Raw genomic sequence first — 52,174 nt, 5'->3', positions numbered from 1 at the left:
CTGACCGTGCTGGGGCGGCCCGAGGCGCCGCGTGCGCCGCGGGTGGAGGAGGTGCGCTCGGAGACGGTGGTGCTGAGCTGGGACCAGCCGAACAACAACGGCGCGGACATCACCGGCTACACGCTGCGGACCAACACCGGTCAGGAGCACGCCTGCGCGACCACGACGTGCACGTTCGACGGCCTGAAGAACAACGTGAAGTACACCTTCACGGTGGTGGCGACCAACGAGGTGGGCGACTCCGAGCCGTCGCCCCGGTCCCGTGAGGCGCGCCCGGACGAGAAGCCGGACAAGCCCGAGCCGCCGACGCTCGACTTCGACGACAGCGCGCTGATCGTGAGCTGGACCAACCGGAGCTACACGGACCGCTCGCCCATCGAGTGCGTCAACCTGGAGATCAGCCCTGCCCCGACCGACGGCGTGACCCAGAAGACGTGCCAGACCGGTGGCCGGATCACCTGGACCGGGCTGGAGAACGGCACCGCGTACACGGTGAGCGTGCAGGCCAAGAACAAGGCGCCCGACCCGTCCGACTGGAGCGACCCGTCCGCACCGGAGGTGCCCGCCGCCCCGCCCGCCGCGCCCGCGGCGCCGACGGCCACGCGCGTGAACACCGCGGCGGGCGGGCAGATCACCGTCGACTGGACCGCGCCCGCGAACAACGGTGACGCGATCGACAAGTACTGGCTCGGCGTCTACACGAACGGCGAGCTGGTCAAGGCGATCGACACCACCGCGACGGAGCAGACGGTCCAGGACCTGTCGACCGGCTCCTCGTACACGTTCCGGGTCCGGGCCACGAACAAGGCGGGCCACGGCCCGGCCAGCCCGTTCTCCCAGCCGGTGGTGCCGCACGGCACGCCGGTCACGCCGGGCACGCCGCGCGCCGCCCTCGGCTCGACCACCAGCGGCCAGGCGGACGTGAGCTGGAACCGGATCACCGAGTTCCGCGGCACGGGCCCCCGCTACGAGGTGCGGGCCAACGGCGGCGGGACGCCCCAGAACGCCGGGAACAACGCGTCGTACACGTACAAGCCCCTGACCAACGGCACGTCGTACACGTTCCAGGTGCGCGCGTGCAACGCCTACGTCTGCTCCGACTGGTCGGGGCCCTCCAACGCGGTGGTGCCGTACGGTCCACCGCCCCCGCCGACGATCAACGCCACGGGCGGCGGCGGTCAGGTCACGTTCACCTGGAACGCCCAGGGCACCAACGGGCTCGACACGACGGTGTCGGTCACGGGGTCCGTACGCAGCACGGCCCGCTCGGGCACGGCGTCCGCCGACGCCAAGCCGGGCCAGGTCCGGGAGGCCTGCGTCACCGTGACGGACGAGAAGGGCACGTCGGTCAAGCGGTGCGACTCGGCCGCGGCCCTCACGCCCACGTTCTCGGTGCGGTCGTCCGGCGTGTCGGCCGGCTGCGCGAACGAGCGGTGCGAGTACTGGACCATCAGCTGGGACAACCTCGGCGCGGGCTCGCACCAGGTGGCGTGCTGGGCGGGTGACACGTCGAACAACGGCGGCCCGTCCTACTGGCACGACATCCACGAGCCGCACCCGACCACGTGGCAGGGCAGCACCAAGTACACGATCAGCGGCAACGAGGGGTCGCAGCGGATGAGCTGCTTCATGGGCCGCAGCTACAACGGCACGGCGGTGGGCGTGAAGACGTCCGACGACCTGTACACGGGCAGCACCTGGAACATCAGGTGAGCCGCCGCACCCGCACGGCCTGGATGTTCGCGAGCTCGTGGACGCCCCACCGGCCGAGCTCGCGGCCGGCGCTCGAGGACGGCCCCTAGCTCGAGGTCGGCTCCTTGTGGCGAGATCGGTCCAGGCCTGTGCCGACCTCGCCACAACGGGCCGACCTCGGCGGCCGCACCGCGAGCCCCAGCTACGCAGAGCCCCCGCGGTCCGGGGCGGGGGCCAGCCGGGTCGCCGCCTCCAGCAGCGCCCGCGTGCCGCGGACCAGGGCGCGCAGGTCCTCGACGTCGAGCAGGGCGAGCAGCTCCGGCGGCAGCTCGTCGTCGTGCGCGACCAGGCGCCGGATCGCCTCGCTGCCTCGCTCCGTGCTCGTCACGCGCCGCACCCTGCCGTCGGCCGGGTCGGGCGTGCGGCGGGTCATCCCGGCCGCGGTGAGGCGGTCGAGGATGCCGGACACCGTGGCCGCCGAGACCCCGAGCGCCTCGGCGAGCCGCTGCGGCGTCGACTCGCCGTCCACCTGCACCAGCGCGAGCGCGCGCAGCTGCTGCACGGTCAGGTCGGTCTCCAGCAGGGGCACCAGCCGGGTGGCGAAGAACTCCTCGCCGAGCCGGTGGTGCAGGGTGGCGAGCTCGGCGGCGAGCTCGTCGCGGGTCCGGTCGGTCACGGGGCGACTCTAGCCGCCGCTCCGAACCCCGCACCGGAGTTGCGGGGCGGGAACCGGGGCCGGATCCTTTGCGTTAGGCAAAATACTGCGCCGACGGCGTCGCAGCACCCCGGCGTATCCCCCAGGTCTGGAGGCAGTGTGTTCCGTCTTGCCCGAATGTCGCTCGCGAACCGAGCCCTCGTCGCCCTCGCGACGGTCGCGGTCTTCGTGGTCGGCGTGCTCAGCATGGGGCAGCTGCGCCAGGAGCTCATCCCGTCCATCTCGGTCCCGGTGGTGGCGGTCACCGCGGCCGACCCCGGCACCTCGCCCGAGATCGTGTCCGAACGGGTCACCGGCCCGGTCGAGGGCGCGGTCCAGGCCGTCGAGGGCGTCACCGGCGTGACGTCGACCGTGGCCACCGGCTTCTCCGTCACCACCGTCGAGCTGGAGTACGGCACCGACGTCGACGCCGTCGAGCAGGAGATCGGCTCGGCGCTCGCCGGCCTGGGCCTGCCCGAGGGTGTCGAGCCCGAGGTCGTGGCGGGCTCCCTCGACGACCTGCCGGTCGTCCAGCTCGCGGTGTCCGGCACCGGCGACGAGCAGGAGCTCACCGACGCGATCGACGACGTGCTGGTGCCCGAGCTGTCCGGCATCGCGGAGGTGCGCGACGTCACCGTCACGGGCGCCACCGAGCGCCAGGTCGTGATCGAGCCGGACGACGCGAAGCTCGCCGCCGCGGGCCTCAGCGCGGCGCAGCTCGCCACGCTGCTCCAGGACAACGGCACGGTCACCCCGGTCGGCGCCGTGACCGAGGACGGCACCACGAGCAGCGTCCAGGTCGGCACCACGGTCGCCTCGGTCGAGGAGCTGGAGAACCTGCCGGTCCTGCCCGCCGCGGCGGCGGGCCCGCAAGCCCCGCAGCCGGGTCAGCAGCCGGCGCCGGAGGCGCCCTCCGCCGTCGTCCACCTCGGGGACGTCGCCGAGGTGAGCGTGCAGGACGTGCCGGCCACCTCCTACTCGCGCCTGGACGGGGAGCCGTCGCTCGCGATCGCCCTGACCAAGACGCCGGACGGGAACACGGTCGACGTGTCGCACGCCGTGCACGACGTGCTGACCGACGTGGCCGACGAGCTCAACGCGAACGGCGTGACCACCGTGGTGACGTTCGACCAGGCGCCGTTCATCGAGGAGTCCATCAAGGGCCTGACCACGGAGGGCGGGCTCGGCCTGCTGTTCGCGGTGCTCGTGATCCTGGTGTTCCTGGCCTCGCTGCGGGCCACGCTGGTCTCGGCGATCTCGATCCCGCTGTCGCTGGCCGTCACGTTCGCCGCGATGAACCTGACCGGCTACACGCTCAACATCCTGACGCTCGCCGCCATGACCATCTCGATCGGGCGCATCGTGGACGACTCGATCGTGGTGATCGAGAACATCAAGCGGCACCTGTCCTACGGCGAGGACCGCGTGGACGCGATCGTGACCGCCGTGCGCGAGGTGGGCGCCGCGATCACCGCCTCCACGGTCTGCACGGTCGCGGTGTTCGCGCCGATCGCGCTCGTGGGGGGCATGGCGGGCGAGCTGTTCCAGCCGTTCGCGGTGACCGTCGCGATCGCCATGGGCGCGTCGCTGGTGGTGGCGCTCGTCGTCGTGCCGGTGCTGGCCTACTGGTTCATCAAGGTTCCCGCCTCGGCCGACGGCGGTGTCGCGCTGCGCGAGGCCGCCGAGGCGAAGGAGCGGCGCGGCGTCTGGCAGCGTGCCTACGTGCCGTCGCTGGGCGCGGCGCTGCGGCACCCGGTGGTCACGCTGGGGGTCGCGGTGGCGCTGCTGGCCGGCACGCTCGCCCTGGTGCCCCGCATGGAGACCAACTTCATCGGTGCCGCGGGCCAGGACACGCTGTCGGTGACGCAGGAGCTCGAGCCGGGCACGTCGCTGGTCGCGCAGGACGAGGCGGCCCGGGAGGTCGAGGACGTGCTGGCCGGCGTCGACGGCGTCGCCACGGTGCAGACCACCGTCGGCTCGGGCGACGGCCTCGCCGCGGCCTTCGGCGCGGGCGGCGGCGCGAGCAGCGCCACCTTCGCCCTCACCCTCCAGGACGACGCCGACGGCGCCGCCGTGCAGGACGACGTGGACGAGGCGCTCGACGGCGCCGCGCTCGACGGGGAGCTCACCGTGTCCGCCGGTGACGCCGGCTTCGCGAGCAGCACCGTCGACCTGGTCGTCACGGCGCCCGAGGCGGACGACCTGACGGCGGCCGCGAGCGCCGTCGAGGACGCGGTGGCGGACGTTGACGGCGTGGGCGACGTGTCGAACAACCTCGCGGCCGAGCAGTCCACGGTGCAGGTCTCGGTGGACCGGGACGCGGCGGCCGAGGCGGGGCTGACCGAGCAGGCGGTGTCGGGCCTGCTGGCGGGCGTCATGAACGAGCGGAGCATCGGCACGCTCGATCTGGACGGTGCCTCGCTCGACGTGGTGGTGGCCGGGGACGTGCCGGCGACGGCGGCCGAGATCGAGAAGGTGCAGGTGCCGACGGCGGCGGGCGTGGTGCCGTTGAGCGACCTGGTGTCGGTGGAGCGGGTGTCGGCGCCGGCGTCGCTGACGCGGGTGGACGGCGAGCGCAGCGCGACCGTGGCCGTGACCCCGGCCGGCGACGACCTGGGTGCGCTGTCCCAGGCGCTGCAGGCCGAGATCGACGACCTGGACCTGCCGGGTGGCGCCGAGGTGGCGCTGGGTGGCCTCGCGGCCGACCAGGCGGACGCGTTCGCGGACCTGGGTCTGGCGCTGCTGGTCGCGATCCTGATCGTGTACCTGGTCATGGTGGCGACGTTCCGCAGCATCGGTCAGCCGCTGATCCTGCTGGTGTCGGTGCCGTTCGCGGCGACGGGCGCGCTCGGGGCGCTGCTGCTCACGGGGACTCCGCTGGACGTGGCGGCGCTGATCGGTGTGCTGATGCTGGTGGGGATCGTGGTGTCGAACGCGATCGTGCTGATCGACCTGATCAACCAGTACCGGGCCGCGGGGCGGGAGCTGGACGAGGCGGTGCGGGAGGGCGCGCGGCAGCGGCTGCGGCCGATCGTGATGACGGCGGCCGCGACGATCCTGGCACTGACGCCGATGGCGTTCGGCTTGACGGGCGGCGGCGCCTTCATCTCGCAGCCGCTGGCGCTCGTGGTGATCGGCGGTCTGGTGTCCTCGACGCTGCTGACGCTGTACGTCGTACCGGTGATCTACACGCTCTTCGAGCGGCGGGCCGGCGGGCGCACGAGCAAGCGTGCGGCCCGCGCGGCGCGCCGGGCGGAGCGGGCGCAGGCGCGGGCCGCGGAGGCGGCGCGGGTGGCGCAGCGGCTGGCGGCGGACACGCGCTGACCGCCGGTCACCACTGCTGCGAGGCCCCCCGCGGGGAGACGGTGCGCGGGACGTCCCACGGGTTGTCGTCCCGCAGCGGCGGCGGCAGCAGCTCCTGCGGGGCGTCCTGGTAGGTGACGCCCCGCAGGAACCGGCCGACGGCCGCGGTGCCCACGGAGGTGCCGTCGGTGGTGGTCGCGGGCCAGGGGCCGCCGTGCTGCATCGCGGGGGTCACGGCCACGCCGGTGGGCCAGCCGCCGAGCAGCACGCGCCCGGCGTGCCCGCCGAGGCGGGCCACGAGGGCGGCCCGGTCGGCATCGGCCTCGTGCGCTCCGAGGTGCAGCGTCACGGTGAGGTTGCCGGGGAACAGCTCGGCGACGACGTCCGCGAGGTCGGTGCCGGCCGGGTACTCCACGATCACCGAGAAGGGTCCGAACACCTCGTCCAGCAGCGTGGGGCCCGCGGCCCGGAGGTCGTCCAGGGACACGGCGGCGACCGTGGGCGTGACCCAGCCCTGCTCGTCGTCGTCCCGGCGCAGGGTGCCCGCGTGCACCACGCGCACGCCGTCCGCGCCGAGGGCCTGCGCGACGCGCCGCTCGTAGCCGTCGGCGATGGCCGGGTTGAGCAGCCGGTGCTCGGGCACGTCCGCCGCGGCGGCGACCACGGCGGCGTCGTACGCGGTGCCCTCCGGGACCAGCAGGAAGCCCGGCTTGGTGCAGAGCTGGCCCGCCGAACCGGAGACGCTGGCGACGTACCCGGCCAGGAGCGTGTCCGCACGCTCACGCAGGGCCGCCTCCGTGACGAGCACCGGGTTCACGCTGCCCAGCTCACCGAAGAACGGGATCGGCGTGGGCCGCGCGGCCGCGCGCGCGGCGAGCAGCTGCCCGACGCGCTGCGACCCCGTGAAGGCCGCGGCGCGCACCGCCGGGTGGTCCAGCAGCGCGACGCCGGCGTCCTGCGCCGCGACGAGCTGCAGCGTGCCCTCGGGGAGCCCCGCCTCGACGAGCGCGGCGCCCACGAGGCCCGCGACCCGCTCGGACAGGCGCGGGTGGCCCGGGTGCGCCTTGACGATCACGGGGCAGCCCACGGCGAGCGCCGCCGCGGTGTCGCCGCCGGCCACGGAGAACGCGAACGGGAAGTTGCTCGCCGCGAAGTTCAGCACCGGGCCGACGGGCCACAACGTGCGGCGCAGGTCGGGGCGCGGGCCGAGCACGAAGTCGGGGTCGGCCTCGTCGAGGCGGACGTCGAGGTAGGAGCCCTCGGTGACGACCTGCGCGAACAGGCGCAGCTGCACCCGGGTGCGGGTGAGCTCGCCGCGCAGCCGGGTCTCGGCGAGGCCGGTCTCGGCCTGGGCCAGGGCGACGAGCTCGTCGGCGTGGTCGCCCAGGGCCGCGGCGGCGCGGCGCAGCGCGTCGGCGCGCACCGCGGGCGCGGCCTGGGCCAGCGGGGTGGACGCCGCGGTGGCCCGCCGGGCCACGTCGTCGACGGTGCGGTCGAGGTCGGCCGCTGTGGCGGTCATGGCACTCCAAGTCATCAGAAGGCGGGATCAGAAGACGAAGCCCGTGGGGAACGGGTCGGTCGGGTCGAGCAGGTAGTTGGCGGTGCCGGTCACCCAGGCACGCCCGGTGATGGTGGGCAGCACGGCGGGCACGCCCGCCACCGTCGTCTCCCCCACCAGGCGCCCGACGAACCGGCTGCCGATGAACGACTCGTTGACGAAGTCGGTGTGCAGCGGCAGCTCGCCGCGCGCCCAGAGCTCGGCCATGCGGGCGGACGTGCCGGTGCCGCACGGCGACCGGTCGAACCAGCCCGGGTAGATGGCCATGGCGTGCCGCGAGAGCGTGGCGTCCGAGCCGGGCGCGATGAGCTCGACGTGGTGGCAGCCCTCGACGCCGTCGAGCTCCGGGTGCCTGGGCATGGCGGTCGCGTTGACGGCGTCCATGATCGCGAGGCCGGCCGCGAGCAGGTCCTGCTGGCGGCTGCGGTCGAAGGGAAGCTTGAGGTCGTCGAGGTCCACGAGGGCGTAGAAGTTGCCGCCGAAGGCCATGGAGTAGGGCACGCTGCCGTAGCCGGGCACCTCGACGGTCTGGTCGAGGGCGGTGACGAAGCTGGGCACGTTCTCGATGGTCACGGAGTCGGCGTGGCCGTCGCTGACGGCCACCCGGGCCACCACCAGCCCGGCGGGCGTGTCGAGCCGGATCTCGGTGACCGGCTCGACCACGTCCACCATGCCGGTCTCCACGAGCACGGTGGCCACGCCGATGGTCCCGTGGCCGCACATGGGCAGGCAGCCCGACACCTCGATGTAGACCACGCCCCAGTCGCAGTCCGCGCGCGTGGGCGGCTGCAGGATCGCGCCGCTCATGGCGGCGTGCCCGCGCGGCTCGTCCATGAGGAAGTGCCGCAGGTGGTCCAGGTGCTCCATGAAGTAGAGCCGCTTGTCGTTCATCGTGGCGCCGGGGATGGTGCCGACGCCGCCGGTCACGACGCGTGTCGGCATGCCCTCGGTGTGCGAGTCGACGGCAGTGATGGTCCTGCTGCTGCGCATGTCGCTCCTGTGCTCGGTCCGGACGAGGTCAGCGCGACGCGATGTAGGCGAGCGCCGCCTCGGTGTCCTTGCGCACCTGCGCCTCGTGCTCCGCGGACAGCGGGCCGCGCGGCGGGCGGGTGGGGCCACCGTAGCTCTGCCCGGCGATGTCGATCGAGAGCTTGATGGCCTGGACGAACTCGGTGCGCGAGTCCCAGCGGAACACCGGCACCAGGTGGCGGTACAGCTCGCGGGCCTCGTCGATCCGGCCCTCGGTGACGAGGGTGTAGATCTCGACGGCCTCGCGCGGGAACGCGTTGGGGTACCCGGCGAACCAGCCGACGGCACCGGCCACGAGCGACTCGAACAGCAGGTCGTCCGCCCCGGCGATGACGTCGAGGTCGGGGGCGGCCTCCTTGATCTCCAGCACGCGCCGCACGTCGCCGGAGAACTCCTTGACGGCCACGACGTTCTCGAGCTCGGCGAGCTCGGCGAGGATGCTCGGCGTGAGGTCCACCTTGGTGTCGATCGGGTTGTTGTAGACCATGATCGGCAGGCCTACCTCGTTGACGGCGGCGTAGTGCGCGATCACCTCGGACCGGTTGGCGCGGTAGATCGTGGGCGGCAGCAGCAGCACGCCGTCCGCCCCGTCCTGCGCGGCGAGCTCGGCCCAGTGCCGGGCCTGGTGCGCGCCCACGCCGTGCACGCCCGCCACGACCAGGCCCCGCCCGTCGACGGCCTGCACGGCGGTCTGGATCACGCGGCGGCGCTCGTCGTCGGTGAGCGAGGAGTACTCGCCCAGGGACCCGTTCGGGCCGACGCCGCGGCAGCCGTTCTCGATGAGGAGCTCGCAGTGCGCGGCGAACTTCTCGTGGTCGACGGCGAGGCCGGCCGGCGCGGAGTCGTCGGGCGTGAAGGCGAGCGTGGTGGCGACGATGACGCCGCCGAGGTCGAACCGCTGGTTCATGTCGGGTCTCCTGTGGTTGCGGGGGTAGGGGGAAGTTCGGGCGCGTCGGGCAGGGCCGCGAGGTCCCCGAGCCGTACGGGCACGACGACGGGCCGCCGGTCCACGCCGGGGCCGCCCGGGTCCATCGCGCCCAGCAGCTCCTCGACCGTGCGCCCGCACATGCGCGCCTGGCACGGGCCGAGGCCGGCCCGGCTGGTGAGCTTGACGGAGCGGGTCTCGCGGGACGCGGTGAGGTCGGCGACCTCGCGCAGCCGGCCGTAGGTGGTCTCCTCGCAGCGGCACACCACCGTGTCGTCGCGCAGCCAGCGCACCCACCCGCCGCGCACGCCGTGGGCGGCCTCGATGCGGGCGGTGAACCCGCGCGCCCGGTCCCGGGCGCGCACCGCCGACGGCGCGGGGTCGGCACCCGCCGCGGCAGCGCCCGCGACGGCGCCCTCGGCCAGGGCGGCGTCGGCCCCGCCGATGCCCGTGACCTCGCCTGCGGCCCACACGCCCGGCACGGACGTGGCCTGGGCGCGGTCGACGACGACGAACCGGCCGGGCGTCAGCGCGCACCCGGCGGCGACCGCGAGCTCCAGGCGCGGCGTGAACCCGTGGCTCACGGCCACGGCGTCCGCCGCGACCACGCGCTCGGTGCCCGGGACGGGCGCCCACCGCGCGTCCAGGCGCGCGATCGTCACGGCCTCGACCTGACCGTCGCCGTGCGCGGCGACCACCGCCTCGCCCGCGCGCCACGGCACGCGGTGGCGCGCCAGCTCGGCGACGTATCCCGCGAGCTCGGCGGCCTTGCCCGGTACGGCCGCGAGCTCCCACGGCCGGTCCAGCCAGCGTGCGAGCGCCCCGGCGCGGCTCGCCTCGTGCACGCCCAGGACGGCGGCGCCGGTGCGCAGCAGCGAGGACGCGACGGGCAGCAGGAAGGGTCCGGCACCGGCGACCACGACCCGGCGTCCCACGGCGACCCGCTCCCCCTTGGCCAGCGCCTGCGCCGCCCCGGCCGAGTACACCCCGGGCAGCTGCCAGCCCGGGAACGGGAGGGTCCGGTCGTGGGCGCCGGTGGCGAGCACGAGCGCGTCCGGGGCGAGGGCGAGCGGCGCGCGTCCGGCGTCGTCGGGCTCCCCGACGAGCACGTGCAGGCGGACGCCGTCGTCGAGCCGGTCGAGCGACCACACCTGCGCCGAGGCCCGCACCGTGACGGCCGGGTGCTCCCGCACCGCGGCGCTCAGCTCCCGGTAGGTGTCCCAGCGGTGGTGCAGCACCTGCTCGCGCGCCGCGGGCCGCGCCTGCGGCAGGTGCCGCCAGTACTGGCCGCCGAGCCCGTCCGCGGCGTCGAGCAGCGTCACCCGGGCCCCGGCGTCCGCGGCCGCGCGGGCGGCGGCCAGCCCGGCCGGTCCGGCGCCCACCACGACGACGTGCCGTCCTCGCACCCCGTTCACCGGTCCGCCTCCTGCGCGCCGGCCCGGTCCGGGCCCTGCCGCACCACGACGTCGCCGTCCTGCGCCCGGCGCAGGCACGCGCGCACGTCGCGCAGGCCGTTGACCTCCACGAGGCAGTCGAAGCAGACGCCGATGCCGCAGAACACGCCGCGCGGCGCGCCGCCGCCGCTCGTGGTGCGCCACTCGCGGCGTCCGGCGCCCAGCAGCACGCCGGCGAGGGTCTGTCCGGCGGTCCCGGTCACGGGCTCGCCGTCGACCACGATCGTGAGCGGCCGGTCGGCTCCCGGCCGCACCGGGTCGGCCTCGGCAGAGATGCGGTGCGATGTCACGGTCGTACCCCCTCGTGAGCCTTCTCGGTCGTGCCGGACGCACAGGTCACCTGAGCGGCCTGAGCGTCTGACACGTCTGGGCGGAGTGCGGACAGCGTGGGGCGGTCGGCCGCGTACGGGCGCGGGTCGACCGCCGGGTCGGCGCCCAGCAGCGCCGCCGCGACGAGGTCCCCGGTCGCGGGGGCCAGGCCGACGCCCGCCCCCTCGTGCCCGGTCGCGAACCACAGCCCCGGCAGCTCCGGGTCGGCGCCGATCACCGGCAGGTGGTCGGGCATGTACGGGCGGAAGCCCAGGTAGGAGCGCATCACGTTGGTCTGCGCCAGGAACGGGAACACCGCGACGGCCCGGCGTGCCATGTGCGCCAGCACCTCGGCACGCGGCCGGTCGTCGAACCCGACCTGCTCCCGGCTCGACCCGATGAGCACCGTGCCGCCGCGCGTCGACTCGACCACGGCGGAGGTCTGCAGCTCGGCGCCCGCCGACTGGGTGGCGGCGAAGTAGTCGCCGTCGTACACCTTGTGGTGCACCCGCTGGGACATGGGGGTGGTCACGAGCACGGTGCCGCGGCGCGGCCGCACCGGGACCCACGCGCCGAGCCGCCGCGCCACCTCGCCGGACCACGGCCCGGCGGCCACGACCACTGCTCCCGCCGCGAGGTCGCCCGCGGAGGTGGTCACGCCCACCAGGCGCCCGTCGGCACCGCGCAGCCCCCCGGTCACCTCCACGCCCGTGCGCACGACGGCGCCCGCACGGCGCGCGGAGGCGAGCAGCGCCTCGGTGGCCACCACGGGCTGCACCTGGGCGTCCTGCGGGTAGTGCACGCCCCCGAGCACGCCCGGCGCGAGGTCGGGTTCGAGCTCCCTGGCCTGCTCACCGGTCACCTCGACGGCCTCGACGCCGGCCGCCCGCTGGCCCGCGGCGAGCTCGCGCAGGCCCGCCAGCCCCGGCTCGGAGGCCACGACCACGAGGCCCCCCTTGGGCTCGTGCTCGACCGACGGGAAGCGGGGCCCGAGCTCGTCGGCGAGCTCGCCGGCCAGGACCGTCCAGCGGCGCAGGGAGACGAGGGCGAGGTCGAGCTCGGGGCCGGGGCCCTTGTCGGAGACGAGCAGGTTGCCCTCGCCGTGGGCGCTCGTGGCGGACGCCGCAGCACCGCGGTCGAGCACCGTCACGCGGGTGCCCGCCCGGGCGAGCGCACGGGCGCAGGCGGCGCCGACGATCCCGGCACCCACGACCACGACGTCCGCGGCCGCGCCGCCGCTCACCCCTGTGCTCATCCCGTCCTCAGTCCTCCGGCTTGCCGGCCCACGTACCGAGCGAGTGCCCGATGTGCCGCTCCATCAGCGCCCTGGCGCCCGGGCCGTCCCCGGCCGCGAGCAGGTCCAGCAGCTCGTGGTGCTCCTGCGCGGAGCTGGCGAGCGTGCCGTTCGCGACCATGGTGGACAGGCCGAGCAGCCGGGCCCGGTCGCGCAGGTCCGCCACGATCTCGCCCGCCACCGGGTTGCCCAGCAGGCCCATCAGGCGCAGGTGGAACGCCTGGTCGGCCTGGAGGTAGGCGACGAGGTCGCCCGTGCGCGCGCCCTCGACGATCTCGTCGGCGAGCGCCCGGAACTCGCCGAGCTGCGCCACCGGGAACGACCGGGCGAGCCGCTCCATCCACACGGGCTCGATGACCATGCGCACGGCGGCGACGTGCCGCAGCGTCTGGTCGCTGACGCGCGTGACGCGGAACCCCTTGTTGCGCACGGCCTCCAGGAAGCCGCGCCGCTCCAGGTCCAGCACGGCCTCGCGCACGGGGGTGGCGGACACGTCGAAGCGGGCGGCCAGCGTGGGCACCGACACGAGCTCGCCCGGCTCCAGCTCGCCGGCGACGATCGCGGCCACGAGGGCGCGGTGCACCTGCTCGCGCAGGCTCGCCACCGGGGCGAGGCGGCGAACCGAGGGGGTCGGTGTTGCTGAGCTCATGGTGCTCTCCTGGGGGTCAGGCTCTGACAGTAGAATATTACACACGACGGAGATCCCGTCGTCAACGCCGCCAGAGGGTACCTGAGCAGGGGCCCGTACGCTGGTCTTTCGCCCACAGGATCAGCGGGATCTCGCCGAAACGCGACGTTTACATTCATCCCGTCGACACTGCGGTACCGTCTCAGTAACATATCACGCATCACATATCGAAGTCCGGCCGGGTCGACGACGACCAGGGCCCCGCACGACCCCCGCACCAACCGACCGAGAGGCCACACCGTGAAGCACCAACGGATCGCGACGGCAGCCGTCGCCGTCGTCACGACACTCGCCCTCGCCGCCTGCGGCGGCGGCCAGGACGCCTCCTCCTCGGCGGACGGCGGCTTCACCGCCGAACCCGCGCAGGGCGGCACCGTCCACGTGCTGCAGAACGCCGACTTCTCCTACCTCGACCCGGCCCGCGGCTGGGACGGCGGCGTCAACAACTTCTACCGGCTGGTCTACCGCCAGCTCACGACGTCGGCCCCCGGCTCGGCCGAGGACCCGAACGAGATCGTCCCCGACCTCGCGCAGGGCCTCGGCGAGGTGTCGGACGACGGGCTGACCTGGACCTACACCCTCAAGGACGGGATCGCGTTCGCGGGCGGCGACCCGATCACGTCGGCCGAGGTCAAGTTCGGCATCTCCCGCGCGTGGGACCCGGAGGTCGGCATCGGCTCCCCGTACCTCAAGCAGGTCATCGACGCCCCCGAGGACTACGAGGGCCCGTACCGCAGCGGCGACCTGCCGACCATCGAGACCCCGGACGAGAAGACGATCGTCTTCCACCTCAAGGAACCGTTCCCCGAGTTCGACGCCGTCGTCGCCCAGGTGAACGCGACGCCGTTCCCCGAGGGCAGCGGTGCGGGCGACGAGTTCATCCACGAGATCGTCGCCTCCGGGCCGTACCGCCTCGCCGAGTACGTGCCGGGCAGCACGATCCAGCTCGAGCGCAACCCGGACTGGGACCCGGCCACCGACGAGGTGCGTGCCGCCAAGCCGGACGCGTGGGAGTTCACCATCGGCCTCGACCCGGCCACCATCGACGAGCGGCTCATCGCCGGCCAGGGCGCCGACGTCAACGCCATCTCCGGCACCGTGCAGCCGGCCACGCTCCCCCGCCTGCAGACCCCGCAGCTCCAGGAGCGCACGCTCCAGCTGCCCGGCATCTGCACCACGTACATGGGCCTGAACACCACGAAGAAGCCGCTCGACGACGTCCGGGTGCGCCAGGCGATCAGCTACGCCGTCGACCGCACCGCCATCGTCAACGCCAGCGGCGGTACGCAGCTCGGCGAGCCGTCCACGACGATCCTGCCCTCGACCGTGGCGGGCCACAAGGACTTCGACCTGTACCCGTCGGCCGACGGCACGGGCGACGTCGAGGCCGCCCAGGAGCTGCTGGACGAGGCCGGGCTGTCCGACGGGTTCACGCTCACGCTCGACATCCGCGCCCAGGAGTCCATGCAGGCGCAGGGCGAGGCGGTCCAGCAGGCGCTGGAGCGCGTGGGCATCACCGTCGAGCTGAACCTGATCGACACGGCCACCTACTACGAGACCATCGGCACCCCGTCGCAGCAGCACGACGCCGCCATCACGGGCTGGTGCCCGGACTGGGCCTCGTCGGCCGCGACGTTCATCCCCCCGCTGTTCGACGGCCGGAACATCTACGAGAAGGGCAACTCGAACCTCGCCCAGATCGACGACCCGGAGATCAACGCCCGCATCGACGAGATCAAGGCGATGACGGACATCGACGCCGCCAACGTGGAGTGGGGCGACCTGGACGAGGAGATCCTGGCGCTCGCGCCGGTCGTGCCGCTCATGGTCGCCAGGACCGTGTCGCTGCCGGGCGAGAACGTGACCGGCCTGCACGCCTCGGCGAACGCCGCGACGGGCGGCATCGACTACGTCGGCGTCGGTCTCAAGGACCCCGAGAAGGGCTGACCCCATGACGTCCCCGACCGATCTCACGACGGCGCAGCCCGTCGAGGCCGGGACCGACGACACCCCGCAGGCGCCGGCGGCCGCAGCCGCCGGCGCCCCGCGGGCGGGTGGCGGCGGGACCTGGCACGCCCTGCGGCGCGACGCCGGCGCCATGCTCTCGCTCGGCTACGTCGTGCTCGTCACCCTGGCCGCGGTCCTCGCGCCCGTGCTCACCGCGGTCAGCGGCTGGACGCCGTACGCGTTCGACCAGTCCGCCATCGACCCGAACCTCGGCGGCATGCCGATCGGCCCGTGGGGCGGTGTGAGCGCGGAGCACTGGCTCGGTGTCGAGCCGGGCAGCGGCCGCGACATCTTCGCCCGGATCGTCTACGGCGCGCGTGTGTCCATGGCCATCGCGCTGTCCGCGACCGCACTGACCACGGTGCTCGGCGTCTCGCTCGGGCTCGTGGCCGGGTACTTCGGCGGGCGGGTCGACCTGGTGATCTCGCGCGTCATGGACTTCCTCATGGCCTTCCCCGCGCTCATCTTCATGATCGCGGTGCTGTCGGCCCTGCCGGCGAGCAACCGCTCCGCGCTGCTGGTCGTGGTGATCTCCGTGTTCGGCTGGCCGTACCTTGCCCGCATCGTGCGCGGCCAGACCATGTCCCTGGCGCAGCGGGAGTTCGTCGAGGCGGCCCGTGCCGCCGGCGCGGGCGGCACGCGCATCGTGTTCCGCGAGATCCTGCCCAACCTGCGCTCGACCATCATCGTGATGGCCACGCTCGCCGTGCCCGGCTACATCGGCACCGAGGCCGGGCTGTCGTTCCTCGGGGTGGGCGTGGTCCCGCCCGCGCCGAGCTGGGGGCAGATGATCGCCGCCTCGGTGAAGTGGTACGCCGTCGACCCCGCCTACTTCGTGTTCCCCGGCGCGTGCCTGTTCCTGCTCGTGCTCTCGTTCACGGTGCTCGGCGACCGCCTGCGCGCCGTCGTCGACGCCCAGGAGGGTCGCTGATGCCCCGCTTCCTGCTCACCCGCGCCGGCTCGGGGCTCGTCGTCCTGCTGCTGGTGTGCCTGTTCACGTTCGTCGTGTTCTTCGCGCTGTCCCCCGACCCCGCCGTGCAGATCTGCGGCAAGAACTGCACCCCCGCGGTGATCGACCAGATCCGCGGCAACCTCGGGCTGGACCAGCCGTTCTGGACCCAGTTCGCGCAGTTCGTCGCCGGCATCTTCGTGGGTCGCACCTACGGCGACGGCGCCGGGGCGGTCCACTGCGCGGCGCCGTGCCTGGGCTACTCGTTCCAGTCCAGCCAGGCCGTGTGGGACATGATCGTGCAGCGTCTGCCCGTCTCGGCGACGATCGCCGTCGGCGCGGCCGTGCTGTGGCTGCTCGCGGGCCTGCTGGGCGGCCTGCTCAGCGCCGTCAAGGAGGGCACGTTCCTCGACCGGTTCACCACCGGCCTGACGCTGACCAGCATGTCGATCCCCAACTACGTGCTCGCGCTCGTGCTGCAGTACGTGCTGGTGGTCCAGCTGCGGTGGCTGCCGTTCCCCCAGGCCGTCCGGTTCGCGGACGACCCCGGGCAGTGGTTCGCGAGCTTCGTCATGCCGTGGATCGTGCTCGCCGTCGGGTACGCGGCCGCCTACACGCGCCTGACCCGCGCCAACGTGCTCGACGTGCTGCGCGAGAACTACGTGCGCACCGCACACGCCAAGGGCCTGCCGCCGTCGCTCGTGTGGCGGCGGCACGCCCTGCGGCCCGCCCTGACCCCCGTGGTCACGATCTTCGGCATGGACTTCGCCGGGCTGCTGGGCGGGGCGCTCATCACCGAGACGGTGTTCGGCATCAACGGCGTCGGCAAGATGGCCGCCGACTCCATCGCCCGCAACGACCAGCCGGTCATCATGGGCGTCACGCTGCTCGCCGGGTTCCTCGTCGTCGTCGGCAACGTCGTGGTCGACGTCGTGTACACCGCCATCGACCCGAGAGTGCGGGTGAACGCATGACCCTCCTCGAGGTACGTGACCTCACGGTCACCTTTCCCACCCCGCGCGGGCCGCTCGACGCCGTCCGCTCGCTCGACCTCGACCTGGAGCCCGGCGGGGCGCTGGGCATCGTGGGCGAGTCGGGCTCCGGCAAGTCGATGACGAGCCTGGCGATCATGGGTCTGCTCCCCCGGGCCGCGCGCCGCACGGGCAGCGTGCGGCTGACGGGCCAGGACCTGGCCACGCTGTCGGAGGCCGAGCTGCGCCGCGTGCGCGGCGACCGCGTCGCCATGGTGTTCCAGGACCCGCTCTCGTCCCTCAACCCCTACTACACGGTGGGGCTGCAGATCGAGGAGGCCTACCGCGCCCACCGGCCCGGCACCACGCGGCGCGTGGCCCGGCGGGTCGCGGTCGAGGCGCTGGAGCGGGTGCACATCCGCGACGCCGCCCGGCGCGTGCACCACTACCCGCACCAGTTCTCCGGCGGCATGCGCCAGCGCGTCATGATCGCCATGGCCCTGTGCACCGAGCCGGAGCTGCTCATCGCCGACGAGCCCACCACGGCCCTCGACGTCACCGTGCAGGCGCAGATCCTCGACCTGCTCCAGGAGATCCGGCGCGAGACCGGCACCGGCCTGGTGCTCATCACGCACGACCTGGCCGTGGTCAGCGAGGTCACCGAGCACCTCGTGGTCATGAAGGACGGCCGGTGCGTCGAGCGGGGCACCGTCGAGCAGGTCTTCACCGACCCCCGGCACCCCTACACCCGGGCCCTGCTGGCGGCCGTGCCCCGCATCGACGACGAGATCGGCGAGCTGCGGGCCGTACGGGCGACCGACCCCACGACCGACCCGACGACGGACGGAGCCCGCGCATGACCGAACCACTCCTGCGGGCCACGCACCTGGTCAAGGAGTTCCCCGTGCTCGGCACGGGCGGCCTGCTGCGCCGCCCCGACACGTTCGCGGCCGTGGACGACGTGAGCTTCGAGATCGCCGCGGGCGACACGCTCGCCCTGGTGGGCGAGTCCGGCTCGGGCAAGTCGACGACGGCGCGCCTGGCCGCCCGCCTGCTCGACGCCACCTCCGGCACCGTCGAGCTCGACGGCGAGGACGTCACCCGGCTGAGCGGGTCGGCACTGCGGAGGTTCCGCGGCGACGTGCAGGTCGTCTTCCAGGACCCGTACTCCTCGCTCAACCCGCGGCACACCGTCGAGCGCATCGTCACCGCGCCGCTGCTCTACCAGCAGCGCCCCGTCCCGGGCGGGGCGCGCGCGTTCACGCAGGCTCTCATGGAGCGCGTGGGGCTGGACCCCGACCACTCGCAGAAGTACCCGGCGCAGTTCTCGGGCGGGCAGGCGCAGCGCATCGGCATCGCCCGGGCGCTCGCCGTCGGGCCCCGCCTGATCGTGTGCGACGAGGCGGTCTCGGCCCTGGACGTGTCGGTCCAGGCCCAGGTGATCAACCTGCTGCGCGACCTGCAGCGCGAGGAGGGCCTGACCTACCTGTTCATCGCGCACGACCTGGCGGTGGTGCGGCAGATCGCCACGCGGGTCGCGGTGATGACCCAGGGCCGCATCGTCGAGGAGGGCGACCGCGACGCCGTCTTCGGCGACCCGCGGCACGAGTACACGCGCACGCTGCTCGCCGCCGTGCCGCGCATCCGGCCCGAGTGGGAGGCCCAGCGGCGGCGCAACGCCGCGGCACGGACAGGAGCGACGTCATGAGTACCGCTCCCGACACCGCCTGGGCCACCTCCCTGCTCCCCGGCATCGGCGTCCGCGAGCGCCGCCTGACCGTGCCGCTGGACCGGTCGGGGAGGCTGCCGGGCGAGGTGTCGCTGCTGGTGCGCGAGCTCGTGGACCCGGCCCGCCGGGACGACGAGGAGCTGCCCCTGCTGGTGTACCTGCAGGGCGGGCCGGGCGGGGCGAACCCGCGGCCGCTGCGGCGGGACGGCTGGCTGGACGTGGCGCTGCGGCACCACCGTGTGGTGCTGGTGGACCAGCGCGGCACGGGCGGCAGCGACCCGCTGGACGGGGAGGTGCTGGCGAGCCTGGACGCGCGCGCGGGTGCCGACCTGCTGGCGTGCTACCGCGCTGACTCGATCGTCGCGGACCTGGAGGACGTGCGCCGTGCGGTGTACGGCGGACGGCCGTGGAGCACGCTGGCGCAGAGCTTCGGCGGGTGGATCACGCTGACGTACCTGTCGTTCGCGCCGGAGGCGCTGCGTGCGTGCTACGTGGCGGGCGGCATCCCGGGCACGCCGCCGGACGCCGCGGAGGTGTACCGGCGCACGTTCGGCCGGGTGGCCGGGAAGACGGCGGAGCTCTACCGGCGCTACCCGGGCGACGTGGAGGTGGTGGCGGCCGTGGCGGACCGGCTCGCGCAGGGCGACGTCCGGCTGCCCGACGGCGACCTGCTGACGGTGCACCGGTTCCAGTCGGTGGGCATCGACCTGGGCATGAAGCCGGGTCCGGAGCGGCTGCACTGGCTGCTGGAGAAGGCGTTCGTGCGGCCGGGCCGGCTGTCGGCGGGGTTCCTGCAGGAGGTGATGGTCCGCACCGCGCAGGCGGACGGGCCGCTGTTCTGGACGCTGCAGGAGTCGATCTACGGGCACGGCGGCAACGGGCCGACGGGCTGGGCGGCGCAGGCCGAGCGCGACCGGCGCCCGGAGTTCGGCCCGGACCGGCGCCCGCTGCTGTTCACGGGCGAGATGGCGTTCCCGTGGATGTTCGACGAGATCCGGCTGCTGCGCCCGTTCGCGGGCGCAGTGCACGAGCTGGCGGCGCGCCAGGAGTGGTCGCCGCTGTACGACCTGGACCGGCTGGCGGCCAACGAGGTGCCGCTGGCGGCGGTGGTCTACCACGACGACATGTTCGTGGACTCCGGCCTGCAGCTCGACACGCTGTCGCGCGTCGGGTCGGCGCAGGCCTGGGTCACCAACGAGTACGAGCACGACGGGATCGGCGACGCACGCGTGCTGGAGCGCCTGCGCGAGCTGGTCCGCGACCGAGGAGGAGAGATCCGATGAGCACGAGCACCACCCCCGGCCGGCCCCCGTACGCGGGCACGCGTGCGCCGCGCCTGACCGAGAGCGCGGCGTTCACCGCGCACATGGCGCGCGGCTGGGGCGCGCCGGACGTCGTCGTCCCGGTGACGCCCGGGGCGCCGGAGGCGGCCGCGGACCACCGCCGCCGCCTGTCGGAGCGGCTGCGCGGGCACGACGTCGTCGTGGCCGCCGGGCGCGCACCGCTGCGCAACGGCGACGCGATGTACGGGTTCCGGGCCGACAGCGACTTCGTGTGGCTCACGGGCACGCAGGCCGAGGACGGCGTGCTGGTGCTCCGGGCCGCGGGCGACGGCCACGACGCGACCCTGTACCTGCCGCCGCCCGCCCGGCCCGGCGGGAGCGCGTTCTTCGGCGACGCCGCGTACGGCGAGCTCTGGGTGGGGCCGTCGCCCGACCTGGCCGCGTGGGCCGAGGCGTTCGGCATCGCGGTGGAGCCCGTGTCCGCGCTCGACGCCGTCCTGGACCGGCTGGACGGCGCGCTCGCCTCGCCGTCGGTCCCCGGCGACCTGGTGCGCCGGTACGACCTGAAGCCGGCCGAGGACCTGGCCCGGGCGCTGTCCGACCTGCGGATGGTCAAGGACGACTGGGAGGTCGCGCAGCTGCGCGAGGCGATCGACCACACCGTGACCGGGTTCGACGCCGTGGCCCGGGAGGTGCCGCGCGCCGTCGACGGGCTGGGCGAGCGGTGGCTGCAGGGCACGTTCGACCGGCACGCGCGCACGTACGGCAACGGCCCGGGGTACTCGACGATCGTCGGTTCGGGACCCCACGCCCCGACCCTGCACTGGGTGCGCTGCGACGGGCCGGTGCTGCCCGACCTGCCGCTGCTGCTCGACATGGGCGTCGAGGCGAACACCCTGTACACCGCCGACGTGACGCGCACCATCCCGCCGTCCGGCACGTTCAGCCCCGTGCAGCGGCAGGTGCACGACCTGGTCGAGGCGGCGCACCGCGCCGGCATGGCGCAGGTGCGCCCCGGCGTGGAGTACCTCGACTTCCACTTCGCGGCCATGGAGGTGATCGCGACGGGCCTGCACGACTGGGGCCTGCTCGACGTCTCCGTGGACGAGGCCCTCTCCCCCGGCGGGCAGCAGCACCGGCGCTGGCTGGTCTGCGGCATCGGCCACCACCTCGGGCTGGACGTGCACGACTGCGCCCACTCCGACTACGACACCTACCAGGGCGCCGCCCTGGTGCCCGGCGTGGTGATGACCGTCGAGCCCGGCCTCTACTTCCACGCCCACGACGAGACCGTGCCGCCCGAGCTGCGCGGCGTCGGCGTCCGGCTCGAGGACGACCTGCTCGTCACCGCCGACGGCGCCGAGGTGCTCTCCGGCGCCCTGCCCATCGACGCGGCCGGCGTCGAGGAGTGGACGAAGGAGCGCATCGGTGGCTGAGACCCTGCCCGAACCGTTCACCCTCGACGCCGTCGAGCTGCACGAGTCGGTCTTCACGCGGGCACGCGACCAGATGCTGCACCTGGCGCGCGTCTACCCCGTCGACCGGCTGCTCGCCGTCTTCCGCGTCAACGCCGGCCTCGACACCCGCGGCGCTCTCCCGCCCGGCGGCTGGGAGGACCTCGGCCACCCCGACGAGGACGCCTGGGGACCCGACGACTACCCCGGCCGCGAGGCCGCGCCCACCGCCAACCTGCTGCGCGGGCACTACGCGGGACACTTCCTGTCCATGCTCGCGCTCGCGGCCGCCGGCGCGCCCGACCCCGCGGACCGCACCCTCCTGCGCGGCAAGGTCGACGCCCTCGTCGACGGGCTCGCCGAGGTGCAGGCGGCGCTCGCGGCCACCGGCCGGTACAGCCACCCGGGCTTCCTGGCCGCCTACGGCGAGTGGCAGTTCTCCCGGCTGGAGGGCCTGGCGCCCTACGGCGAGATCTGGGCCCCGTACTACACGTGCCACAAGATCATGGCCGGGCTGCTCGACGCGCACCGGCACACCGGGTCGGCCCGGGCGCTGGAGGTCGCCGCCGCGATGGGGCGCTGGGTGCACGCGCGGCTGTCGGTGGTGCCCGCCGAGCAGCGCGCCCGCATGTGGTCGCTGTACATCGCGGGCGAGACCGGCGGCATGAACGAGGTGCTGTGCGACCTCGCCGTGCTCACGGGCGACCGCGCCTTCGTGGGCACGGCCCGCCTGTTCGACCTGGACCCCCTGCTCGACGCCGCGGCCGCCGGCCGGGACGTCCTGGACGGCATGCACGCCAACCAGCACGCCGCGACGCTCCTGGGCTACCTCGCGCTCGCCGACCTGACGGGCGAGGACCGGTACCGGGACGCCGTCGTGCACCTCTGGGACATGCTCGTGCCGGGCCGTACGTACGCGCACGGCGGCTCGGGCGAGAACGAGCTGTGGGGCCCGGCGGGCGTGGTCGCGGGCGACATCGGCACCCGGAACGCCGAGACGTGCGTGACCTCCAACATGGTCAAGATCGCTCGTGCGCTGTTCGAGCGCACCGGCGACCCGCGCTACGCCGACTACGCCGAGCGCGCCCTGACCAACCAGGTCCTCGGCTCGCGCCGCGACGTCACCTCCGACGACTCCCCCGAGGTGACCTACATGTTCCCCGTGCACCCGGGGGCGCTGCGCGAGTACGACAACGTGGGCACGTGCTGCGGCGGCACCGGGCTCGAGAACCACGTGCGGTACCAGGACGCGGTGTACTTCCGGTCCGCGCCGGGCACGCCCCGGGTGGTGTGGGTGAACCAGTACGTGGCCTCCACGCTGCGGTGGCCCGACGCCGGCGTGCGCCTGACCCAGGACACCCGCTACCCGCTGGAGGGCGGCAGCCGGATCCGGGTCGACGTCACGGGCGACCTCGAGCTGCGCCTGCGGGTCCCGGGCTGGGTCACGTCCGGCGCCGTCGTGCGCGTGGACGGCGAGGCGCAGACGGCTGGGCCCGACGACGGGACCGACGGCGCATACCTGGTGCTGCGCCGCGACTGGCGCCCCGGGACCGTCGTCGAGATCGACCTGCCGCTCACGCTGCGCGAGGTCGCGACGCCGGACGACCCCTCGGTGGTCTCCCTGGAGCTCGGGCCGACCGTGCTGCTGGCGCGCAGCGCCGCCACGACGTGGCTGCCGGTCGCCACGGCGGCCTGGCGGCGGCTGGACGGGACGCTCGACGCCCCGCTGGTTCCGGGTGACGGCGGGACGTGGCACCTGGGCGACCTCGTCCTGGAGCCCGCCTGGTCCGGGTCCGACGAGCGGTACCACCTGTACCTGCGCCGCTCGGACGCGACGATCGCGTTCGCCGGGGCGGACCCGGCGGCCGACTCCGGGGTCCCGGACGTGGCACGACCGGACGGGCGCACGTTCCTCGACACGGTCTGGTCGGACGGCGGGTTCGCGGACCGCCCGGCGTTCCTCGAGGCGGTGCTGCGTGTGACGCACGAGTTCGCCGGGCTGGGGCTGCTCGGCGGGGACGAGGCGCGCCGGGTGCTGGTGGCGGCGGCGCGGTGCGACGTCGGGCGCGCGGGCGGGCCCGCCGCACCCGGGGCGCCCGCGGGCGAGGAGGCCGCGCTCCTGGCACGCGCTCCGGAGGCGGCCCACACCGGTTCGGCACCCCGGGTGGCGATCGTCCCGGCGGAGGCGCCCGCCGTCTCGGGCTGGCACCTGCGGCCCGTGGCCCTCACGGTCTCGGCGCGGGCGGACGCCGGGCAGACCGCGGTCGAGGTCCGTGTCGGCGAGGCGCCCTGGACGCCCGCGGGGGCCGGGCCGCTGGTGCTGGCCGACGGCGTGCACACCGTGACGGCGCGCGCCGTGGACTCCTCGGGCCGGGAGCGCCGCGTGGTGCGCGAGGTCAGCGTGGACACCCGGCCGCCGGTCACCACCGCGACGGTGCGGCGCCTCGGCGCGCGCGGCGTGGAGATCAGCCTCAGCGCCGCCGACGACGTCTCGGGCGTGGACAGCATCCGCTGGAAGGGCCCGGACACGTTCTGGGCCACCTTCGCCGAGCCGTTCACCCGGGCGCTGTCCGACGAGCCGCAGGTCATCGAGTACACGTCGACCGACCGCGCCGGGAACCAGGAGCCGGTCCGCACGCTGGTGCTGCCGGGCTGGGGCGAGCCCGCCGCGGCAGTGTCAGTGACCCCGCCTACGGTCGTCCCATGAGCGCACCGCGGCCCTTCACCATCCACGTCCCCGACGAGGTCCTGACCGACCTGCGGGAGCGCCTGGCGCGCAGCCGGATCCCGGACGACTCGCCGCGGCGTCCGCCGTCGGGCATGACCGCCGACTACCTGCGCGAGCTCGTGGACACGTGGGCGCACTGGGACTGGCGCGCGCGGGAGGCCTGGCTCAACGAGCACCCGCAGCTCCTGGCCCGGGTCGACGGCGTGGACCTGCACGTCGTCCACCTGCGCTCCGGGAGGCCCGGCGCACCGGCCCTCCTCGTGATGCACGGGTGGCCGCACACCTTCGCGCTCCAGCTGGACTTCGCCGACCTGCTGCCCGACCTGGACGTCGTGGTCGTGAGCCTGCCCGGGTTCGGGTTCTCGGAGCCGTACCCGGACGGCCCCATGACGGAGAAGCGGCTGGCCGCCACCATGCACGCCCTCATGACCGACGTGCTCGGGTACGCGCGGTACGTCACCTACGGCGAGGACGTGACGGCCAACGTCAGCGACCTGATCGCCGCCCGGTACCCGGAGCACGTCGCGGGCATCGTCGCGACGCACGCGCACTTCCCCACGACCCAGGAGCGCGCGGAGATCACCGACCCCGAGGTCAGGGCGTTCTTCGACGGCATCGCCGCGAAGCACCTGACCGACGGCGCCTACGGCCACGTGCAGGCGACCCGGCCCGACACGCTCGCGGCCGCGCTCGACGACTCCCCGGCCGGTCTGCTGGCCTGGCTCACCGAGAAGCTCGTCGAGTGGAGCGACACCCCGCCCGGCGACCCGCGCGCCGTCGAACGCCGCATCTCGCGGGACCGCATCCTGACGGAGGCGACGATCTACTGGGCCACCCGGACGATCGCGACGTCGTTCCGGCCCTACTACGAGGGCGCCGACCAGCCCGACCCGATCCCGCCGACGGCGGTGCCCGCGGCGGTGCTCGTCCAGCGGCACGAGGCCACGTACCCGGAGTCGCTCGCGCGCCGCCACTACCTCGACCTGCGTACCTTCGACCGCCTCGAGGAGGGCGGCCACTTCACGGTCGGCGAGGTGCCTCAGGAGATGGCGGCGCGCGTGCGGGCGTTCGTGCGGTCGCTCGACCTGCGGTGACGCCCGCCCGGCGTCAGGCCACCGGCTCGAGCCGGACCACCGGGAACTTACGGTCCGTGTGGGTCTCGTACTCCTTGGCGTCCGGCCAGTACTCGGCCCAGATCCCGTACAGGCGCTCCCACTCCGGGGACGGCCCGCGCACCACGGTGGCCCGGGCGCGGAGGGTCTGGTCACCGACCTCGATGGTCAGCTCCTCGGGCCCGTCCTCGACGTTCGCCACCCAGTCGGGATCCTTGGGCGCGCCGCCCATCGAGCCCGCCACGAGGTAGGCGTCGCCGTCGGTCGCGGCCACCAGCGGCGCGATCCGTTCCGTGCCGCTCACGCGGCCCACGTGGTGCAGCAGCACCAGGCGCTTGCCCACGAAGTGCCCGCCCGCGACGTCCTCGCCGAGCACGCCCGCGTTGGCCCGGTACGCCTCGATGATCATCGAGTTCATGTCGTTCTGGTCCGCCATCTGATCCTCCTCCGGCCTGCGTCGACCACCACGGCCGACCAACCGGACTTTACCCCGCTTACGCCTCCGGCGGTAGCATCCCTCGTGTGACCAGCGACCTGACGTGGGGCAGACCCCGGCCCGAGCGGGCCGACGCCGCACGCAACCGCCAGGTGCTGCTCGACACCGCGCGCACCCTGCTCGCCGAGGGCGGACCCGGGCTGCTCACGATGGACCTGCTCGCGGAGCGCTCGGGCCTCGGCAAGGGCACGGTGTTCCGGCGCTTCGGCAGCCGGGCGGGCATCTTCCAGGCCCTGCTCGACGACAGCGAGCGCGACCTGCAGCGGGAGGTGCTCAGCGGCCCGCCGCCGCTCGGCCCGGGCGCCCCGCCCGCCGACCGGCTGCTGGCCTACGGCATCGCACGCATCCGGTTCCTGGCCCGGAACCAGGCCGTCGCGCGCGCCACGCTGGACGGCCGCCAGGAGCCCGGCGCCCGCCGGCCGCTGTCCGCGATCCACATCCGGGTGCTGCTGCGGGAGGCGGGCCTGACGGGTGTCGACGTCGACGTGCTCGCCGTCCAGCTCACGCACGCACTGGACGGCCCGATGATGCTCCAGGTGTTCGGCGAGCACGCGCCGGACGACCCGCCTCCGACCGCACGCCTCGAGCAGGGCTGGCGCTACCTGGTCGAGCGCCTGGTCGGGCCGGTCGGCGACCCCTGAGGGCCGGACGGCTCAGGCGTGCGTCGGCGCCTCGTGCCGGGCGTGCTCGGCGGGCTCGAGCTGGAACGTGGAGTGCTCGACGGACACTGCGAACTGCGTGGCCACGCAGCGCTGCAGGGCGTCGAGCACGGGCGGGGCGTGCCCGTCACGGAAGCAGGCGTCACGCACCACGACGTGCGCGCTGATCACCGGCAGGCCCGTGGCCACGAGCGACGCGTGCAGGTCGTGGACCGACTCCACGTTCTCGACCTCCAGCAGCCGGGCGCGCACCTGCTCCAGGTCGATGCCGGGCGGCGTGGCCTCCAGCAGCACGTTCGCGGAGTCCACCAGGAGGCGCGCGGCGCGCGGCAGGATGAGCACGGCGATGACGAGGCCCGCCACGGCGTCGGCCCGCTGCCAGCCCGTGGTGGCGATCACGACCGCCGCGACGATCACCGCCACCGACCCGAGGGCGTCGTTCACGACCTCCAGGAACGCGGCCCGCAGGTTGAACGACGCCGACCGGCCGCCCGCCAGCACCAGCAGCGCCACGATGTTGCCCGCCAGACCCACCACACCGAACACCAGCAGGCCAGGGCCGGGCGCCTGCGCCGGCCCCACGAGGCGGCTCACACCCTCGAACAGGGCGTAGACACCCACGGCCAGCAGCACGGCGGCCTGCGCGAGCGCGGCCAGGATCTCGGCCCGCCGGAAACCCCAGGTGCGGCGGGGCGACGGCGCCCGCAGCGCGAGCGACGCGGCGAGCAGCGCGATGCCCAGCCCGGCGACGTCGGTCAGCATGTGCGCGGTGTCGACCAGCAGCGCGAGGCTGCCGGTGAGCAGCGCACCGACCGCCTGGGCCAGGAAGACGGCCGCCGTGATCCCGAACGCGACCGCGAGCCGACGGCGGTTGCCGCCGTCGCCCGAACCATGGTGGCTGTGCCCACCGCCATGCCCGCCGTGCTGGTGATCGGCCATGGCTCAGCTACCTCCCGCCGCGATGCCCACGACCACAGGATCCGCCACGGCGCCCGGCTCCGCATGGGCGGCCGAGCCACCGACGCCGTACACGGGGCACAGTGCGACGGCGTCGCCGGTCAGCGCGAGCAGCCGCTCGGCCGACTCCAGCACCGCGAGCGTCGCCCCGGGGTGCGCCAGCGAGAACATCGATGCCCGGCCCTGGGGCCGGGACTCGACCAGACCGCAGTCCCGCAGGCAGGCGAGGTGCTTCGAGACGGTCGACTGCGCGAGGCCGAGGTGCCGCGTCAGGTCGACGACGCGGTGCTCCCCCAGCGCCAGGTGGCGCAGGATCGCGAGCCGGGACGGGTCGGAGAACCCGTGGAACAGGCAGGCCGCCACGACCAGCCCGGCATCGTCCGTCTCGTTTCTCATCGCCATGTGGCGATGTTATCAATCCGAGGAGATGCCACCCAGCAGGTTGCCCACCAGGGCTTCCACGAATGCGCCGGTGACCGGCTCGTCCGGCACCAGCAGCCGGTGGTAGACCGCGCCCCAGAGCTGGTCGACGACCACCTGCACGTCGACGTCGTCCCGCAGCTGGCCCGCCTCCTGGGCGGACCGCAGGCGCTCGGCGGCCAGCCGGCGGCGCTCCGAGGAGTACAGCGACCGGTACGCCGTGGCGAGCTCCTTGTCCGTCTGCGCCTCGCCGATCAGCTCGGTCAGGATGCGCCCGCCCGGCGTGGTGGTCATCAGGCGCACGAACGCGTGGAGCTGCTCGAGCAGGTCCGCGCGGACGTCCCCCGTGTCGGGGAACGCGAGTCGGTCCTGCACCGCGTGGAAGTACCCGTCGAGGGCCAGGGCACCCTTGGACGGCCACCACTTGTAGAGGGTCGTCTTGCTGACGCCCGACAGACGCGCGACCCGCTCGAACGTCAGGTCCGCGATGCCCTCCGCGAGCAGCACGTCGCCCACGGCGCGCAGCACGTCGGCCCGCACCTCGTCGGCGGGGCGGCGCCCCCGGCCGCGGGTCCGGGCCGGGGGCGTGTCGACGGCGGTGGCCGTCGCCTCGTTGTTCACGTCACTCTCCTCCTGGGCGTCCGGCGGTCAGTGTAGGTCGGGGACGGTTCGCCGGACGGCGTCACGCACCGACCCTGACCAGGTCACCCAGGCCGACGCGCTCCAGGAACTCCCGGCGCGTGCGGTCGGCGAGCTCGGAGACGGCCTCCGAGCCGTCGTTCGCCGGGTCGATGTGCACCCGGTACGGCCGCGTGCCCGCGGGCAGCGCGACGACGCGGGCGATCTCGTCGGACACGAGCGACGCGTCGGCGTCGGGCGCCAGGGCGGCGAGCTTCTCGGCCACCTGGCCCATGAGCCCGGCGTAGCGGGTCTCGTACTCGGCCTCCACCCCGCTGTCGGCGGGGTGTCCCGCGTGCGCGAAGTGGTTGGTGCCCCGCGTGAACGAGCCCGGCACCACGATGGTCGTCTCGACGCCCCAGCGGGCCAGCTCCCCGGCGTAGGACACGGCGAGCGAGTCCATCCCCGCCTTGGCGGCGAAGTAGGGCGCCAGGTACGGCGGGGTACCGCCCTTGACGCTGGAGCTGGACACCCAGACCACCAGGCCGGAGCCCTGCCGGCGCATGCCGGGCAGGACAGCGCGGTTGACCCGCTGCGTGGACAGCACGTTGACGTCGTACAGCTCCGCGAGCTGTTCGGTCGTGAACGCCTCGGCGGGGCCCACCATCATGTGGCCCGCGTTGTGCACCAGCACGTCGATGCGGCCGTGCTCGGCCTCGACCTGCGCCACCGCCTGGTCGACCGACTCCTGGGAGCTCACGTCGAGCTCGACGGAGCGCAGGTCCACGCCGTGCTCGGCGGAGTAGGCGGCCGCGGCCTCGACCTGCGGCGCGTTGCGCCCCGCGGTCTGACGCATGCCGGCGTAGACGATGTCACCGCCGTCCGCCAGGGCGCGGGCCGTGAGGGCGCCGAACCCGGAGGAGGCCCCGGTGATCAGGATGACGTTGCTCATGACGGTTTCCTCTCGCTGCAGTGGTTCCGGGGGTTCAGGCGATGCCGCCGTTGACGTACACGGTCTGCCCGTTGACCCAGCGCGCCGGGCCGGCCAGGAACGCGACGGTCTCGGCGACGTCGTCGGGCGTGCCCAGGCGCTCCAGCGGGGCGAGCCGGGCGAGGGTGTCGACGGTCTGCTGGTCCTTGCCGTCGAGGAACAGCGGCGTGGCGGTGGGGCCGGGGGCCACGGCGTTGACGGTCACGCCCTTGCCGCGCAGCTCCCGCGCGAGCACGAGGGTCAGCGCCTCGACGGCCGCCTTGGACGCCGCGTAGGGCGCGTAGGTCGGGTGCTGCAGCCGGGTCTGGCTCGTCGAGAACCCGATGATGGCGCCGCCGGGCCGCACGCGGCGCGCGGCCTGCTGGGCCACGACGAACGACCCGCGGATGTTGGTGCGGTGCATGCGGTCGAGGTCGTCCAGGTCGAACCTCGCGACCGGGCCCAGGATCATGATCCCGGCGGTGTTGACGACCACGTCGATGCCGCCGAACGCCGCCTCGGCGGCGTCGAACGCGGCGGCCATCGCGGCCTCGTCGGCCACGTCCCCGCCGACGGCGATCGCCTGCCCGCCCGCGGCGGTGATCCGCTCGACGAGCTCGTCGGCCCGGGCCTGGTTGCCCGCGTAGTGGACGGCGACCGCGTAGCCGTCCGCGGCGAACCGCTCGACGACGGCGCGACCGATGCCACCTGTCCCGCCCGTCACGAGGGCGACGCGGGGGGTGCTCTGCTGCTCGGTGTCCCGCTCGGTGTTCATGGTGTGCTCCTCACCTCTCGAAGTGGACTGTGCGTTCATATAACCACACATGTGTACGCTGTGTCCATATCTTCGTGAGATCAGCTTTCCCCTCGCCGCTTCCCCTTCGAGACCGAGGTTGCTTCGCTCTCAGGCGCTTGAGAGCGAAGCAACCTCGGTCTCGAAGGGGAAGGGGGCGCCGATCAGCTCGTGAGGGCGCGCACGGCGACGGCCGTGACCTGCGCCAGCAGCGCGTCGTCGGGTTCGGCGTCCCGGTCCCGGAGCTGCGTGAGCACGGCCAGCACCACGGGGTCGCCGTCCGGCGGCCACACGACGCCGACGTCGTTCCGCGTGCCGACGGCGGAGGTGCCGGTCTTGCTGCCGACCGTCCAGCCGTCCGGCACGCCGGCGCGGATCGTGCCGTCGCCGGTGGTGCTCCCCCGCAGGGCCTCGACCAGCACGGCCCGGGCGTCGTCGTCCAGGCGGTCGCCGAGCGCGTAGGCGCGCAGGTCCTCGGCGAGGGCGCGCGGTGTGCTCGTGTCGCGCTCGTCGCCCGCCGGCACGTCGTTGAGGTCCGGCTCCGGCCGCGCCGACACGGTGGCGCCGTCCCCGGCGGCCCGCAGCGCGGCCTGGAGGCCCGCGGGCCCACCGAGCGCGTCGAACAGCAGGTTGCCTGCGGTGTTGTCACTCTCGCGGACGGCGGCGTCGATCACCTGGCGCACCGTCAGGCCGTCGGTCACGTGCCGCTCCGCGACGGGCGAGTACGGCACGAGGTCGTCGGCGGTGTACGTGACCACGCGGTCGAGGCCGGCCGTCCCGTCCCGCTCCAGGAGCGCGCCGGCCGCGAGCGCCTTGTACGTCGAGGCGAAGGCGAAGCGGTCGTCGGCGCGGTGGGCGGCGACGCGGCCGGTCCCGGTGTCGAGGGCGTAGAGGCCGACGACGGCGTCGTACCGGGCCTCGAGGTCCGCGATCTCGTGGCGCACGTCGACGGCGGAGTCGGCGTCGGGGTCGGCGTCCGGTCCCGTGTCCGGCGGCCCGGGCGCGGGCGCCGTGACGGCAGACGCCGTGTCGTCGGGTGCTGCCGCACCGCCGCCCGAACAGCCGCCGAGCGCGGCGCCGAGGGTCAGAGCGGCGGTCAGGGCGAGGACCGCCACGGCGGCCCGGTGCGTCAGGCGACGGCTGTGCACGCGGTGGGCTCCTGTTCACGACAGCGGTCCGGACGCCCCCAGAGTGCCCGGACCGCTGTCAGCTTGTCGCGGTGGTCCGGACGCCCCCAGAGCGCCCGGACCCCCGCAGGTCTGGTCCGCGGTCTCATACCGCGGCCGACTGGACCACCCTCTCCCGAGATTCCGTCTCGCGCTCGTCGAGCGTGTCGCCCGGCGTGTCGGCACCGTGGGCGTCGTCGACGGAGGTCTCGTCGAACGGGAGGTGGCCGGAGAGCACCTGGCCCACGCGGTCCCGGTCGATCTCGCGGGTCCACGTACCGATCACGACGGTGGCGACCGCGTTGCCGGTGAAGTTGGTCAGGGCGCGCGCCTCGGACATGAAGCGGTCGATGCCGACGATGATCCCGACGCCGTCGACCAGGTCGGGACGGTAGGTCTGCAGGCCGCCGGCGAGGGTGGCCAGGCCCGCTCCGGTGACGCCCGCCGCGCCCTTGGAGGCGATGATCATGAAGGCGAGCATGCCGATCTGCTCGGGGATCGTCAGGGGTGTGCCCATGGCGGAGGCGATGAACAGCGACGCCATGGTGAGGTAGATCGCGGTGCCGTCGAGGTTGAACGAGTAGCCGGTGGGCACGGTGATGCCGACGACCGGCTTGGAGACGCCCAGGTGCTCCATCTTGGAGATCAGGCGCGGCAGGGCGGCCTCCGACGAGGAGGTGCTGACGATGAGCAGGTACTCGCGGGCCAGGTACTTCATGAGCGAGAAGATGTTGACCCGCGCCACGAACCAGAGCACGGCGCCCAGCACGATCGCGATGAACAGGATGCAGGTCACGTAGAAGCCGAGCATCAGGGTGCCGAGGGCGACGACGGCGCCCCACCCGGTCTCGCCGACCACGCCGGCGATGGCGCCGAAGGCTCCGACGGGCGCGACCCACAGGATCATCGTCAGCACGCGGAAGACGATCGCCTGGATGACGCGGACGGCGTCCAGGGCGGGCTTGCCGCGGGCACCGAGCTGCTGGATGGCGAACCCGACCAGGAGCGCGACGAACAGGGTCTGCAGCACGGAGTCGCCGGTGAGCGGCGAGACGAGCGTGGTGGGGATGATGCCGAGCGCGAAGTCGACCAGGGACTCCGCCTCGCCCTCGGCCTCGTAGGTGGCACCCGCGATCGACAGACCCTCGCCCGGGTGCAGCACGTTGCCCACGACCAGGCCGATCACCAGAGCGAACGTGGACATGACGAGGAAGTACAGCAGCGCGAGGCCGCCGACACGGCCCACGGTGGCCGCCTTGGCGATGGAACCGATGCCGAGCACGATGGTGCAGAAGATGACCGGGGAGATCATCATCTTGATGAGGGCGACGAAGCCGGTGCCCAGCGGCTTGAGCGCCACCCCGGTCTCGGGCGACGCCAGGCCCACGACGACGCCGGCCACCACGGCCACGATCACCGCGATGTACAGGTAGTGACTCTTGTCGAGCCGGCGGCGCGGGGTGGTCCCGGCGGCGGGCTGCGTGACAGCCATGATGGTTTCCTCTCACAACGCTGTGTGGTCAGGCACCAGGGTGCTGGGCCGCCGCCGGCAACCCCCTATTGCGTACATAGTGTTCTCGACGGCTCGTGCTCTCGGCCGTTCTCGACCGCTCGGCGCGGGGGGCCACAATGGGTCGGTGGCGCAGCGTCGGGGTGCGAGTATCGCGAGGTGGTTCCTCGCCGTGCACACGGCGCTGCTGTTCGCGGGCGCGGTGGTCGTGTTCGGTCTGCTGGCGCTGGACGCCCGGTCGTCGGCCGAGACCCATGCCGCCACCGAGAGCACCGACCTGGCCGCGACGGTGGCCGCGGAGTCGCTGGTCATCGACACGGTGGCCCGCGCGCACGCCGACGCCGCCCGCGACCGGGACGGCTCGGTCGAGGCGGCCTCGGCGCTGCTGCAGCCGTACGCGGAACGCGTCATGGGCACCACGGAGATCGACTACCTGACCGTCATGGACACCGACCGCACCCGGTACACGCACCGCAACGCGTGGCAGATCGGCCGCCCGTTCGTGGGCACGACGGCGCCCGCGCTGCGCGGCGAGTCGTTCACCGAGGTCTACGACGGCACGCTCGGCCCCTCGGTGCGCGCCGTGGTGCCCGTGGTGACGGACGACGGCGAGGTCGTGGGCCTGGTGTCGGCCGGCGTGACGCTCGACCGGCTGTGGGACAGCATCGTGCCGCGCCTGGTCGTGGTCGGCGTCGCCACGCTGCTCGCGTTCGGGGCGGGCGCCGTCGCCGCGACGCTGCTCGCCCGCCGCCTGGACCGGATCACGGACTCCAGGGGGCCGGACGAGCTGGCGCACCTGTTCGCCGCGCACGAGGCGGTGCTGCACTCCGTGGAGGAGGGCATGCTGCTCATCGAGGGCGGCACCGTGGTGCTGGCCAACGACGAGGCGCTGCGGCTGCTGGGCGCGACCGACCTCGCGGCGCCGTTCGCCGTCGCCGACCCGCGCCTGTCCCCCGCGGTGCGCGACCTGCTGGCCGGTACGGCCCCCGAGGGCCCGGTCCGCGTGGGCGACCGCGTGCTGCTCGTGGGGCGGGAGGCGGCCGCGACGCGTGGCCGGGGCGTGGGCGAGGTGGTCTCGCTGCGCGACCGCACCGAGCTGCAGCGGGTCACCGGCGAGCTGTCCTCGGTGCGGACCATCTCCGAGGCGCTGCGCGCCCAGACGCACGACTTCAGCAACCGCCTGCACACCATCGCCACCCTCATCGAGCTGGGCCGCAGCGACGAGGCCCTGCGCTTCGTGGCCGGGGAGCGCGACCTGGGCCAGCGGCTGACCGACCGTGTGGTGCAGGCCATCGAGGAGCCCGTGATCGCCGCGCTGGTGCTGGGCAAGGCCGCGCAGGCCCACGAGCGGGCCGTCGAGATGCACTTCGAGACGCACCTGGCGCCGGGCACCCACTGGCTGGAGCCCGTCGACGTGGTCACGATCCTGGGCAACCTGATCGACAACGGCATCGACGCGGCGGCCGCGCGAGCCCTGGAGGCCGGGGACGGCGACGCGGGCCCGGGGGACGCCTGGGTCGAGGTGTACCTCGCCACGGGCGACGACGGGGCGCTCGTGTTCCAGGTCTCCGACAGCGGGCACGGCATCGACGCCGCGCACGCCGAGCGCATCTTCGAGCAGGGCTGGAGCACCAAGGACGCCGCGGCCGGCGGGCGCGGCTACGGGCTGGCGCTCGTGCGGCAGGTGGTCGAGAGCCTCGGCGGGGACGTCGAGGTGTCGGACGGCGCGCACGCCGGCGCCGTCTTCACGGTCACGCTCCCCCGGCCCGCCGCGGCGCCGTCGTCGTCCCCCTCGTCGTCCCCGACCGCCGCGCTCGCCCCTGACGCCGGGGGCCGCGCGTGATCCGGGTCCTGGTCGTCGAGGACGACCACCGCACCGCCGCGGCCCACGGCGAGTACGTGCGCCGGGTGGCCGGGTTCGAGCTGGCCGGGGTGGTGCACACCGCGAGCGACACGGTCCGCGCCCTGCGCGACGCCCGGGCCGCGGGCCAGGAGGTGCACCTCCTCCTGCTGGACATGAACCTGCCCGACCGGCACGGCCTGGTGCTGTGCCGTCAGCTGCGCGCCGCGGGGCTGGTGGTCGACGTGATCGCCGTGACCGCCGCCCGCGAGCTGGAGGTGGTGCGCGAGGCGGTGGCGGTCGGCGTGGTGCAGTACCTCATCAAGCCGTTCGTGTTCGGGCTGTTCGCGGAGAAGCTCGGCGCGTACCGCACCTACTTCGAGCAGATGCGCTCACCCGTCTCGACGCTCAGCCAGCGCGAGGTGGACACCGCGTTCGCGGCGCTGCGGACCTCCAACGCCGCGGGCCTGCCCAAGGGGCTGTCCCAGGACACGCTGGACGCCGTCTCGGACCTGCTCGCGCGGCAGCCGGGGGCGCTCTCGGCGAGCGAGGTGGCCGACGCGCTGCACCTGGCCCGCATCACCGCCCGCCGCTACCTGGAGTTCCTGGCCGACCAGGGCATCGCCACCCGGGCGCCGCGCTACGGCACGCGCGGCCGCCCGGAGCTGGAGTACGCCCGCGACCGCGCCTGACGGAGCCGGCGTCCGGGCGGCGTCCGGGCGGCGTCCGGACGACTCAGCCCGCGACCGCGGCCGCCAGCCGGTCCAGGTAGGCCTGCTCGTCCACGGAGAGCTTGACCCGCTTGCTGAACAGGCCGCCCGTGCGCGAGCGGGTCGCCCCGGCCACCCGGCCGGCGATCCGCAGGAGCCACTCGCCGTACGCGGCCAGGTCCGCGTCAGGCACGCGACCGCGCAGCAGCGTGACGGCGGCCGCGGTCAGCTCGACCGCCTGGTCCGCCGCGCCCTCCGGGTCGGGCTGCGCGCCCACGCGCGCCGCCTCCTCGGTGGCGGCCGCGGCGGCCGCCACCCCGACCGCCGCCGCGGGGTCCGCGCGCACCTCGGCAGCCGCCGCCTCCTTCGCCCGCACGCGGTCGCGCAGCGCGACCGACACGGCGCGGACGAAGTCGTTCTCGTGCTCCTGCGCCTCGCGGAACACCCGGGCGCCGGCCGCGGTCTCCAGCAGGAACCGCAGCCCACCGGGCTGACCGTCGGCCAGCGTGGCGGCCTTGAGCACCGCGCCGGGGGCGTCGAGGATCTGGTCGAGCTCGGTCTCGCTGAAGCCGGTCAGGTTCGTCATGCGCGCTCTCTTCGGGGGACGTCGGGCCGGGACGGCCCTCAACCTACCGGTTCCCAGGTCAGCCGCCGTGCGGCACCGCCGCCGCGTACCGGCCGGCCAGCTCGCGCGTGGCCGCGACGAGCTCGGGCGGGCCCACCACCTCGAACGGCGCGTCGAAGCCGCCGAGCCGCCCGGCCAGGCCGCCCCAGGACCACGAGCCGAGCACCACGCGGCACCGGGGCGCGCCGTCGACGTCGGGCAGCGGCTCGCACAGCCCGTCCGCCCCGATCCACCGCGCCACGTCGACGGCGCGCGCGTGCAGCACCATCTCGCCCCGCACCGGCGACGGCCAGGACCCGCTGATCCGCTCGGCCACGAACGCCGCCACGTCACCGCCCGGCACCTGCCGGGGCGTGAACCGGGGCCCGGTGCCGGACCTGAGCGTCATCCGGTCCACCCGGAACAGCCGCCAGTCGGCGCGGTCGAGGTCGAAGGCCACGAGGTACCAGCGCCCCTCGGACGTCACGAGGTGGTGCGGCTCCACGCGCCGCGGCGGGTGGAACGCGTGCTCACCCTCGCCGACGGCGGCCATGGTGCCGCCCGCGTAGTCGAACCGCACGACCTCGCCCGCCCGGCACGCGGAGCCCATCGTCAGCAGCGTCTCCGGGTCCACCGTCTCCCCCGAGCGCTCGGGCCGGCGCCGCACCGTGGTCACCTCGAGCGCGTCCAGCCGGGACCGCAGGCGGGCCGGCATCACCTGGCGGATCGTGGCCAGCGCGCGCAGCGCCCCCTCCTCCGCACCGGGGATCGCTCCCGTGCGCAGGGCCACGGCGACGGCGACCGCCTGCTCGTCGTCGAACAGGAGCGGCGGCAGGTCGGTGCCCGCGGCGAGCCGGTAGCCGCCGTCGGGGCCCTTGGTCGCGTTCACGGGGTAGCCGAGCTCGCGCAGGCGGTCGACGTCGCGCCGCACGGTGCGCGGGCTGACGCCGAGCCGGTCGGCCAGGAGCGCGCCCGGCCAGTCCCGGCGGGCCTGGAGCAGGGACAGCAGGGTGAGGAGTCGTCCGGAGGTCTCGAGCACGGATCCAGCATGGCACGCGGTAGAGGACAGGAACTGACCGCTACACCCGGAAGGCTGTCTCTCGTCGGAAGAACAGGAACCGAAGGAGACACCGTGATCCGCACAGACGCGCTCACCAAGGACTTCGTGGTGAGCCGCACCCGTACCGTCCACGCCGTGCGCGGCATCTCGCTCGACGTGGCGCCCGGCGAGCTGGTGGCCGTGCTCGGCCCCAACGGCGCGGGCAAGACCACCACGCTGCGCATGCTGACCACGCTCACCCGGCCCACCTCGGGCAGCGCGACCGTCGCCGGGTACGACGTCGTCACCCACCCCGACCGCGTCCGCGCCGCCATCGGCTACGTCGGCCAGGGCGGCGCGGGCGGCGCGTCCCAGGTGGTGCGCGACGAGCTGCGCACGCAGGGCGAGATCTACGGTCTCGACCGGCGCACCGCGCGGCGCCGCGCCGACGAGCTGCTGGAGGCGCTCGACCTGACCGAGCAGGCCGACCGCAAGGTCGACAGCCTCTCGGGCGGGCAGCGGCGCCGCCTCGACGTCGCCGTGGGGCTGGTCCACGAGCCGTCGCTGCTGTTCCTCGACGAGCCGTCCACGGGTCTGGACCCGCACAACCGCGCCAACCTCTGGGAGCACGTGCTGCGGATGCGCACGGCGGCGGCCGACCCCATGACGATCGTGCTCACCACCCACTACCTCGACGAGGCGGACACGTTCGCGGAGCGGGTGATCGTCGTCGACCACGGTCAGGTCATCGCCGACGACACCGCCGACGCGCTCAAGGCCGACCTCGCGGGCGACCTGGTCACGCTGCGCGTGGCGGCCGGCGACGCGGCGGCCCTGGCCGCCCTCGCCGAGCGGGCCCCCGGGACCCGCTCGGTCCGGGTCGGCGCGCCGGAGGCGGACGGCGGCCGGCCGGTCGAGATCCGCACCGCGGACGGCCCGGGCGCCACGCCCGGCCTGCTGCGCGCGGCCGACGCCGCGGGCCTGGCCGTGACCCGCGTGGACGTCGCCCGGCCGACGCTCGACGACGTCTTCCTCGGCCTGACCGGGCGCAGCCTGCGGGAGACCGGGGTACAGGGCGGCGACGAGCCGCCCGGCGAGCCCACCACCGACCTGTCCGGCACGACCACGAAGGAGGTCCTGGCATGAGCGCCGCGACCCTGTCCCCCGCCCGCCCGCTGTCCCGGCGCAGCTTTCTGCGCGACACCCGGATCGTCCTGCTGCGCGAGCTCGCGCCCGTGGCCCGCGACCCGTTCTCGGTGCTGTTCGGCCTCGTGCAGCCGCTCGTCTTCCTCGGCCTGTTCGGTCCGCTGCTGGCCGGGTCGGCGGGCGAGGCGCTCGGCGGGGACGTGTGGCTCTGGTTCGTCCCCGCCGTGCTGGCCATGACCACCCTGTTCGGCACGTCGGTCACGGGCTCCAACCTGCAGCTCGACCTGACCTCCGGCGTGCACGAGCGCATGCTGGTCACGCCGCTGTCCCGGCCGGCACAGCTCGTGGGGCGGGCCCTGAAGGAGATGGTGCCGATCGTGGCCCAGTCCCTCGTGGTGCTGCTGGTGATGCTGCCGTTCGGGCTGCGGCCCGACCCGCTCGGCGCCCTGCTCACGCTGGCCCAGCTCGCCGTGCTCGGCGTCGGCATCGGGTCGCTGTCGTACGCGCTCGCCCTGGCGGTGCGCAAGCAGGAGTGGATGTTCTGGATGGTGCAGCAGACGGTGCTGTTCCCCGTGATGCTGCTGTCCGGCATGCTCCTGCCCCTGGAGACCGGGCCGGCGTGGATGCGGGCCGCCTCGGCGGTGAACCCGCTGCGCTACGTCGTCGACTCCGGCCGCGCCGCCTTCGCGGGCGACCTCGCCTCGACGGCGGTCGCCTGGGGCTGGCTGGCCGCCCTCGCGACGGCGGCCCTCGGCCTGGCGGTCGGCGTCCGCTCCATGCTCCGCTCGACCGACTGACCCACCGCTGAGTGCGGGATACTTGCCCTCCTGGCACACGAAAAAGGGCGAAGATCCCGCACTCAGCGGGGTGGGGCGCCTTGCGCCCGGGCCACGCGCTGCGCATCGTCTACCGCGCGCGGATCACCGGGGGCGAGCTGCGCGTCGAGGAGGACGGCTCCACCGACGGCGTCGCCTGGCACACCCCGGCCGAGGTCGCCGCGCTGGACCGCGTCACCCTGGTCGACGTCGCGCTCCGCTGGGCCGGCCTGCTGCCCTGACCCGGCCACGCACCTGCCGCCCCCGCCGTCCAGGGGCAGGACTCCCCATGGGCGCGGACCGCCGCGACGTGCCAGCCTTCGCGCGTCAGACCAAGAGTCAGACCGAGGATGGAGGGCACCATGTCAGGCATCTCCCCGATCCACAGCTCCCCGACCCGCCGCCGGACGGCACGCCGGTTGATGGCACGGCACTGGGCGCTCGCGGCACTGGCCGCGTTCACCCTGGCCGCCACGCCGGCGGCGACCGCGACGGCGTCGGTCGTCGCGCCCGACGCCGTCGTCCCGCTCGCGACGGCCCACCGCTCGCCGTTCAGCTGCGGCAAGACCTTCTACGCCAACAACTGGTCCGGCGGGCACAACCCGTCCGGGTCCATCGACTGGCAGAGCTACGACGGTGACGCCGTCGGCGGCGAGAACGTCCGGGCCACGGCGGCCGGCACCGCCACCTTCGACGACGAGGGCAGCACCAGCTACGGCAAGTGGGTGCAGATCGTGCACAGCGACGGCACCCGCACGCGCTACGCCCACCTGGCCACCATGGTGCGGGCACCCGGCCAGACCATGTCGGTCAGCCGGGGCACCGTGATCGGCACGGTCGGCTCCACGGGCGGATCTTCGGCCCCGCACCTGCACTACGAGCAGCGCAGCTCCTCCGGGGTGGTCGACACCTCCCCGACCGTCGACGGCGTGACCGTCTCCCTCGGCCAGAAGAAGGCGGTCACCAGCACCAACGGCTGCGGCGGCTCGAGCAACCCGTACACCCCGCAGGAGGTCTGCGGCAGCGCCTTCTCCGTGATCGACTCCGCGGCGCTCGGCTCGGTGGGCCGCACCTACCTGCTCTACAACGCGAGCAACGGCAACAACTGCGTGGTGACGCTGAAGTCCACCAACCTCGGCACCCCGACCGCGGTGTCGGCGTTCCTCGAACCCCAGGGCGCGAGCCGCACCACGGACTCGGGGAACTTCTCCTACTACGCCGGGCCGGTCAAGCGCTCCGCACCCGGCACCTGCGTCAAGTGGGGCGGCTCGGTGGGCGGCACCGCCTACACCAGCCCGTTCGAGCACTGCGGCTGACACCCTCAGGCGCCGGCGGCCCGGGAACGCGTCCCGGGCCGCCGGTACCCGTACCCTCAGCGCGGCGGCTCGATCAGGTCCCACGGCATGCCGTACAGGTCCTCGAAGACCGCCACCGTGCCGTACTCCTCGTGGCGCGGCTCCTCGCGGAACCGCACGCCCGCCGCCGCCATCCGGGCGTGCTGGGCGGCGAAGTCGTCGGTCTCCAGGAAGAAGGCGACCTTGCCCGACGCCTGGTCGCCCGCGGCGTCCGACACGGCCAGGACCAGCCCGGTGCCACCGTCCGCCGGGCCGACGACGACGCGGCGCCCGCCGGACGCGTTCGCCTCGTCCTGCCGCACGACGAAGCCGAGGGCGTCCACGAAGAACGCGAGCGCCTCGTCCTGGTCGCGGACGAGGTAGGTCATGTCGGAGATCCTGAGCATCCGGTGATCCTACGATCAACCCCATGAGCTTCTCGCACCCGACCGGCACCCGCGGGGCCCGGCCTCCCGGTCCGATGTTCCGCCGCGTCAACCGGGTCCTGGCGTGGTTCGCGCGACGCAGCCGGCGCTCCCTGCTCGGCACCCGCGTCCTGGTGCTGACGACCGTGGGCCGCCGCACCGGCGAGCCCCGCGCCACGCCGCTGGCCTGGTTCCCGGGGCCCGACGGTACCTGGCGCGTGGTCGCGTCCAACTGGGGCGCCGCCACGAACCCCGCCTGGTACCTCAACGTGGCGGCCCACCCGGACCGGCTCACCGTCGAGACCGGCGGGCGCACCGTCCCGGTACGCGCCCGCGAGCTGCACGGCGCCGAGCGGGCCGAGGCCTGGCGGCAGATCACCGCCCGGGCCGCGAACTTCCGGCGGTACGAGCAGGGCACCGACCGCGAGATCCCCGTCATCGACCTCACACCCCGCTGACGGCCGCCCGTGGGTAGTGTCGTCCGCATGACGCAGGCCACCACCTCCCCGGTCACCACAGCCCTCCAGACCGCGGACTGGCGCCGCCGCGTGTTCGCGATCTACGCCGAGGTGCGCCGCCGCGGCGCGCAGGACCCGGCCGACGCGCACGCCTTCTGGGTCGCCGCCCGCGACGACCTCTTCGCGAACCACCCGGCCTCGCCGATCCTGCCCGAGGACAAGCCCGGCTTCACCGGGCTCACCGTCACCCCCTACGACCCGGCCTGGCGCTTCACCGCGCCCGTCGTGCCCGCGGAGCCCGGACCCGACGGCGCCCCGCGCCGCCTCGACGTGCCCACCGCGACCGACGGCGTCATCCCGTTCGAGCTGCTCGGCACCGTCGAGCTGTCCGGGCTGGGCACGCTCGACGTCTGGCGCCTCGCCTCCTACGGCGGCGGCCTGTTCGTGCCGATCAAGGACACGCTCGCGGGCGTGCCCGGCGGCACCTACGGCGGCGGACGCTACCTCCTGGACACCATCAAGGGCTCCTGGCTCGGCCACACGGGCGAGGCCGGCTACGACGACGGCGTGGGCGACCTCGTCCTGGACCTCAACTTCGCCTACAACCCGTCGTGCGCCTACGACCCGGCCTGGGTCTGCCCGCTGGCCCAGCCCGGCAACACGCTGGACCAGGAGGTCCCGGTCGGCGAGCGCACCCCCGCCACGTCGGCCCTCTGACCCCGGCCGCCGCTCCTCTTCGAGACCGAGGTTGCTTCTCTTTGCGCCCGTTCAAAGAGAAGCAACCTCGGTCTCGAAGAGGAGCGGGCGCGGGCAAGGACAGGCTGTCCAACCCACCCGCCGGAAGTGGCCCCGCGCGGCGCGGCCTGGTTGCCTGAGCCCATGACGACAGAACCCTCGGGCGCCGCCGCCGTCGGGCACCCGGACGAACCCCACACCGGCGGCCTTGCCGAACGCCTGAACTGGCTCCGCGCGGGCGTGCTCGGCGCGAACGACGGCATCGTGTCCGTCGCGGCCGTCGCCGTCGGCGTCGCCGCCGCCACGTCGCGGACCGGCCCGATCCTCACCGCCGGCCTCGCCGCCCTCGTGGGCGGGGCGATCTCCATGGCGCTCGGCGAGTACGTGTCGGTCTCCAGCCAGTCCGACACCCAGCGGGCCCTCATCGCCAAGGAGCGCGCCGAGCTCGCTGAGATGCCCGAGGAGGAGCTCGCGGAGCTGACCGAGCTGTACCAGGCCAAGGGCCTGTCCCCCGCCACGGCCCGCCAGGTCGCCCTCGAGCTCACCGAGCACGACGCCCTGTCCGCGCACCTGGAGGCCGAGCTCGGCATCGACGAGGACGAGGTCGTCAGCCCCTGGAACGCCGCGCTCGCCTCCGCGGTCGCCTTCACGCTCGGTGCCGTCCTGCCGCTGGCCGCCGTCGTCCTGATCCCCGAACCCTGGCGGGTCGGGCTCACGTTCGTCGTCGTGCTCGCGGCGCTCGCCGGCACCGGCTGGCTCGGCGCGTGGATCGGCGGGGCGCCGCGAGCGCGCGCGACGGCACGCGTCGTCGTCGGCGGGGCGCTGGCGCTGGGGGCCACGTTCGCCGTCGGCTCGCTGCTCGGCACGACGGCGATGGGGTGAGTACCGTTAGCGCCCGATGAACACCATCGACATCACACCGCCCCCGGCCGGCACACCCTCGTCGGCGTACGGCGTCCACTCGGAGGTCGGCCGCCTGCGCAAGGTCCTGGTCTGCGCGCCGGGCCTGGCCCACCAGCGGCTCACCCCGTCCAACTCCGCCGACCTGCTGTTCGACGACGTGCTCTGGGTCGAGCGCGCCGAGCAGGACCACGCCGACTTCGTCGCCGAGCTGCGCAGCCGGGACGTCGACGTGGTCGAGCTGCACGCGCTGCTCGCCGAGACGCTCCGCGTGCCCGGCGCCCGCGACTGGCTGCTCGACCGCAAGATCGTGCCCGAGATCGTCGGCAACGGCCTCGTGGAGGCGACCCGCGAGTACCTGGAGTCGCTGCCCGAGCACGAGCTGGCGCGCTACCTCATCGGCGGCCTCGCGGTCGCGGACGTGCCCGAGCTGCCGCCGGGCTTCCGCGCGCTGGCCGACCTCAGCCCGGACACGCGCGAGTACCTCATGCCGCCGCTGCCCAACACGCTGTTCACGCGCGACACCACGTGCTGGATCTACGGCGGCCTCACGCTGAACCCGCTGTACTGGCGGGCGCGCCGTGACGAGACGCTGCTGATGAAGGCGGTCTACACGTTCCACCCCGAGTACGTGGGCAGCCGCGTGTGGTGGGGCGACCCGGAGACGAGCCACGGCGAGGCCACGTTCGAGGGCGGCGACATCATGCCGATCGGCAACGGCACGGTGCTCATGGGCATGAGCGAGCGCACCTCGCGGCAGGCGATCACCGAGGTGGCCGCCTCGCTGTTCCAGGCGGGCGCGGCCGAGCAGGTGGTCGTGGCGGGCATGCCGCGCCTGCGCGCGGCCATGCACCTCGACACGGTCATGACGTTCGTCGACGTCGACACCGTGACCGTGTACCCGCGCATCGTGGACCGCATCCACCCGTTCGTCCTGCGGCCCGACGGCGGCCCGCTGGGCGTGTCGGTGACCGACGCCGGCGGGTCCTCCTTCCTCGACGTCGTGGGCCAGGTGTCCGGGCTGGGCGAGCTGCGGGTCATCGAGACCGGCGGCGACGTGTACGAGTCCGAGCGGCAGCAGTGGGACAGCGGCAACAACTCGGTGGCGGTCGAGCCAGGCGTCGTGTTCACCTACGACCGGAACACGACCACGAACGACCTGCTGCGCAAGGCGGGCGTCGAGGTGATCGAGATCGCCGGCGGCGAGCTGGGCCGCGGCCGGGGCGGCGGCCACTGCATGACGTGCCCGATCATCCGCGAGCCCGTGTCCTGGTAACGGCCGTTACTCTGCATTCCGGACAATCACCCTGAAAGGAGTCCGGATGTCGGTCGGCGGCGGTGACGTATCGATTCGAGCGCGCCTGCGGGGGTTGGTGGAGCACCCCGGGTTCCAGCGGGCGGTGCTGGGCGTGATCATCGCCAACGCCGTCGTGCTGGGTCTGGAGACGTCGATCGTCGACGGCCCCGTGGACCAGGTGCTGCAGGTCGTCGACGACGCGATGCTCTGGTTCTTCGTCACCGAGATCGCGCTGCGGCTGCTCGCCCACGGGTTCCGGTTCTTCCGGGACCCGTGGAGCGTTTTCGACCTGCTCGTGGTGGGGATCGCCCTGATCCCCGCGACCGGCCCGCTGGCGGTGCTGCGCGCCCTGCGGGTGCTGCGCGTGCTGCGCCTGGCCGACTCCGTGCCCGCGATGAAGCGGGTGGTGAACGGGCTGGTCGCGGCCGTGCCCGGCATGGGGTCGGTCGGCGCGCTGCTGGTCCTGGTCATGTACGTGTCCGTGGTGATCGCGACCAACCTCTACGGCGCGATCGCGCCGGACCACTTCGGCGACCTCGGGACGACGGCGTTCACCCTGTTCCAGGTCATGACCGGCGAGGCCTGGCCGGACATCGCCGACGAGGTGATGGTGCACGAGCCCATGGCCTGGATCTTCTTCGTCGTGTTCATCCTCGTGGTCTCGTTCGCCGTGCTGAACCTCTTCATCGCCGTGGTCGTCAGCGGCATGGAGAGCATCGACGACCTGGCCGAGCACGAGGAGAGGTCCGACGCGGAGGTCATGGACGAGCTGCGGGCGATCCGGGCGCAGCTCTCCGCGGTGCAGGAGGAGCTCGCGCGGTCCCGGGCGACGTCGGAGATTTGAGGAACTCTTGGGTTTCAGTTCCGGAAAAGCCATAGACGAGGCCAAGTCCTCGTTGTACCTTTCTTCACACACGGACTCGCGCCGTGGAGGTACGGACGTGTGTCCGCACCGCACCAGACAGACTCATCCGCACGAGACGGGAAGGAAGCGATCCACGATGGTCCGCACGATCAGCGACGCCACCGCATCGTCCTACCCGACCACCGCCACGCACCTGTGGGACGGCCGCGAGGCCATCCGGGGCGCCATACGCTCCTGATCCGGCAGACGCCGGACCAGTGAACGTGAGCCGCCTCGGGATGCCTGTTCCCGGGCGGCTCTTGTCGTCCCGGGCGCGAACCGGCCTGCGCCGTACAGCACCACCCGAGACATCAGCAGGAACGACAAGCTCACCGGAAGGAGCAGGCCCGTGGCCGACGTCCTTGTCCTCAATGCCGGCTACGAGCCGCTGCACCGGGTATCGGTCCGGCACGCCATCCACATGCTCGTGCGCGAGGTCGCGGTCGTGGAGGAGGCGGTCGACGGCCGCTCCTTCGGACCCTTCCCCTTACCGCGCGTGCTGCGGCTGGTCCGGTACGTGACGATGCGGTGGCTCTACAAGTCGGGCGGCGCGCCCGCGTGCACCAAGCTGGGCGTCAAGCGCCGCGACGGCATGTGCGCGTACTGCGGCGGTCCCGCCGAGACCGTGGACCACATCCTGCCCCGGTCGCGCGGCGGCCCCTCGACGTGGATGAACCTCGTGGCCGCGTGCTACGAGTGCAACTCGCACAAGGCGGACCGCACCCCGGCCGAGGCCGGCATGGTGCTCCACCTGACGCCGCACGTGCCACGCGCCGACTACGCACGCGCCATCCGCCACAGAGCAGCCCGCGCGGCCTGACGCGGGTGGGCCTCGAGAACGACCTGGGGTACCGGATCACGTCGGATCCGGTACCCCAGGTCGTTCTCCCAGCGGACTCTCCCGCGTCAGCCGGCCAGCGCCTTCGCCAGGAGCTCCAGGGTCTGGGTGCGCCCCGGCGTGGCAGTCAGAGGCTCGCCGGCGCGGGATCCCGCGACCGGCACCAGCATGACCTCCTCGACGCCGTACCGCTCGGACAGGTCGCGCACCTGGGCGGCCACCTGGTCGCCGTCGCCGATGAGCCAGCGCGTGCGCATCGCCTCGATCGACTGGGCCATGACGCCGTCGGCGGGCTCGGCGGCGCCGGCGGCCAGCGCCTCCTCGACGGTCTCCAGCGGACCCAGCGGCCGGCCGGAGCGCAGGCGCGCCATCTGGCGCAGCTGCGGCAGGGCGCGGTCGTGCGCCTCGTCGGACGTCGGCGCCACCACCGCGTTGGCCGTGACGAACGTCCGCGGCTCCGGGTGGTCCTCCGAGGGCCGGTAGCCGTCCCGGTAGAGCGCCAGGATCTGGTCCATGCCCTGGCCCGAGAAGTGGTTGGCGAACACGTACGGGAGGCCGAGCTCGGCCGCCAGGCGCGCGGAGTAGTCGCTGGACCCCAGCAGCCACAGCGTGGGCGTCCCGTCGGCCGCGGGCGTGGCCCGCACGTCGTAGACGTCGCCCGACACCAGGCGCAGGCGGGCGCCGTCGGGCCGCATGAGGCTCAGGATGTCGGTGACGTGCTGCGGGAACCGGTCCACGTCCGCCGTCGGGCCCGTGGCCCGCAGGAGCGAGGTGACCACGGGGTCGCTGCCGGGGGCGCGGCCGATGCCGAGGTCGATGCGCCCGGGCGCCATCGCCTCCAGCGCCGCGAACTGCTCCGCGACGACGAGCGGGGCGTGGTTCGGCAGCATGACGCCACCCGACCCGACGCGGATGCGGGACGTGCGCGCGGCGGCCGCCGCGATCATCACGGGCGGCGACGACGCGGCGACCGCCGCCATGTTGTGGTGCTCGGCGAACCAGTAGCGCTCGAAGCCGAGACGGTCGGCGAGCGCGACCAGATCGAGCGAGGCCGCCAGGGCCTGGGCGCTGGTCTGGCCCGAGCGGACGGGCACGAGGTCAAGGACGGACAGACGTGGGGTGTTCATCGCCTGTGTCAACCGTTCCGGGGGCGCGCGTGTTCCGTGTCACGGGTCTTATCACCTCCCGGGTCGGCGCGTTATCGCGGGAGGCCGTGGCGCCCACCCCCGTCGGCCTGACATGATCACGGGCGTGTCTGCTGATGTGCGCCCCGCGACCGACGACGACGTCGATGCCGTGGTCGACCTGTTCCGCCAGTACCTGAGGTTCTACGACCAGGAGGTTCCCGACGCCGAGGCGCGCGCCTACCTCACCGCCCGCCGGGACGCGGGTGACAGCGTGCTCCTGGTCGCGGAGGCCGACGGCGGGCTGGTGGGCTTCGCCCAGAGCTATCCGACGTGGTCGTCGGTGAGCCTGAGCCGGTCGTGGGTGCTCAACGACCTGTTCGTGACGCCGGCCGCGCGCGGCACGGGTGCGGCGCGGGCGCTGGTGCAGGACACCTGCCGGCGGGCCAAGGAGGACGGTGCCATCCGCGTGTCGCTGGCCACGGCGTGGGACAACGTGGCCGCGCAGGGCCTGTACGAGTCCGAGGGCTTCGTGCGCGACCAGCACTTCCACCACTACATGTACGTGACGGGCGCCTGAGCCCTGTCGTCGTGCCTGCGCCACCGTGTGGGTGGCGCGCGTTAGGGTGCCCGGGGACACATCAAGTCTGGACGAAACAACTCAATCGGGACACCCCGGGAACTGGAGCGCACACCACCATGATGGGAGGCAACCACGCCGCGACGGGAGCCGCGGCCTGGGTAGCGGTCACCGCGTCCACGCCGATCGCCTTCGGCTGGTACCCGGGGGTCTCGAACGCGGGAGTGATCGTGGGTTCGCTCGTCTGCGCGGGCGCGGCCCTGCTGCCCGACGCCGACCATCACTCCGGCACCATCGCCAACTCGCTCAAGCCGGTGTCGAACGCCGTGGCGAGGACCGTGGGGAAGCTCTCCGGCGGTCACCGCAAGGGGACGCACTCGATCCTCGGCATCGCCGTGTTCACGGCCATCGCGTGGGCGCTGAGCCTCCTCACCCTGGACACCGGCGACGGGCTGTTCGGGGCGATCCTGATCGGCCCGGGCATCATGTGCGTGCTGCTGGTCTCCTACGCCCTCAAGGCGCTCAAGATCACCCGGGACACCAAGCTGCTGCCGTGGACCACGTCGATCACGCTGGCGGTGCTCATCGCGGTGTTCGCGCCCGAGGAGTGGTACTGGATGCCGTTCAGCGTGGCGCTGGGCTGCACCGTGCACATCCTCGGCGACATGATCACGACCAACGGCGTGCCCCTGCTGTGGCCCCTGAAGTTCCGTTCGCCGCGGTGGATGCGGGACGGCCGCGGTCTCGAGCTCGACATGATCTGGCGCTCGGGCGGCAACCTCTCGATCCCGATCCTGGGCGACGCCGGGTCGGTGCGGGAGTGGATCTTCCTGATCCCCGTGTCGCTGTACGCGATCGTCGGGATCGTCTGGGCGTTCCTGGACCAGATGGGCTACGACACCATGGCGGTCTGGTACCAGGTCGTGGGCTTCTTCGGGGGCTGACCGCCCCGCGCGGCGCGGCGCGTGAGCGCCCGGCCGGCCCGGCACCGGGCCGGCCGGGCCGGGGTCACAGGCCGCCGGCCACCGCGGCGCCGGCCGCGAGCCAGGCGCGGCGTGTGTCGGGGCGCAGGGCGCCGTACCGCAGGTGCCCGTCGACCATCGCCGGGTCGAACGGGATCGTCACCACGGCGCGGGCCAGCGACCGGTAGCCGTCCGCCACGCGCTCGAGCTCGCTCGGCGGTTCCTTCTGGTCGGCCTGGCTCACCACGACGACCGCCTGCTGCGCCAGGTACGCCGAGCGACCGTCCCGGGTGGCCAGCGCCTCCAGGAGCAGGGCCCCGGCCTCGGCGTGGTCGTCGCGGGTGGTGGTGGCGACCACGAGCTGGTCGGTCAGGTCGATCATCCGCTGCCACATCGGGTCGGACTCGTCGTTGCCGGAGTCGATGAGGATCATCCGGTAGTACTTCGAGAGCACCGCGTGGATCGCGTCGACGTCCTGCGGCTCGATGCGCTGCTCGTTCGCCATCGCGATGGGCTTGGAGCGCAGCACGTCGTACCGGTCGCGGGTCTGGTGGTGCACGTACCGGGCGAGGTCGGCGGCCTGCGCCGACGGGCCCAGGAGCCGGTCGGTCTGCGGCAGCAGGTCCAGCAGCGTCGACTCGTGGGGCCCCTGCTCGGTGCGCCAGCCCAGCGTGCCGCGCGTCTGGTTGTTGTCCCACGTGACCACGCCCGCGCCGCCGAACTGCGCGAAGACCGCCGCGAGCAGCACCGTCGACGGCGTCTTGCCGGCGCCGCCCTTGCCGTTGACCATCGAGATGGTGCGCGGGCCGGGCCAGTGCTGGCTCACGGCGCGCTCGTCGGCCCGCTCGGCCCGCTCGTCCTCGCTCGGCCCCACGCGGATGCCGATGCGCGTCAGCACGCCGCGGAAGCCGCGCGTGGCCGGCTCCTCGTCCTGCTGGTGGGTGAGGAAGGACTCGCGCACCTCGCGCCGCGAGCGCGGCCCCTCGCCGCTCCGCGTGTCCGACGACGGAGCGCCGGTGCTCCCCGGGACGGTGTCCACGGGTCCTGCGGGGCCGGGCACGGAGTCGAGAGGAGCTGGGTCGAGGGGTGCTGCCGCCGCAGACGAGGGGGCGGGGCCGGGCCCGGCGTCCGGCACGGGGTCCGGCGTGAAGTCCGGCAAGGGCTGCTGCCCTGCGGCCCGCGGGCCGTCCGCTGCCGCTGGACCGGGTTCGATGCCGGGGCCGGTGCCGACGGCCGGCTCGGGGGTGAAGGTACCGGGCGCGCCGCCCGGGCCGGGCGGGCCGGCCGGGCCGGGGGTTCCGGCGTCCGGCCGGGTGGGGAGGCGGCGCACCGTGTCCTCCGCGTCGAGGTCGCCCGGTCCGGGGCCGGCCGGTCCCGGCTCGTCCCGCGGCTCGCTCTGCTGGGGCTGTTGCTGCTGAGGCTGTTGCTGCTGGGCGGGCGGCTCGAACACGGACCCCGGGGCCGCGGCGGGCGGAGCCTGCGGGGTCGGGGACGACACCGGCGACGACGGGGCGAGCTCGTCCTCCTCGGGGACCACGGTGCCGTCCGGGTGCACGATCAGGTTCCAGAGCCCCTCGGGCCCGGTCGCCGAGGCACGGACCGGCCGGCCCACGCGCGCCGCGTTCTCCGTGACCCGGCGCAGCACCTCCACGCGCGCCTCCTCGAGGCTGCCGGCGCTGATGGCGTGGAAGGTGCCGTCGATCGTCACCTCTCCGGAGCCGTCCTCGCGGACGATCGCGTCGATCCGGGGCCAGCGGGGCACGGTGTCAGAGCTCATGCGTTTCCTCCGAAGTTCCTTGGGAGCGGCGGCATTGCGTGGCCCGCCCCCGATGCAAGGGTCGGCCATCTTCGCCCGGCTGGCCACCCCAACGGGGCATTCACCCCACCTGGTAGGTTCTCGCGCAAACAGGTGTCGAAACCGGACCACAACCGAGGAGCCTCCGCGTGTCCGACGAGCCCACCCGCCGTATTCCTCCGGCGGACGACCCCACGCAGATCCAGCGACCTCCGGCTCGTCCGGGGCGCCCGGGCGCGCATCCCGGTGCTCCGTCATCGTATGCCGCGACGGAGCGGATGGACGCGGTCCAGGCGGAGCAGGCGGCCGACCGGACCCAGGCGATGCCGCCCACTCAGGGCGGCGGGTACACCGACCAGGCGCAGGGCGGCTCGTACGCCGACCCCACGCAGGTGCTGCCGCCGTCGGGCACCGGACGCGACTTCCGGGCCGCGACGCCGCCGCCCGCGCGTCCCTACCGGCCGTACGAGTCGGCGCAGGGCGGGTACGGCGGGGACGCGGGCGCCGGGCAGGGCGACGCGACCCAGGTGTACCGGCCGGTCCAGGGCGACGCTACCCAGGCCTACCAGCCGGTCCAGGGACAGCAGCAGGGGTACCAGCAGCCCGGCTACCCCCAGCCGGGCGCACCGGGCCGGCAGGGCTACGGGCAGCCGAACCAGGGGTACGAACAGCAGGGGTACGGACAGCAGGGGTACGGGCAGCAGGGGTACGGGCAGCCCGCCGCCTACGCCCAGCCCGGCCAGGGGCAGGGCCAGGCACCGGGCCAGCCCTTCGGCGACCGCCAGGGCTACCCGCCCCAGCCGACGCCGCCCGCCCCGCGCCGGGACCGCGACGACGACCGCGACCGTGGCCCCGACGGCGCCGTCGCGGGTGCCGGGCTCGCGTGGATCCCGCGCCTGCTGCTGGTGCTGAGCGTCTACCAGCTCGTCCGGCTGATCCCCGGTTTCGACGTCATGCCCGACGTGGCGCAGTTCCCCCTGTTCCGCGGGATCGGCGACGGCGTGCTCAACATGCTCAACCTGAACCCGGAGTGGTCGGACCAGGCGGCCAACCTGACCATCCCCGTGCTCGGCATGGCGCTGGCCGCGGTGCTCAACACGATCCGCTCGCTGGGCACGTCGCTCACGGTCTGGCCGTACGGTCTGGTCGTGTTCGCGTGGATCGTGGTGTTCGCGGTCGGGGGCATCGTCGGCTACGCGCAGGACGCCGCCGAGAACGTGCAGCAGGACGTCCGGCAGTCGGTGGACCAGGGCATCGACGACGCGAAGCAGGACGCCGAGGACGCGGCCCGCGAGGAGCTGGAGCGCAGCGTCGAGGACGCGCAGGAGAACGCCACCGAGAACCTCCAGGAGAACGTCACGGAGCAGCTCGAGGACGCCCTGCCCGGCGGGAACGGCTGACCGGACGGCCTCAGCGGGCGGTTCCGCCGGGCGACGTCGGCACGAAACCGGCACCACACCTGCCACGCGCACGACCAGGCGCAACGACGGGACGCTGATAGGTTTTCTCAGGTCCGCCACCGGTTTCGGTGCACTGCTGAGGAGCCCTGCTTGTCCGACGAGACCACCCGTACGCCGGCCGTAGGCCCCGCCGGACCGCCGGCCCGGGGCGTCGACCGGACCGCCGTCGTGCCCCCGCCCGGCACCGCCCGGGTGATGCCGCCGCAGACGTCGCCGACCCGGGTCGTGGCGCCGTCGGGACCGCAGACGCCCGCCGGACGGACGGGCTCGGCCCAGGCGGGTGTCCCGCGGACCGGCGCCGTGCCGTCGGGTCCGGTCGGGCCGGGGGTTCCCGGGGCGCCGTCGTCCGCCGCGCCGACGACGCCGGCCCCGCCGCGCATCCCCGCCACGGGCGAGGTGCTCGGCCCGTACCAGCTCGTGGGGTCGCTCGGGCACGGCGG

At 74.0% G+C, this 52,174-nt stretch carries 49 protein-coding genes (1 of these 49 cut by a window edge); 28 read left to right on the top strand and 21 right to left on the bottom strand.

Annotation, left to right across the window (positions count from 1 at the left end):
• On the top strand, positions 1 to 1,713 hold a 1,713-nt coding region (locus APR03_RS20605), incomplete at its 5' end, for a fibronectin type III domain-containing protein (RefSeq protein ID WP_253838880.1).
• A gap of 181 nt (positions 1,714 to 1,894) precedes the next feature.
• On the opposite strand, the gene APR03_RS20600 is transcribed toward APR03_RS20605, so the two are convergent.
• Positions 1,895 to 2,368 carry a MarR family winged helix-turn-helix transcriptional regulator gene (locus APR03_RS20600; protein ID WP_253838879.1) on the bottom strand — a complete coding sequence of 158 codons (474 nt, stop codon included), beginning with the start codon at positions 2,366 to 2,368 and terminating at the stop codon, positions 1,895 to 1,897.
• A gap of 156 nt (positions 2,369 to 2,524) precedes the next feature.
• On the opposite strand from APR03_RS20600, the gene APR03_RS20595 reads away from it, so the two are divergent.
• Positions 2,525 to 5,710 (top strand): efflux RND transporter permease subunit, encoded by a 3,186-nt coding sequence (locus tag APR03_RS20595; RefSeq protein WP_253838878.1) that lies wholly within the window; start codon positions 2,525 to 2,527, stop codon positions 5,708 to 5,710.
• A 7-nt stretch (positions 5,711 to 5,717) separates the two neighbouring features.
• Here the strand turns inward: APR03_RS20595 and APR03_RS20590 are convergent, their stop codons facing one another.
• The 7 genes from APR03_RS20590 to APR03_RS20560 are packed head-to-tail and all read right to left on the bottom strand — an operon-like array spanning position 5,718 to position 12,907.
• Complete coding sequence (locus APR03_RS20590; protein ID WP_253838877.1) at positions 5,718 to 7,208, bottom strand: aldehyde dehydrogenase family protein; 1,491 nt, start codon at positions 7,206 to 7,208, stop codon at positions 5,718 to 5,720.
• Between the two features lie 27 nt (positions 7,209 to 7,235).
• Entirely contained in the window at positions 7,236 to 8,237 is a 1,002-nt protein-coding gene (locus APR03_RS20585) for a proline racemase family protein (RefSeq protein ID WP_253838876.1), read from the bottom strand.
• A 28-nt stretch (positions 8,238 to 8,265) separates the two neighbouring features.
• Entirely contained in the window at positions 8,266 to 9,183 is a 918-nt protein-coding gene (locus tag APR03_RS20580; protein WP_253838875.1) for a dihydrodipicolinate synthase family protein, read from the bottom strand.
• Positions 9,180 to 10,616 carry an FAD-dependent oxidoreductase gene (locus APR03_RS20575; RefSeq protein WP_253838873.1) on the bottom strand — a complete coding sequence of 479 codons (1,437 nt, stop codon included), beginning with the start codon at positions 10,614 to 10,616 and terminating at the stop codon, positions 9,180 to 9,182. Before APR03_RS20575 ends, APR03_RS20580 begins: the two co-directional genes overlap by 4 nt.
• Complete coding sequence (locus APR03_RS20570) at positions 10,613 to 10,945, bottom strand: (2Fe-2S)-binding protein (protein ID WP_253838871.1); 333 nt, start codon at positions 10,943 to 10,945, stop codon at positions 10,613 to 10,615. The genes APR03_RS20575 and APR03_RS20570 overlap by 4 nt, the downstream gene beginning before the upstream one ends.
• Positions 10,942 to 12,219 carry an NAD(P)/FAD-dependent oxidoreductase gene (locus tag APR03_RS20565; RefSeq protein WP_253838869.1) on the bottom strand — a complete coding sequence of 426 codons (1,278 nt, stop codon included), beginning with the start codon at positions 12,217 to 12,219 and terminating at the stop codon, positions 10,942 to 10,944. The genes APR03_RS20570 and APR03_RS20565 overlap by 4 nt, the downstream gene beginning before the upstream one ends.
• 7 nt (positions 12,220 to 12,226) lie before the next feature.
• The gene (locus APR03_RS20560) at positions 12,227 to 12,907 is read right to left on the bottom strand and encodes a GntR family transcriptional regulator (protein ID WP_253838866.1); all 681 of its coding nucleotides are present in this window, start codon (positions 12,905 to 12,907) and stop codon (positions 12,227 to 12,229) included.
• A gap of 279 nt (positions 12,908 to 13,186) precedes the next feature.
• Between APR03_RS20560 and APR03_RS20555 the strand changes: the two genes are divergently transcribed.
• Genes APR03_RS20555 through APR03_RS20515 form a run of 9 tightly spaced genes read left to right on the top strand, consistent with a single transcriptional unit; the run spans position 13,187 to position 25,161 of the window.
• Positions 13,187 to 14,893, top strand: coding sequence for an ABC transporter substrate-binding protein (locus APR03_RS20555; protein ID WP_253838865.1), 1,707 nt, complete (start codon positions 13,187 to 13,189; stop codon positions 14,891 to 14,893).
• Between the two features lie 4 nt (positions 14,894 to 14,897).
• Entirely contained in the window at positions 14,898 to 15,884 is a 987-nt protein-coding gene (locus APR03_RS20550; protein ID WP_253838864.1) for an ABC transporter permease, read from the top strand.
• Positions 15,884 to 16,876: an ABC transporter permease gene (locus APR03_RS20545; protein ID WP_253838859.1), complete on the top strand. Its 993-nt coding sequence runs from the start codon at positions 15,884 to 15,886 to the stop codon at positions 16,874 to 16,876. Before APR03_RS20550 ends, APR03_RS20545 begins: the two co-directional genes overlap by 1 nt.
• Positions 16,873 to 17,733: an ABC transporter ATP-binding protein gene (locus tag APR03_RS20540; RefSeq protein WP_253838851.1), complete on the top strand. Its 861-nt coding sequence runs from the start codon at positions 16,873 to 16,875 to the stop codon at positions 17,731 to 17,733. Before APR03_RS20545 ends, APR03_RS20540 begins: the two co-directional genes overlap by 4 nt.
• Positions 17,730 to 18,581 carry an ABC transporter ATP-binding protein gene (locus tag APR03_RS20535; protein WP_253838849.1) on the top strand — a complete coding sequence of 284 codons (852 nt, stop codon included), beginning with the start codon at positions 17,730 to 17,732 and terminating at the stop codon, positions 18,579 to 18,581. The genes APR03_RS20540 and APR03_RS20535 overlap by 4 nt, the downstream gene beginning before the upstream one ends.
• Positions 18,578 to 19,885, top strand: a complete 1,308-nt coding sequence (locus APR03_RS20530; RefSeq protein ID WP_253838847.1) for an alpha/beta fold hydrolase — start codon at positions 18,578 to 18,580, stop codon at positions 19,883 to 19,885. Before APR03_RS20535 ends, APR03_RS20530 begins: the two co-directional genes overlap by 4 nt.
• Positions 19,882 to 21,321 carry an aminopeptidase P family protein gene (locus APR03_RS20525; RefSeq protein WP_253838845.1) on the top strand — a complete coding sequence of 480 codons (1,440 nt, stop codon included), beginning with the start codon at positions 19,882 to 19,884 and terminating at the stop codon, positions 21,319 to 21,321. The genes APR03_RS20530 and APR03_RS20525 overlap by 4 nt, the downstream gene beginning before the upstream one ends.
• Entirely contained in the window at positions 21,314 to 24,046 is a 2,733-nt protein-coding gene (locus APR03_RS20520; RefSeq protein WP_253838843.1) for a beta-L-arabinofuranosidase domain-containing protein, read from the top strand. Before APR03_RS20525 ends, APR03_RS20520 begins: the two co-directional genes overlap by 8 nt.
• Positions 24,043 to 25,161 (top strand): epoxide hydrolase family protein, encoded by a 1,119-nt coding sequence (locus tag APR03_RS20515; RefSeq protein ID WP_253838841.1) that lies wholly within the window; start codon positions 24,043 to 24,045, stop codon positions 25,159 to 25,161. The genes APR03_RS20520 and APR03_RS20515 overlap by 4 nt, the downstream gene beginning before the upstream one ends.
• A gap of 13 nt (positions 25,162 to 25,174) precedes the next feature.
• Here the strand turns inward: APR03_RS20515 and APR03_RS20510 are convergent, their stop codons facing one another.
• A complete protein-coding gene (locus tag APR03_RS20510) occupies positions 25,175 to 25,615 on the bottom strand; it encodes a nitroreductase/quinone reductase family protein (protein ID WP_253838839.1) in 441 nt (146 codons plus the stop codon).
• A gap of 86 nt (positions 25,616 to 25,701) precedes the next feature.
• Here APR03_RS20510 and APR03_RS20505 point away from each other — a divergent pair, with 86 nt between their 5' ends.
• Positions 25,702 to 26,316: a TetR/AcrR family transcriptional regulator gene (locus tag APR03_RS20505; RefSeq protein ID WP_253838837.1), complete on the top strand. Its 615-nt coding sequence runs from the start codon at positions 25,702 to 25,704 to the stop codon at positions 26,314 to 26,316.
• A 12-nt stretch (positions 26,317 to 26,328) separates the two neighbouring features.
• On the opposite strand, the gene APR03_RS20500 is transcribed toward APR03_RS20505, so the two are convergent.
• From APR03_RS20500 to APR03_RS20470, 7 genes are all read right to left on the bottom strand, one after another.
• Positions 26,329 to 27,273 (bottom strand): cation diffusion facilitator family transporter, encoded by a 945-nt coding sequence (locus tag APR03_RS20500; protein WP_253838835.1) that lies wholly within the window; start codon positions 27,271 to 27,273, stop codon positions 26,329 to 26,331.
• 3 nt (positions 27,274 to 27,276) lie between these two features.
• The gene (locus APR03_RS20495) at positions 27,277 to 27,693 is read right to left on the bottom strand and encodes an ArsR/SmtB family transcription factor (RefSeq protein WP_253838833.1); all 417 of its coding nucleotides are present in this window, start codon (positions 27,691 to 27,693) and stop codon (positions 27,277 to 27,279) included.
• A 12-nt stretch (positions 27,694 to 27,705) separates the two neighbouring features.
• Positions 27,706 to 28,332, bottom strand: a complete 627-nt coding sequence (locus APR03_RS20490; protein WP_253838832.1) for a TetR/AcrR family transcriptional regulator — start codon at positions 28,330 to 28,332, stop codon at positions 27,706 to 27,708.
• 61 nt (positions 28,333 to 28,393) lie between these two features.
• Complete coding sequence (locus APR03_RS20485) at positions 28,394 to 29,281, bottom strand: SDR family oxidoreductase (RefSeq protein WP_253838830.1); 888 nt, start codon at positions 29,279 to 29,281, stop codon at positions 28,394 to 28,396.
• Between the two features lie 34 nt (positions 29,282 to 29,315).
• Complete coding sequence (locus tag APR03_RS20480) at positions 29,316 to 30,074, bottom strand: SDR family oxidoreductase (protein WP_253838828.1); 759 nt, start codon at positions 30,072 to 30,074, stop codon at positions 29,316 to 29,318.
• 182 nt (positions 30,075 to 30,256) lie between these two features.
• Positions 30,257 to 31,240 (bottom strand): class A beta-lactamase, encoded by a 984-nt coding sequence (gene bla / locus APR03_RS20475; protein WP_253838826.1) that lies wholly within the window; start codon positions 31,238 to 31,240, stop codon positions 30,257 to 30,259.
• A gap of 124 nt (positions 31,241 to 31,364) precedes the next feature.
• A complete protein-coding gene (locus APR03_RS20470; protein WP_253838825.1) occupies positions 31,365 to 32,750 on the bottom strand; it encodes a cation:dicarboxylate symporter family transporter in 1,386 nt (461 codons plus the stop codon).
• Positions 32,751 to 32,940: 190 nt separating this feature from the next.
• On the opposite strand from APR03_RS20470, the gene APR03_RS20465 reads away from it, so the two are divergent.
• Together APR03_RS20465 and APR03_RS20460 are read left to right on the top strand one after the other, a co-directional pair.
• A complete protein-coding gene (locus APR03_RS20465; RefSeq protein WP_253838823.1) occupies positions 32,941 to 34,611 on the top strand; it encodes a sensor histidine kinase in 1,671 nt (556 codons plus the stop codon).
• Positions 34,608 to 35,300 (top strand): response regulator, encoded by a 693-nt coding sequence (locus APR03_RS20460; protein ID WP_253838820.1) that lies wholly within the window; start codon positions 34,608 to 34,610, stop codon positions 35,298 to 35,300. Before APR03_RS20465 ends, APR03_RS20460 begins: the two co-directional genes overlap by 4 nt.
• Positions 35,301 to 35,343: 43 nt before the next feature.
• On the opposite strand, the gene APR03_RS20455 is transcribed toward APR03_RS20460, so the two are convergent.
• Together APR03_RS20455 and APR03_RS20450 are read right to left on the bottom strand one after the other, a co-directional pair.
• Positions 35,344 to 35,904 (bottom strand): hypothetical protein, encoded by a 561-nt coding sequence (locus APR03_RS20455; RefSeq protein ID WP_253838818.1) that lies wholly within the window; start codon positions 35,902 to 35,904, stop codon positions 35,344 to 35,346.
• Positions 35,905 to 35,962: 58 nt separating this feature from the next.
• Positions 35,963 to 36,961, bottom strand: coding sequence for a helix-turn-helix transcriptional regulator (locus APR03_RS20450; RefSeq protein WP_253838816.1), 999 nt, complete (start codon positions 36,959 to 36,961; stop codon positions 35,963 to 35,965).
• Between the two features lie 93 nt (positions 36,962 to 37,054).
• Between APR03_RS20450 and APR03_RS20445 the strand changes: the two genes are divergently transcribed.
• The 4 genes from APR03_RS20445 (at position 37,055) to APR03_RS20430 (ending at position 40,238) form a co-directional block, all read left to right on the top strand.
• A complete protein-coding gene (locus APR03_RS20445) occupies positions 37,055 to 38,107 on the top strand; it encodes an ATP-binding cassette domain-containing protein (protein WP_253838814.1) in 1,053 nt (350 codons plus the stop codon).
• A complete protein-coding gene (locus tag APR03_RS20440) occupies positions 38,104 to 38,904 on the top strand; it encodes an ABC transporter permease (RefSeq protein ID WP_253838813.1) in 801 nt (266 codons plus the stop codon). The genes APR03_RS20445 and APR03_RS20440 overlap by 4 nt, the downstream gene beginning before the upstream one ends.
• A gap of 80 nt (positions 38,905 to 38,984) precedes the next feature.
• Positions 38,985 to 39,164, top strand: a complete 180-nt coding sequence (locus APR03_RS20435; RefSeq protein ID WP_308216526.1) for a hypothetical protein — start codon at positions 38,985 to 38,987, stop codon at positions 39,162 to 39,164.
• Positions 39,165 to 39,284: 120 nt separating this feature from the next.
• Positions 39,285 to 40,238, top strand: a complete 954-nt coding sequence (locus tag APR03_RS20430; protein WP_253838811.1) for a M23 family metallopeptidase — start codon at positions 39,285 to 39,287, stop codon at positions 40,236 to 40,238.
• 56 nt (positions 40,239 to 40,294) lie between these two features.
• On the opposite strand, the gene APR03_RS20425 is transcribed toward APR03_RS20430, so the two are convergent.
• Positions 40,295 to 40,663: a VOC family protein gene (locus APR03_RS20425; RefSeq protein WP_253838809.1), complete on the bottom strand. Its 369-nt coding sequence runs from the start codon at positions 40,661 to 40,663 to the stop codon at positions 40,295 to 40,297.
• A 23-nt stretch (positions 40,664 to 40,686) separates the two neighbouring features.
• Here APR03_RS20425 and APR03_RS20420 point away from each other — a divergent pair, with 23 nt between their 5' ends.
• The 6 genes from APR03_RS20420 to APR03_RS20395 all read left to right on the top strand — a co-directional run bounded on the left by APR03_RS20420 (position 40,687) and on the right by APR03_RS20395 (position 45,795).
• Positions 40,687 to 41,139 (top strand): nitroreductase/quinone reductase family protein, encoded by a 453-nt coding sequence (locus tag APR03_RS20420; protein ID WP_253838801.1) that lies wholly within the window; start codon positions 40,687 to 40,689, stop codon positions 41,137 to 41,139.
• A gap of 27 nt (positions 41,140 to 41,166) precedes the next feature.
• The gene (locus APR03_RS20415) at positions 41,167 to 41,856 is read left to right on the top strand and encodes a DUF1684 domain-containing protein (RefSeq protein WP_253838799.1); all 690 of its coding nucleotides are present in this window, start codon (positions 41,167 to 41,169) and stop codon (positions 41,854 to 41,856) included.
• Positions 41,857 to 42,018: 162 nt separating this feature from the next.
• Entirely contained in the window at positions 42,019 to 42,756 is a 738-nt protein-coding gene (locus APR03_RS20410; protein ID WP_253838797.1) for a VIT1/CCC1 transporter family protein, read from the top strand.
• A gap of 16 nt (positions 42,757 to 42,772) precedes the next feature.
• Entirely contained in the window at positions 42,773 to 44,050 is a 1,278-nt protein-coding gene (locus tag APR03_RS20405; protein WP_253838795.1) for an arginine deiminase, read from the top strand.
• A gap of 97 nt (positions 44,051 to 44,147) precedes the next feature.
• Positions 44,148 to 44,915: an ion transporter gene (locus APR03_RS20400; protein ID WP_253838889.1), complete on the top strand. Its 768-nt coding sequence runs from the start codon at positions 44,148 to 44,150 to the stop codon at positions 44,913 to 44,915.
• Between the two features lie 409 nt (positions 44,916 to 45,324).
• Positions 45,325 to 45,795: an HNH endonuclease gene (locus APR03_RS20395; protein ID WP_253838793.1), complete on the top strand. Its 471-nt coding sequence runs from the start codon at positions 45,325 to 45,327 to the stop codon at positions 45,793 to 45,795.
• Positions 45,796 to 45,881: 86 nt separating this feature from the next.
• On the opposite strand, the gene APR03_RS20390 is transcribed toward APR03_RS20395, so the two are convergent.
• A complete protein-coding gene (locus APR03_RS20390; protein ID WP_253838791.1) occupies positions 45,882 to 46,940 on the bottom strand; it encodes an LLM class flavin-dependent oxidoreductase in 1,059 nt (352 codons plus the stop codon).
• Positions 46,941 to 47,064: 124 nt separating this feature from the next.
• Here APR03_RS20390 and APR03_RS20385 point away from each other — a divergent pair, with 124 nt between their 5' ends.
• Together APR03_RS20385 and APR03_RS20380 are read left to right on the top strand one after the other, a co-directional pair.
• Entirely contained in the window at positions 47,065 to 47,517 is a 453-nt protein-coding gene (locus APR03_RS20385; protein WP_253838789.1) for a GNAT family N-acetyltransferase, read from the top strand.
• Positions 47,518 to 47,639: 122 nt separating this feature from the next.
• Positions 47,640 to 48,461, top strand: a complete 822-nt coding sequence (locus APR03_RS20380) for a metal-dependent hydrolase (RefSeq protein ID WP_253838787.1) — start codon at positions 47,640 to 47,642, stop codon at positions 48,459 to 48,461.
• Between the two features lie 64 nt (positions 48,462 to 48,525).
• Here APR03_RS20380 and APR03_RS20375 read toward each other — a convergent pair whose 3' ends face one another.
• Positions 48,526 to 50,256: an ATPase gene (locus tag APR03_RS20375; protein ID WP_253838785.1), complete on the bottom strand. Its 1,731-nt coding sequence runs from the start codon at positions 50,254 to 50,256 to the stop codon at positions 48,526 to 48,528.
• 296 nt (positions 50,257 to 50,552) lie between these two features.
• On the opposite strand from APR03_RS20375, the gene APR03_RS20370 reads away from it, so the two are divergent.
• Both APR03_RS20370 and APR03_RS20365 read left to right on the top strand, forming a co-directional pair.
• Positions 50,553 to 51,674 (top strand): hypothetical protein, encoded by a 1,122-nt coding sequence (locus APR03_RS20370; RefSeq protein WP_253838783.1) that lies wholly within the window; start codon positions 50,553 to 50,555, stop codon positions 51,672 to 51,674.
• 150 nt (positions 51,675 to 51,824) lie between these two features.
• Positions 51,825 to 52,174, top strand: the 5' end (the start) of a protein-coding gene (locus APR03_RS20365) for a serine/threonine protein kinase (RefSeq protein WP_253838781.1). Its footprint extends 1,957 nt past the window's final position; 350 of the gene's 2,307 nt are visible here — the first part of the coding sequence; it begins with the start codon at positions 51,825 to 51,827; its stop codon lies off the right edge, out of view.

It is taken from the genome of Promicromonospora thailandica (assembly GCF_024171955.1).
GTDB classification, from domain to species: Bacteria; Actinomycetota; Actinomycetes; order Actinomycetales; family Cellulomonadaceae; genus Promicromonospora; species Promicromonospora thailandica.
Note: the sequence above shows the minus strand (reverse complement) of the source record. Positions and strands in the feature narration are given on the sequence as shown.

Excerpts from the sequence above, each read along its gene's own strand:
- APR03_RS20515 (WP_253838841.1), top strand. The coding sequence starts at position 24,043 with ATGAGCGCACCGCGGCCCTTCACCATCCACGTCCCCGACGAGGTCCTG.
- APR03_RS20440 (WP_253838813.1), top strand. The coding sequence starts at position 38,104 with ATGAGCGCCGCGACCCTGTCCCCCGCCCGCCCGCTGTCCCGGCGCAGC.
- APR03_RS20485 (WP_253838830.1), bottom strand. The coding sequence starts at position 29,281 with ATGAGCAACGTCATCCTGATCACCGGGGCCTCCTCCGGGTTCGGCGCC.
- APR03_RS20380 (WP_253838787.1), top strand. The coding sequence starts at position 47,640 with ATGGGAGGCAACCACGCCGCGACGGGAGCCGCGGCCTGGGTAGCGGTC.
- APR03_RS20580 (WP_253838875.1), bottom strand. The coding sequence starts at position 9,183 with ATGAACCAGCGGTTCGACCTCGGCGGCGTCATCGTCGCCACCACGCTC.
- APR03_RS20585 (WP_253838876.1), bottom strand. The coding sequence starts at position 8,237 with ATGCGCAGCAGCAGGACCATCACTGCCGTCGACTCGCACACCGAGGGC.
- APR03_RS20430 (WP_253838811.1), top strand. The coding sequence starts at position 39,285 with ATGTCAGGCATCTCCCCGATCCACAGCTCCCCGACCCGCCGCCGGACG.
- APR03_RS20525 (WP_253838845.1), top strand. The coding sequence starts at position 19,882 with ATGAGCACGAGCACCACCCCCGGCCGGCCCCCGTACGCGGGCACGCGT.
- APR03_RS20530 (WP_253838847.1), top strand. The coding sequence starts at position 18,578 with ATGAGTACCGCTCCCGACACCGCCTGGGCCACCTCCCTGCTCCCCGGC.
- APR03_RS20375 (WP_253838785.1), bottom strand. The coding sequence starts at position 50,256 with ATGAGCTCTGACACCGTGCCCCGCTGGCCCCGGATCGACGCGATCGTC.
- APR03_RS20595 (WP_253838878.1), top strand. The coding sequence starts at position 2,525 with ATGTCGCTCGCGAACCGAGCCCTCGTCGCCCTCGCGACGGTCGCGGTC.
- APR03_RS20420 (WP_253838801.1), top strand. The coding sequence starts at position 40,687 with ATGAGCTTCTCGCACCCGACCGGCACCCGCGGGGCCCGGCCTCCCGGT.
- APR03_RS20590 (WP_253838877.1), bottom strand. The coding sequence starts at position 7,208 with ATGACCGCCACAGCGGCCGACCTCGACCGCACCGTCGACGACGTGGCC.
- APR03_RS20535 (WP_253838849.1), top strand. The coding sequence starts at position 17,730 with ATGACCGAACCACTCCTGCGGGCCACGCACCTGGTCAAGGAGTTCCCC.
- APR03_RS20540 (WP_253838851.1), top strand. The coding sequence starts at position 16,873 with ATGACCCTCCTCGAGGTACGTGACCTCACGGTCACCTTTCCCACCCCG.
- APR03_RS20415 (WP_253838799.1), top strand. The coding sequence starts at position 41,167 with ATGACGCAGGCCACCACCTCCCCGGTCACCACAGCCCTCCAGACCGCG.
- APR03_RS20480 (WP_253838828.1), bottom strand. The coding sequence starts at position 30,074 with ATGAACACCGAGCGGGACACCGAGCAGCAGAGCACCCCCCGCGTCGCC.
- APR03_RS20495 (WP_253838833.1), bottom strand. The coding sequence starts at position 27,693 with ATGGCGATGAGAAACGAGACGGACGATGCCGGGCTGGTCGTGGCGGCC.
- APR03_RS20390 (WP_253838791.1), bottom strand. The coding sequence starts at position 46,940 with ATGAACACCCCACGTCTGTCCGTCCTTGACCTCGTGCCCGTCCGCTCG.
- APR03_RS20565 (WP_253838869.1), bottom strand. The coding sequence starts at position 12,219 with ATGAGCACAGGGGTGAGCGGCGGCGCGGCCGCGGACGTCGTGGTCGTG.
- APR03_RS20425 (WP_253838809.1), bottom strand. The coding sequence starts at position 40,663 with ATGCTCAGGATCTCCGACATGACCTACCTCGTCCGCGACCAGGACGAG.
- APR03_RS20405 (WP_253838795.1), top strand. The coding sequence starts at position 42,773 with ATGAACACCATCGACATCACACCGCCCCCGGCCGGCACACCCTCGTCG.
- APR03_RS20455 (WP_253838818.1), bottom strand. The coding sequence starts at position 35,904 with ATGACGAACCTGACCGGCTTCAGCGAGACCGAGCTCGACCAGATCCTC.
- APR03_RS20560 (WP_253838866.1), bottom strand. The coding sequence starts at position 12,907 with ATGAGCTCAGCAACACCGACCCCCTCGGTTCGCCGCCTCGCCCCGGTG.
- APR03_RS20500 (WP_253838835.1), bottom strand. The coding sequence starts at position 27,273 with ATGGCCGATCACCAGCACGGCGGGCATGGCGGTGGGCACAGCCACCAT.
- APR03_RS20550 (WP_253838864.1), top strand. The coding sequence starts at position 14,898 with ATGACGTCCCCGACCGATCTCACGACGGCGCAGCCCGTCGAGGCCGGG.
- APR03_RS20370 (WP_253838783.1), top strand. The coding sequence starts at position 50,553 with ATGGACGCGGTCCAGGCGGAGCAGGCGGCCGACCGGACCCAGGCGATG.
- APR03_RS20545 (WP_253838859.1), top strand. The coding sequence starts at position 15,884 with ATGCCCCGCTTCCTGCTCACCCGCGCCGGCTCGGGGCTCGTCGTCCTG.
- APR03_RS20470 (WP_253838825.1), bottom strand. The coding sequence starts at position 32,750 with ATGGCTGTCACGCAGCCCGCCGCCGGGACCACCCCGCGCCGCCGGCTC.
- APR03_RS20410 (WP_253838797.1), top strand. The coding sequence starts at position 42,019 with ATGACGACAGAACCCTCGGGCGCCGCCGCCGTCGGGCACCCGGACGAA.
- APR03_RS20510 (WP_253838839.1), bottom strand. The coding sequence starts at position 25,615 with ATGGCGGACCAGAACGACATGAACTCGATGATCATCGAGGCGTACCGG.